The sequence below is a fragment of the Streptococcus caledonicus genome (assembly GCF_042656225.1).
GTDB lineage: Bacteria > Bacillota > Bacilli > Lactobacillales > Streptococcaceae > Streptococcus > Streptococcus caledonicus.
The window spans coordinates 1-43,311 of sequence record NZ_JBHSOJ010000014.1 but is presented as its reverse complement, the minus strand read 5'-3'; the positions used below and the strand labels follow the sequence as shown (position 1 = coordinate 43,311).

The 43,311-nt window shown below is 37.1% G+C and carries 32 protein-coding genes and 1 pseudogene; 3 read left to right on the top strand and 30 right to left on the bottom strand.

Going from position 1 to position 43,311, the window contains the following annotated elements; all coding sequences use genetic code 11:
- Nucleotides 1–116 precede the first annotated feature (116 nt).
- The 11 genes from ACFPQ3_RS01805 to xylA form a co-directional block, all read right to left on the bottom strand.
- The gene (locus ACFPQ3_RS01805) at nt 117–2,159 is read right to left on the bottom strand and encodes a right-handed parallel beta-helix repeat-containing protein (RefSeq protein ID WP_156806623.1); all 2,043 of its coding nucleotides are present in this window, start codon (nt 2,157–2,159) and stop codon (nt 117–119) included.
- Between the two features lie 118 nt (nt 2,160–2,277).
- Nucleotides 2,278–2,925, bottom strand: coding sequence for a GDSL-type esterase/lipase family protein (locus ACFPQ3_RS01800; protein WP_156806622.1), 648 nt, complete (start codon nt 2,923–2,925; stop codon nt 2,278–2,280).
- 96 nt (nt 2,926–3,021) lie between these two features.
- Complete coding sequence (locus tag ACFPQ3_RS01795; RefSeq protein ID WP_156806621.1) at nt 3,022–3,957, bottom strand: alpha/beta hydrolase; 936 nt, start codon at nt 3,955–3,957, stop codon at nt 3,022–3,024.
- 127 nt (nt 3,958–4,084) lie between these two features.
- The gene (locus ACFPQ3_RS01790) at nt 4,085–6,133 is read right to left on the bottom strand and encodes a right-handed parallel beta-helix repeat-containing protein (protein WP_156806620.1); all 2,049 of its coding nucleotides are present in this window, start codon (nt 6,131–6,133) and stop codon (nt 4,085–4,087) included.
- Entirely contained in the window at nt 6,130–7,110 is a 981-nt protein-coding gene (locus tag ACFPQ3_RS01785; protein ID WP_156806619.1) for a Gfo/Idh/MocA family protein, read from the bottom strand. The genes ACFPQ3_RS01790 and ACFPQ3_RS01785 overlap by 4 nt, the downstream gene beginning before the upstream one ends.
- A 129-nt stretch (nt 7,111–7,239) precedes the next feature.
- The gene (locus ACFPQ3_RS01780) at nt 7,240–8,268 is read right to left on the bottom strand and encodes a sugar ABC transporter substrate-binding protein (protein WP_156806618.1); all 1,029 of its coding nucleotides are present in this window, start codon (nt 8,266–8,268) and stop codon (nt 7,240–7,242) included.
- Between the two features lie 27 nt (nt 8,269–8,295).
- Nucleotides 8,296–9,255 (bottom strand): ABC transporter permease, encoded by a 960-nt coding sequence (locus ACFPQ3_RS01775; protein ID WP_156806617.1) that lies wholly within the window; start codon nt 9,253–9,255, stop codon nt 8,296–8,298.
- Nucleotides 9,256–9,257: 2 nt separating this feature from the next.
- Nucleotides 9,258–10,754 carry a sugar ABC transporter ATP-binding protein gene (locus tag ACFPQ3_RS01770; protein ID WP_156806616.1) on the bottom strand — a complete coding sequence of 499 codons (1,497 nt, stop codon included), beginning with the start codon at nt 10,752–10,754 and terminating at the stop codon, nt 9,258–9,260.
- Between the two features lie 168 nt (nt 10,755–10,922).
- On the bottom strand, nt 10,923–12,104 hold the full coding sequence (locus ACFPQ3_RS01765; RefSeq protein WP_156806615.1) for an iron-containing alcohol dehydrogenase: 1,182 nt from the start codon (nt 12,102–12,104) through the stop codon (nt 10,923–10,925).
- A 159-nt stretch (nt 12,105–12,263) separates the two neighbouring features.
- Nucleotides 12,264–13,739, bottom strand: a complete 1,476-nt coding sequence (xylB, locus tag ACFPQ3_RS01760) for a xylulokinase (RefSeq protein WP_156806614.1) — start codon at nt 13,737–13,739, stop codon at nt 12,264–12,266.
- Nucleotides 13,740–13,816: 77 nt separating this feature from the next.
- The gene (xylA, locus tag ACFPQ3_RS01755; RefSeq protein ID WP_156806613.1) at nt 13,817–15,124 is read right to left on the bottom strand and encodes a xylose isomerase; all 1,308 of its coding nucleotides are present in this window, start codon (nt 15,122–15,124) and stop codon (nt 13,817–13,819) included.
- A gap of 174 nt (nt 15,125–15,298) precedes the next feature.
- Between xylA and ACFPQ3_RS01750 the strand changes: the two genes are divergently transcribed.
- Nucleotides 15,299–16,462, top strand: a complete 1,164-nt coding sequence (locus ACFPQ3_RS01750; RefSeq protein ID WP_156806612.1) for an ROK family protein — start codon at nt 15,299–15,301, stop codon at nt 16,460–16,462.
- Between the two features lie 1,056 nt (nt 16,463–17,518).
- Here the strand turns inward: ACFPQ3_RS01750 and trxA are convergent.
- The 5 genes from trxA to ACFPQ3_RS01725 all read right to left on the bottom strand — a co-directional run bounded on the left by trxA (nt 17,519) and on the right by ACFPQ3_RS01725 (nt 24,030).
- Nucleotides 17,519–17,836 carry a thioredoxin gene (trxA, locus tag ACFPQ3_RS01745; RefSeq protein WP_121835710.1) on the bottom strand — a complete coding sequence of 106 codons (318 nt, stop codon included), beginning with the start codon at nt 17,834–17,836 and terminating at the stop codon, nt 17,519–17,521.
- Between the two features lie 292 nt (nt 17,837–18,128).
- Complete coding sequence (locus tag ACFPQ3_RS01740) at nt 18,129–19,034, bottom strand: ROK family protein (RefSeq protein ID WP_232323241.1); 906 nt, start codon at nt 19,032–19,034, stop codon at nt 18,129–18,131.
- A 92-nt stretch (nt 19,035–19,126) separates the two neighbouring features.
- On the bottom strand, nt 19,127–20,524 hold the full coding sequence (locus ACFPQ3_RS01735; RefSeq protein ID WP_198039915.1) for an MFS transporter: 1,398 nt from the start codon (nt 20,522–20,524) through the stop codon (nt 19,127–19,129).
- Nucleotides 20,525–20,551: 27 nt separating this feature from the next.
- Nucleotides 20,552–22,561 carry a beta-galactosidase gene (locus ACFPQ3_RS01730; RefSeq protein WP_156806611.1) on the bottom strand — a complete coding sequence of 670 codons (2,010 nt, stop codon included), beginning with the start codon at nt 22,559–22,561 and terminating at the stop codon, nt 20,552–20,554.
- Nucleotides 22,562–22,572: 11 nt separating this feature from the next.
- Nucleotides 22,573–24,030: a family 43 glycosylhydrolase gene (locus ACFPQ3_RS01725; protein ID WP_156806610.1), complete on the bottom strand. Its 1,458-nt coding sequence runs from the start codon at nt 24,028–24,030 to the stop codon at nt 22,573–22,575.
- A gap of 198 nt (nt 24,031–24,228) precedes the next feature.
- On the opposite strand from ACFPQ3_RS01725, the gene ACFPQ3_RS01720 reads away from it, so the two are divergent.
- Entirely contained in the window at nt 24,229–25,359 is a 1,131-nt protein-coding gene (locus ACFPQ3_RS01720; protein WP_156806609.1) for a helix-turn-helix transcriptional regulator, read from the top strand.
- A 72-nt stretch (nt 25,360–25,431) separates the two neighbouring features.
- Here the strand turns inward: ACFPQ3_RS01720 and ACFPQ3_RS01715 are convergent, their stop codons facing one another.
- The 11 genes from ACFPQ3_RS01715 to ACFPQ3_RS01665 all read right to left on the bottom strand — a co-directional run bounded on the left by ACFPQ3_RS01715 (nt 25,432) and on the right by ACFPQ3_RS01665 (nt 39,168).
- Nucleotides 25,432–26,250, bottom strand: a complete 819-nt coding sequence (locus tag ACFPQ3_RS01715; RefSeq protein WP_156806608.1) for an aldo/keto reductase — start codon at nt 26,248–26,250, stop codon at nt 25,432–25,434.
- Between the two features lie 12 nt (nt 26,251–26,262).
- The gene (locus ACFPQ3_RS01710) at nt 26,263–27,699 is read right to left on the bottom strand and encodes an alpha-N-arabinofuranosidase (RefSeq protein ID WP_156806607.1); all 1,437 of its coding nucleotides are present in this window, start codon (nt 27,697–27,699) and stop codon (nt 26,263–26,265) included.
- Nucleotides 27,700–27,714: 15 nt separating this feature from the next.
- The gene (arfA, locus tag ACFPQ3_RS01705) at nt 27,715–29,226 is read right to left on the bottom strand and encodes an arabinosylfuranosidase ArfA (protein WP_156806606.1); all 1,512 of its coding nucleotides are present in this window, start codon (nt 29,224–29,226) and stop codon (nt 27,715–27,717) included.
- A gap of 39 nt (nt 29,227–29,265) precedes the next feature.
- Complete coding sequence (locus ACFPQ3_RS01700) at nt 29,266–30,459, bottom strand: arabinan endo-1,5-alpha-L-arabinosidase (RefSeq protein ID WP_156806605.1); 1,194 nt, start codon at nt 30,457–30,459, stop codon at nt 29,266–29,268.
- A 27-nt stretch (nt 30,460–30,486) separates the two neighbouring features.
- Nucleotides 30,487–32,895 carry a glycoside hydrolase family 43 protein gene (locus tag ACFPQ3_RS01695; RefSeq protein WP_156806604.1) on the bottom strand — a complete coding sequence of 803 codons (2,409 nt, stop codon included), beginning with the start codon at nt 32,893–32,895 and terminating at the stop codon, nt 30,487–30,489.
- A gap of 76 nt (nt 32,896–32,971) precedes the next feature.
- Nucleotides 32,972–33,931 carry a glycoside hydrolase family 43 protein gene (locus ACFPQ3_RS01690; RefSeq protein ID WP_156806603.1) on the bottom strand — a complete coding sequence of 320 codons (960 nt, stop codon included), beginning with the start codon at nt 33,929–33,931 and terminating at the stop codon, nt 32,972–32,974.
- A 3-nt stretch (nt 33,932–33,934) separates the two neighbouring features.
- Nucleotides 33,935–35,281: a glycoside hydrolase family 43 protein gene (locus ACFPQ3_RS01685; RefSeq protein ID WP_232323240.1), complete on the bottom strand. Its 1,347-nt coding sequence runs from the start codon at nt 35,279–35,281 to the stop codon at nt 33,935–33,937.
- Nucleotides 35,282–35,358: 77 nt separating this feature from the next.
- Nucleotides 35,359–35,949, bottom strand: coding sequence for a DUF624 domain-containing protein (locus ACFPQ3_RS01680; protein ID WP_161980535.1), 591 nt, complete (start codon nt 35,947–35,949; stop codon nt 35,359–35,361).
- Nucleotides 35,950–35,967: 18 nt separating this feature from the next.
- Entirely contained in the window at nt 35,968–36,801 is an 834-nt protein-coding gene (locus ACFPQ3_RS01675) for a carbohydrate ABC transporter permease (RefSeq protein WP_156806600.1), read from the bottom strand.
- A gap of 9 nt (nt 36,802–36,810) precedes the next feature.
- Entirely contained in the window at nt 36,811–37,716 is a 906-nt protein-coding gene (locus ACFPQ3_RS01670) for a carbohydrate ABC transporter permease (RefSeq protein ID WP_156806599.1), read from the bottom strand.
- 117 nt (nt 37,717–37,833) lie between these two features.
- Nucleotides 37,834–39,168, bottom strand: coding sequence for an ABC transporter substrate-binding protein (locus ACFPQ3_RS01665; RefSeq protein ID WP_156806598.1), 1,335 nt, complete (start codon nt 39,166–39,168; stop codon nt 37,834–37,836).
- Between the two features lie 305 nt (nt 39,169–39,473).
- On the opposite strand from ACFPQ3_RS01665, the gene ACFPQ3_RS01660 reads away from it, so the two are divergent.
- A complete protein-coding gene (locus tag ACFPQ3_RS01660) occupies nt 39,474–40,364 on the top strand; it encodes an ArsR/SmtB family transcription factor (RefSeq protein WP_156806597.1) in 891 nt (296 codons plus the stop codon).
- Nucleotides 40,365–40,404: 40 nt separating this feature from the next.
- Here ACFPQ3_RS01660 and ACFPQ3_RS01655 read toward each other — a convergent pair whose 3' ends face one another.
- From ACFPQ3_RS01655 to ACFPQ3_RS01645, 3 genes and pseudogenes are all read right to left on the bottom strand, one after another.
- Nucleotides 40,405–40,644 carry a DUF6171 family protein gene (locus tag ACFPQ3_RS01655; RefSeq protein ID WP_156806596.1) on the bottom strand — a complete coding sequence of 80 codons (240 nt, stop codon included), beginning with the start codon at nt 40,642–40,644 and terminating at the stop codon, nt 40,405–40,407.
- 9 nt (nt 40,645–40,653) lie between these two features.
- Nucleotides 40,654–42,594: pseudogene (locus ACFPQ3_RS01650) on the bottom strand (glycoside hydrolase family 127 protein).
- 132 nt (nt 42,595–42,726) lie between these two features.
- Nucleotides 42,727–43,311 (bottom strand): phosphoketolase family protein (locus ACFPQ3_RS01645; RefSeq protein WP_465269559.1); only part of this gene is annotated, 585 nt, incomplete at its 5' end.

Below are 43,311 nucleotides of genomic sequence, written 5' to 3'. Positions count from 1 at the left end.
TGCATTAAAATCTGTCATGTTTGTCTTCCTTTTTATTTTTTGTGAGTTTTATCACGTGTCTTTCTAAAGAAATTGGCTGATTTTGCTCAGCCAGTTCTCCCTAGTTTAAGGTAATTTTACTTATTAGCTAATTTTTCCAATGCCACTACTTTATTAATAAATGGTCCAGCTAACGGTACTAGGCTATGGCGATTATCAAAATAATCTGTATCGAAGACAATTGGTGAACCATCTGGATTTTCAAATTTTTGTTCTGGTTCAAAGGCCATGCCTAGTGTTTCGGTACTGATAACCCCTGTTTTAAGTTCAGGTAATACATCATAAAGGTTGGTTTCTAAGTACCAGCCATCTGCTTTTTCAACAACAGAAATAGACACTTTATCTGTGGTATTTTCCGCATAGTTAACTTCTTTAGCTGATGGTTTTGCGCCATTCATGAAGATATTACCACCTGTCCATACTGGAAGCGGATTGTAATAACGATCACTTGGTGCAGAACCCATTCCACAATAACCTTCAAATTCCTTATCCCATTCTTCAAAGGTTGGATATGAACTGAATGGGAAAGTTCCCGCTTCAAGGTTATTATCATCCCAATCATCATTCATTTCTTTAAGATAATTCATGATTTCAACCATTTCAGGACGAAGATCTTGTTGGATGAAAATATTGTTGTAGAAACGATCGTCACCATGCAGGAAGGTCATGAAACCAGCCACTTCAGTTTGATGAGGCACATGATATGGTGTGTAACGAGGACTCATCAAAGTTTTAGCACCATTGTTAGTTCCTTTACCAACCGCAAGGAGACCACCTGCCACAATATTATGTACCATAGCAACACCTTGCCCTGCAATTTTAACCGCACGATCTGTAAGGAAAATATTATTATCTAGCAATGATGGACCGTGAGACACCTCGATAAAGACATCTTCACCCATAGAAATGGCTGCTGATGATTTCAAAGCTTCCGCATCAACAACACGAGGAATACTATTATCGTGGAAAAGATTCTGACTAACACGAGTTCCTTGCACCTGCCAGTCTAACCAAAGGCCACGCGTACAATGATGGATATGGTTTCGACGAATTTGTGCATCAATAGCCGCATGTAATTTAATCCCACCAATTTCAGCTCCATCAAGATTTTTCTTGTTGTTAATATGGTGAATATGATTATCCTCAATGATAGAGAAGACACAGCCTAAATGACCCACAATACCTGTTTGTCCACAGTCGTGGATATTATTACGACGGATAATATGTGAACCAATGCGTTCTTTCGTCCATCCTTCACGTTGAGCCTGTAAAATAGCATCACGTTCTGTCTGAGTACCGTCTTTGTATTTCCACTTGCTCCATTTATTATCATTTTCAGGTTGATAATACTTACCAAGTGAGATTCCACTACATTTTGCTTCGTAGATATCACAATCTTCAATAATCCAGCCTTTAGACCAGTGTGGACCAATCATCCCTTCTTGAAGAGCTGTTGGTGGAGCCCATTGAACAGCAGCCTTACAGATGGTGAATCCTGACACGGTAATATAACCGCGACCTTCTTCTACTGGATAGAAACAATTCTTACGAACACTGATTTCCACATTTTCCTCATTTGGATTCAAGCCTTGAAAGTTAGCATAGATAATAGTCTCATCAGCTGTTTCATCTTGCTCCGTATACCAAGTATACACTGTAAATTCTGGATCCCATGATTCTTCATAAACTTCAGGTTTAAGAACTTTTTCCAAACTCAACACTTCATAAAGTGATTTATCATTAAGGAAAACATCTCCTAGATGAGCGACCATCGTCTGTACAAACCAGTCACCATAGACACGTTCGATATAAGGATTAAAATCACCAAAAAAGCCGTTAGAAATGCGTGCTACCCACACATTACCATCATACTGTTCCCAAGTTTTAACAGATTCCGCTCCTGTGATAATAGCTGCTTCTTTTTCAACAGATGTATAGGTAATCCGTGCATCTGCTGTGCCACCATTAACCGGATTAACATTTTCACGGTAAACCCCAGGATAGACTAAGACTTCGTCACCTGGTTTAGCTAAATTAGCTGCTTCTTGAATAGATTTGAAAGGATACTCCTTTGTCCCTTGCCCACTACGTGGCGCTTGTTGATTAACGTAATATTTCATTTTGTCTCCTCTATATTAGAGTTATTATTAAAATAGCATTATTGATGATATCTTTTAACTACTTCTAGTCTTTCTGAATAGAATTCGGTTTTCAACTACATCTAAAAATATACTACACTTACACCAATGCTTCTTGCAATACTTCACACACTTTCTGATAACCTTCAATAGTTAAATGCAAACCATCTTTTGTATAATTTTTTTCCAGCTGTCCTTTGTCATCTAAAAGCAGAGGATAAATATCATAATAATGTACTTTACTGTCCGTCTCAGCCAATACCTCTAGTTGAGAATTAATAGTAATAATATCTTTATTTTGTCTAATATCAACCATATCAGTATATCCTTCAATAACAGGATAGATACTAATAATATGAATTTCTGTGGCGGGATTCTCTAATTTAAGTCTATCGCAAATATTAGTAAGTGTCTCAACAATACTATCAGTACTACGATTATGAGCCAAATCGTTAGTACCTAATAATATAAACACCTCACCTGCTTTTAAACCGCCCATAATTTCATCAAAATGCTCTAAAACTGTATCAGATCTGATTCCACTAATTCCACGTTTATACAAAATTTTTGAACTCTTAAGCATCTCTTCAATAGGAAATCCTTCTGTGATTGAATCACCTAAGAAGACAACTTGCCCTGTTTCAGCAAATTTATTTAATTTTGAAAAATTTTCAATCTTATTTAAAATATCATTTTGTAAGAATTCATAATTTAATTCTCTTACAATTTCCATGATTTTCTGATCCATTATTTCAGTCTCCTAATAAGCTAGTCTATACAGTAAGAATGTGAAAACACCTTTTCTGTCTCACTCCTACAGTTTAAATAAATCAACACATACAAACTAATTCCAAGGACTCTGCTTTTCCAGTGGTAGCATAAATCGCTTAGATAACCATTTTTCAGCTAAATCGATCCAAATACGTACGGTATCATCTACTTCGACTATACTTGGAGCTGTCGCCTGTGTAGCAAGAGATAAACCATGCGGACCATCTTCAAATACATGTAATTCAAACGGAATACCCTTATTTGCTAAAGCCGTCGCTAAAATTGTAGATTGATTTACATTAACCAATTGATCACTAGTAGTTGTCCAAATAAACATTGGAGGCGTAGAGTCATCAATTAATTTAGCACTGCTAACACTCAGCAATTGCTCCTCAGTCGGATTTTCATTTCCCAAAAATGTACGATTTGAGATTTCAAAAAATCTTGTTCCTGATTTATCCTGACTTTTCACAAATTCTTGATGTACAAAATAATCTGTCAAGGGATAACCAACTATAATAGCAGCAGGACGTGTTCTTTCTATATCAAAACTATTAGTTATGATTGGCTTATTCCAATAAACACCATAATTCGTAACATTATTTCCGCCTGCAGAGAATCCACATAAAATTAATTTATCTGTATCAACTAGCCAATCGTCAGCATGCTCATGAATAATAGAGAAGGCATTAGCGATATCCAACATAGGAGTAGGAAAAATAGTATCATCCTTAAAATTAATAGAATCCGAAAAAATACTATTATAGTCTTCTTTATCATCTAAAAGAACATGATACCTTAATACAAATGCGTGGTAGCCCATAGCTGCAAATCTAAGGGCGACAATCTCTCCTTCACGATCAGAACAATTAATGTAAGCCCCACCAGGACAAATAATGATCGCTGGTCTTTTTTTCCCATTCAAGAGCTCTGGTGAATCTTCTAAAATATAAGATGTTAAATCCACATTATCTCGTTTATTATCTAAATTAAATTTTTTGATTAACATATATTACTACCTCTAGTTTTAAGTATATTGAAAATATTGGTTAGATCGAATCTATAACGTTTGATCTTTTTATCAACCAATAATAAATCATACAGAAGCTTAAATAGTTGAATCTCTATGTTATCTATTAGTTAATCTTAGAAATAAGTTTTTGTAGACCACTGAATTTATCTACAAATGGTCCAGCTAACGGCACTAGACTATGGCGATTATCAAAATAATCTGTATCGAAGACAATTGGTGAACCGTCTGGATTTTCAAATTTTTGTTCTGGTTCAAAGGCCATGCCTAGAGTTTCTGTACTGATGATTCCTGTTTTAAGTTCAGGTAAAACATCATAGAGATTGGTCTCTAAGTACCAGCCATCTGCTTTTTCAACAACGGAAATAGACACTTTATCTGTGGTGTTTTCTGCATAGTTAACTTCTTTAGTTGATGGTTTCGCGCCATTCATAAAGATGTTACCACCTGTCCATACAGGAAGCGGATTGTAATAACGATCACTTGGCGCAGAGCCCATTCCACAATAGCCTTCAAATTCCTTATCCCACTCTTCAAAGGTTGGGTAAGAATCAAATGGGAAGGTTCCAGTCTCAACATTATTATCGTCCCAATCATTTTTTTCAGCCTTAGATTTTTTCATAATTTCAACCATTTCAGGACGAAGGTCTTGTTGAATGAAAATGTTGTTGTAGAAACGATCGTCACCATGCAAGAAAGTCATGAAGCCAGCCACTTCTGTTTGGTGGGGCACATGATATGGTGTGTAGCGAGGACTACTAATACCTTTCGCACCATTATTAGTACCAACCCCAACAGCTACAAAACCACCTGCAACAATATTATGTACTAACGCAACACCTTGGGTAGCCATTTTTACTGACCTTTCAGATAGGAACAGATTATTATCTAAAAGTGTTGGACCATGAGAAACTTCCAGAAAAACATCTTCACCTACAACAACCGACACCGATAACGCTACTCTGTCTCCTTTAAATTCTTTTGGAATAGTATTATCATGAAAAAGGTTCTGACTAACACGAGTTCCTTGAGCTTGCCAGTCTAACCAAAGACCTCGACTACAATGATGGATATGGTTTCGACGAATTTGTGCATCGATCGCCGCATGCAATTTAATCCCACCGATTTCGGCACCAGCAAGATTTTGTTTGTTATTAATATGGTGAATATGATTGTCTTCAATGATTGAGAAGACACAGCCTAGATGACCCACAATACCTGTTTGTCCACAGTCGTGGATGTTATTACGACGGATAATATGTGAACCAATGCGTTCTTTCGTCCATCCTTCACGTTGAGCTTGTAAGATAACTTCACGTTCTGTCTGAGTACCATCTTTATATTTCCACTTACTCCACTTATTATCATTTTCAGGTTGATAATACTTACCAAGTGAGATTCCGCTACATTTTGCCTCGTAGATATCACAATCTTCAATAATCCAGCCCTTAGACCAGTGTGGACCAATCATCCCTTCTTGAAGAGCAGTCGGTGGAGCCCATTGAACAGCGGCCTTACAGATGGTAAAGCCTGACACAGTAATATAACCACGACCTTCTTCCACTGGATAAAAACAATTCTTACGGACACTGATTTCAACATTTTCCTCATTTGGATTCAATCCCTGGAAGTTAGCATAGATAATAGTCTCATCAGCTGTTTCATCTTGCTCCGTATACCAAGTGTAAATTGAAAAATCTGAATCCCATGATTCTAACTTAATCACTGGGGATAAAACATCGTCAAGAGTTTCAACTTCATAAAGTGATTTATCATTTAAGAAAACGTCCCCTAAGTGCGCTAAAATTGTTTGTACAAACCAGTCACCATAGACACGTTCAACATAGGGATTAAAGTCACCAAAAAGACCATTAGAAATGCGTGCTACCCACACATTACCATCATACGGCTCCCAAGTTTTTACGGATTCTGCCCCTGTGATAATGGCTGCTTCTTTTTCTACAGACGTATAGGTGATTCTTGCATCTGCTGTACCACCATTAACCGGATTAACATTTTCACGATAAACCCCAGGATAGACTAAGACTTCGTCACCTGGTTTAGCTAAATTAGCTGCTTCTTGAATTGATTTGAAAGGATACTCTTTCGTTCCTTGCCCACTACGTGGCGCTTGTTGATTAACGTAATATTTCATTTTGTCTCCTTTTCTTTTTCAGAAAGATAGATAACTCCCAATTGTCGTCGACAATCATCTAACATATTCATAACATCTAGTGTACTTCCAAGACTGATTTCACTCTCTAGCTGACCAGATAAGATCTCATCAGTAACGATATCAGCTTGTCTTAAGAATAATAACTGATGTTCTGCTTGATAAATTTCCTTTTCTTTTCCAAAGACACTGGCACTTTTTGCCATGTGAAAATCTTTGATATGAAGTGTTCCATTTTCTCCAAAAAGTAGAAAATGTTCTCCACGTGAACCATTAATACCAACATACAATCTAGCTTTGAAATCGCCATAATCAAGAATGATTTCCTCATTTAAATCAACACCGTCTTTCAGCTCTCCTGTACAGGTGATGTTTTGAGGATACCCAAATAGCTCATAACAATAGCGAAGAGAGTAAACTCCAATATCCATAACCGCTCCACCAATTAATTCAATTGAAGTTAAGCGTGGGTTCCCATAATTCCAAATCATAGGAAGAGAATAAGAAACCTCTACATCTTGAACTTGTCCAAAACGATCTTCTTTTATCCAATCCTTGACTTGTTTAGCCACATCATTATGCCATGTCCACATGGCTTCAGAAACATAGACTCCTTCTTGACGAGCATACTCTATCACTTCTTGAGCTTCTTTCGCATTAACCGTAAATGGCTTTTCACAAAGTACTGTTTTTTTATGGGCAATGCAGAGCTTCATAAATTCAGCGTGACGATCAGCTGTAACTGCAATATAAACTCCATCAACATTAGAATCATTAAGAAGATCCGTAACATGTTCATATACCTTGCCTCCAAAACGTTCTGAAAAACGCTCAGCTCTTGACAAAGTTCTATTCCAAAGTGCTACAATTTGGTGTTTATCCGACTGTTTAAGTTCTTTTGCGACACTTTCAGCAATACCACCACAGCCAATAAAGCCCCATTTGAATAATTTTGTCATACATTACCTTTTCTATGACTATTACTAAAATCTCAACAACAGTTACCAACTGCCTCCCCTTGATTAAAAAATGACTAGACCCTAATATTGTCTAGTCATTTTTATTTAGGGGGTCATGTTACTAACATCTTATTCTGTTGTCGTTGTTTTTTGCTCTGCTTTTTGTTTACCGTATTCTACGATATCTTTAGCCTCAACAAATTTAACATCAATTGGGATATTTTTATCAATTTTTTTACCATCAATTGATTTAACTAGATTTTCGATAACTTGTACACCGATATTGTAAGCATCTTGGTCAACGATACCAGTGATACGGCCATCTTCAATACCTTTTTCCCAAGTTGGTGTGTAGTCAAAACCAAAGTGAAGGATTTTACCAGCTTTGTTTTGTGAAGCAAGAGCTTCCATAACACCAACGTCTGGTCCTTCTGAACCAAGTGAGAAGACAAGAACAAGATCCTTATTAGCAGTGATTTGACCTTCTAATTGTTCTTTTGAAACAGCAGCTTGGTCTTTATCTTGGATAGTTTCCAAGAACTTGAAGTTCTTAGTTTTATCACCCATTACTTCTTCAAAACCAGCTTTTAGACCTTTTTCACGAGCAATCATAGTTGGTTGAGCACGGTCAACACAGACGATAGAAATTGAACCAGCTGTGATTCCATCAGCAATCAAACGTTCAGCAGCACGACGTCCAAGTTCAGCTCCTGCAAGTTCGTTATCTGTACCAACATAAGAAACACGATCCTCAGGATTTTCTAAGTCAGCATCAAATGTGATAACTGGAATGCCTGCATCTCCTGCTTGTTTAATTGGGTTTTTGAACATGGTTGCTTCAATTGGAGCGATAGCAATACCTGCTGCACCGTTACTTACAGCTTCGTTAATGAAACCAATGTGTTTTTCATTTTTTTGTGCTTCTGCTGGTGGTGAAGTTTTAACAATCAATTCATATCCAAGTTTTTCAGCAGTTTCTTCAGCACCTAGACGCATTGGATTCCAGTAAGCACCAATATCCACGATTGGGATAAAGTACAGAGTCTTTTTAGCATCCCCACCATTAGAAGAAGACTTGCTTCCTCCACCGCTAGCGCATGCGACCAAAACAAGCAAAGTTGCAATAAGAGCCGTAGCTAATTTAAGAAATTTTTTCATTTTAACACCTCGTTAAAAAATTTTTTGCTATTTTGACATATCAGATTTTCTTCTGATGTAATCCACAATAATTGAGAAGACAATGACAACCCCTGTTACGGCTTGCTGCATGAAGGCATTAACACCTAGAATAGCCAAGCCATTATTAAACACTTGTAATGTGAAGATACCAACAATAGCTCCGCCGATTGTACCGACACCTCCACTAAATTGAGTACCACCCATAATTGGTGCTGCCATCGCTAAGAGGTCAAGACCTTGACCCTCATTTGGACCACCAACATTAAGGTTACTCATCAAAAGCAATCCTGCTACAGCTGCCAAAGCCCCTTCAATGATAAAGAGTTTGATGACATGTCGATCAGTTTTAATTCCTGAAAGACGGGCAACTTCTGGGTTTGACCCGATTGCATAACAATTACGACCAAAACGCGTATTTTTCATCACATAAGCAAACACTGCTATCAAGACAACAAAAATCAATGTATTACTATAGATAACTTTACCAAAAATATGTGTTCCTGCTAATTTAGCAAACCAATCTGGGGTACCGGTTACATAAATACCATTAGTTACAAACATGATGATACCACGAATAACGTAGTTAGTACCTAAAGTCAAAATAAATGCAGGCAAATTCATCGTTTTAATCAAGAGACCATTCACCGCTCCAAAGAACATACCAATCAGAAGAGCTACTGGAATAACAATAAAGGGTGATAAACCTTTAGTTGATAAATAAACCGCTGCAGTTCCAACAAAAGCTGCATTTGAAGCAATTGACAAGTCAACATAACCTGTAATCAGAATCATTGTGTAGGCAATTGTCAAAATCCCTACAGGTGGGATTTGTCTAAAGAAGTTTCCCACATTTCCTTGGCTCAAAAACATCGGACTAACTACTGAGAAGTAAGCAAATAAGATGACTAGCACCACATAGACCGAATGTTTCAAAAAGAATGATTTTAGATCAAAATTTTTCAACATAGTTAATTTCCTTTCGCTTCAAGCGTTGCATATTCCATAATTTTTTCTTGACTAAAGGCTGATTTATCAGCAATTTCACCACCTAGACGACCTTCATGCATAACATAAATACGATCGCAGGTACCAATAATTTCTGGAATCTCACTAGAAACAATGATAATCCCTTTACCCTCAGCAGCTAATCGATTAATCAAACCATAGATTTCACTTTTAGCACCGATATCAATACCTTTTGTTGGTTCATCAAAAATATAAATATCACTATCTGTATTAAGCCACTTAGCCAAAACTACTTTTTGCTGGTTACCTCCAGACAATGAAGAAACCGGATTTTCAATATTAGAAATCTTAATATTCAAATCTTTAACAAATTTATCTGTTGTTTTACGCCAAACTTTGTGATCTACAATATTTGCCTTATACCCAGCCATATTAACATTTTCATTAATAGACAACCCTAAAGCAACTCCTTGATTTTTCCGATCCTCTGGTAAGAGACAGATTCCATTTGCAATAGCGTCAACCGGCGAAGAAATTGATAGTTCTTTACCTTTTAAACTGATCTTACCTGTATAACCCTTGTCTGCTCCAAATAACAAGCGCATAATCTCAGTACGACCACTGCCGACTAGACCCGCAAAACCGATGACCTCTCCACGGTGTAGATTGAAGCTAACATTCTTAACAAAATTATTTTTGTCAGAAAGATCATTTACTTCAAGAAGTAAATCACCAATAGCATTATCGCGACTTGGGTAAAGATTATCCAGTGAACGGCCAACTAATTTTTGGATAATTTGTGCGTCAGTCAAATCAGAAATCATATCAGTACTGATATACTGACCGTCTCGTAAGATTGTAATACGATCACACAAGGTTTTGATTTCTTCCATGCGGTGGGAAATATAAACACTTGAAATTCCCTTATCTTTCAATGCCCTTATAATGATAAATAGGACCTCAACATCTTTATCTGAAAGAGATGTTGTTGGCTCATCAAAGATAATAACCTTGGCATTCATACTAAGAGCTTTAGCAATTTCAACCAACTGTTTACCAGCTGTTGATAATTTATAAACTAAATCTGTTAGTTTAAATTTGACACCAATTAAGTTAAGGAGACGCTGAGTCTCTTCATATAATTTTTTATAATCAACAATTCCAAATCGTTCATTAATATACGGCAACCGTCCCATGAAAATATTTTCAGCAACTGTTAGATGTTCAGCTAAATTGAATTCTTGGTGGACAAATCCAATTCCCATTTCTGTTGCAATCTTAGGAGTCAAATGGCTAACTCCCTCGCCTTCAAAGGTGATGGTTCCTTCATCTTTAGAGATAACTCCACTTAGGATATTCATGAGTGTTGATTTCCCGGCACCATTTTCACCCATCAACGCGTGAATTTCTCCTTTTTTAACTTCAAAGGACACATCTTTCAAAACAGAAACTGGACCAAAGGACTTGTAAATTCCTGACATTGAAAATAGTGTTTCCATCAAGTTCCTCCTTTATAAGATACAATTTTATATTTGTTTGTTCGTTAAACTTACTAAATAAATTATAGCATCTGGTTGTATTTTTGTAAAGCGCTTTCTTTATATTTTTAAAAAAATTTGGCAAAAAACTTTCCTCTAAAATTCTTAGCTTCGATTGGAGTTTTGAGACTATAACATCATACGATATATCTCTGCAATTTCTTTCTCCCCAAGTGGCACAAATCCACCAATAGTCCCTGCTCTACCATTACCATAAGCAGCACGGTGAGCCATTTTTTCAATATCTTCTTCTCTTCCACCAAGTTCAGCAAGAGTTTCTGGCATGCCTATACTTGTAAGGAAACGTCGGTAACGTGCAATACCTTCGAGAGCTGTTCGTTCTGGATTTTCAAAATCCATTTGGCATCCCCAAACTCTTGTTGCTAGTTGAGCAAAACGCATGACATTATGTTTGTAGGTGTAGCGCATCCAATTTGGAAAGACAACCGCAAGACCTGCTCCATGAATACAATCATATTCAGCAGATAATTCATGCTCAATATCATGACTTGCCCAATCTTGTTGGCGACCTACACCACAAGAATTATTATGGGCCATCATTCCAGTCCACATAATATTAGCACGCGCCTCATAATCATTAGGATTTGCAATAACTTTAGGTGCTTCATTAATCATCGCTAAAAGATGACCTTCAATTATACGGTCTATTGCTTCAACATTTTTTGTATTGGTAAAATAACGTTCCAGAAGGTGAGCCATAATATCTGTGATACCGGCAGCTGTGTGATAAGGAGGTAAGGTTTGAGTAAGTTCTGGATTTAAAATAGAGAAAACAGGCCGCATCCCTTCACCACTGGCACCACGTTTATACATGCCATCTTCTTTTGTAATAACAGAGTCTGGCGACCCTTCCGAACCTGCTGCAGCAATTGTTAATACAGTTCCAATGGGCAAAGCCATATCTTTTTCAACTGTTTTTCCAGAATAAAAATCCCAAAAATCGCCATCATATTTTGCACCAGCAGCAATTGCTTTGGCCGAATCAATTGCACTGCCTCCACCGACAGCTAAAATAAAGTCAACATTTTCAGCACGGCAAAGGTCAATCCCTTGATAAACAAGACCATCACGAGGATTAGGTTGAGCACCACCGAGTTCTACATAAGCAATGTTTTCCTTATCTAAAGACTGTTTGACCCGCTCGAGAAGACCTGAGCGTATAACACTTCCACCACCATAATGAATTAAAACCTTCGTACCACCAAAGCGTTTCACATATTTTCCAGTCTCTTTTTCTTGCTCCTTACCAAATACAAAATAGGTTGGAGCATAAAATGTAAAGTTTTCCATAATTTCTTATACCAATCTAACATCAATAAGCTTAACACATTAAAATAATTTATTACGGTTGTTACTCAGATGTTATTCCTTTCTACATGATAAAACTAAAAAGAGAAAGTAATACATACTATTATAAACAGTTGTCACTACTTCCTCCTTCATAATATCCTATTTTATCTTTTTGACATTTGGGTAAATGCGTTTGTAATCTTCATAAACGTCAGCATAGACAGCGACATTTTCCGGAATTGGTTTGACTGCTTCTGTATACTCCACAAAGGTTTCTGCACAACTTTCAATGTCTTTAAACCATCCACATCCAAGAGCTGCAAGCATGGCTGCACCGAGGCCTGGACCTTGTTCAGCTGTCAAAGCAACTATTTCCGCATTGAAAATATCTGCCTGCATTTGAAGCCAATCTTTATTTTTAGCGCCTCCACCAACGGAAACGATTCGTGTAAATGTTTTTCCTGCTACTTCAGACATGAGACGTTGAGAATCTTTTAAAGAGAAGGTAATCCCTTCAAGAACACTGCGAGAAAAATGCGCTAAAGTATGGCTGGTATCAATTCCAATAAAACTACCACGAATACTGCTGTCAACATGAGGAGTACGTTCCCCAACGATATATGGTGTAAACAACAAGCCATCACTACCTGCTGGGATTTGGCTAATTGGTGCTAGTAAGTCTGAGAAGCTCTGCTCTTTTGCAAAGGTATCGCGGAACCAGTTAAGGCTATGACCAGCCGCCAAAGTTACCCCCATAGAGTAGTAACTCTCACTGAGAGCATGATTAAAAAAATGCAATTTTCCTTCATAATCAGGCGTCTCTTTTCCTTCATAAGAAAGGAAAACACCAGAAGTTCCAATACTTGCCATACCGACTTCACTTGAGAGAATTCCAGCACCGACTGCTGCACAAGCATTATCTGCCCCACCAGCAAAAACTGTAACCTCTTTTTGCAAGCCAAAACGTTCTTTCAACTCAGCACGCACAGTACCTACCTGTTCTGAAGCTCCCACTGCTTTTGGCAAATAGCTGAGCGGGATATCAAAGATATTAGCCACTTCTTCTGACCATTCTGCCTTCTCAACATCTAAAAGAAGAGTACCTGCAGCATCAGATAAATCGGTATGATAATTTCCAGTTAAATAAAATCCCAAGTAATCTTTTGGCAACATGAGCTGACGCACCTTAGACCAAACTTCTGGCTCATTTTCTTGAACCCAAAGAATTTTAGGAAGGGTAAAACCTTCTAATGCAAGGTTACGAGTAATTCCAAGAAGTTTATCACCTAGTTTTTCTTCAATCGTACGACATTGAGCCGTTGTACGTGTATCATTCCAAAGAATCGCTGGACGTAAAACCTCACTATTTTCATCTAAAAGCACTAAACTGTGCATTTGACCAGAAAAGCTAATTCCTTCGAGCCCAGTCGTAAAATCAGAGACCGTTTCAACCAATTCTTCAAATACCTTATCACAAGCGACTACCCAATCACTGGGATATTGTTCGCTATAACCAGGTTGTAAATGGATTAAGCCATAATCAGCAGACGCTGAAGCCACAACTTTTCCTGATTGATCAACCAAGAGTCCCTTTAAGGAGCTTGTGCCAAGATCAATTCCTAATACGTAAGACATGTGTTCCTCCTTTTTTCATAAAAAGAGCATATCGCTGACCTTACAACGACATGCTCCTTCAGCATTAATAATTAAGATTAAACAAGATAATCGTTCAATTGAGATTTCACTAATTCAATGTGGCTAGATTCAAGAACAGGATTGTCATGTTCAAGAGCGTATGCAGTTAAGCTTTCAAGATCTTCTTGATCAGCAAGAATACGAGCACCAACACCTTCTTTATAAGAAGCGTAGCGTTTTTCTTTAAGGTCTTCAAAGAAACGATCTTCACGAAGTTTAGCTGCTGCTTTCAAACCACGTGCAAAAGTATCCATACCTGCAATGTGGGCAAAGAGAAGGTCATCCATTTCATGCGAAGAACGACGAACCTTAGCATCAAAATTGATACCACCAGGTGCTAGACCACCATTATCAAGGATTTGAAGCATTGCAAATGTTGTATCATAGATATTTGTCGGGAATTCATCTGTATCCCATCCAAGAAGAACATCACCTTGGTTAGCGTCAATTGAACCAAGTGCATCGTAATCACGCGCTACGTTAAGCTCATGTTCAAAGGTATGACCTGCAAGTGTTGCGTGGTTTGCTTCTAAGTTAAGTTTGAAGTCACCTTCAAGACCATGTTTTTGAATGAAAGCCATAGTTGTTGCAGCATCAAAGTCGTATTGATGTTTTGATGGTTCTTTTGGTTTTGGCTCAATAAGGAATTGTGGTTTGTGACCAATTTTCTCACCGTAAGCTACTGCCATTTTAAATAGACGCGCGATATTATCTTGTTCAAATTTCATATCTGTGTTAAGAAGAGTTTCATAACCTTCACGTCCGCCCCAGAAAACATAGTTTTCACCACCAAGTTTTTTAGAAAGGTCAAGACCTTTTTTAACTTGAGCAGCTGCGTAAGCAAAGACTTCTGCGTTATTTGAAGAAGCGGCACCGTTATTGAAACGAGGATGTGAGAACATATTTGCAGTGTTCCAAAGCAATTTTTTGCCTGTTTCTTCCATTTTTACTTTGATGTGATCAGTGATTTCATCAAGGTTAGCAAAGAATTCTTCCAAAGAGTCACCAGCTGGTGCGATGTCAATATCGTGGAAACAGAAATAATCAACATCTAATTTTTCAAGGATTTCAAAGAAAGCATCAACACGATTATGAGCAGTTTCCATTGGAGTAGCACCAAACCATGTACGCTGGTTCACTGGATAGCCGAATGGATCAGATCCATCTTGAGTCATGGTATGCCAATAAGCAAGGGCAAAGCGCAAATGCTCACGCATGGTTTTCCCTTCCACTACTTCTTCTGGATTGTAATGACGAAAAGCGTAGGGATTTGTAGTTTTAGGTCCTTCAAATTGAACTTTTTCTACATTTGGAAAATAAGTCATAAAGTTTCTCCTTTTTATCAAAATGATTTAAATTTAGTTTGTTTGTTCGATGAACTAACTTACAATAGCAGTATAACGCCTCATGCCATTTTTGTCAAGCGCTTTCATTGAAAAATCTTGTTTTTTTTTTAGCTTTGGTATAAACTAATAGTAACATTAAGGAGATCTTTGCTTATGATCGCAGATAAATACCTCATTCGAGAGCAAAATGAAGCTCTCGTTTTAAAAACAATTATCAATTACCAACCTATTTCACGTGCGAATATTGCTAACCACTCTGGCTTAAATAAAGCCAGCGTGTCTTCTATTACATCGGCACTTATCGAGCGACAGCTTATTTTCGAAAGTAGTATTGGAGATGCTGGAACAAGTGGTGGACGTAAACCAATCAATCTTTCATTCAACCCCCAAGCTGGGCTTGCTCTGTCTGTAGATATTGGAAGTAATTATGTTCATGGCATGCTCTCCTATCTCAATGGGCATTCCATACATCAGGTCAAAGAAAAGGCTCCTATAAGCACAGAAAATGTCATCTCTGCCACTTTAAATGTCATCAATAAACTAACAACACTGTCCTTACCAAAAACGACGCATGGGATTGTTGGGATTTGCCTCGGTATCCATGGTATCGTTCTTGATGATCAAATACAGTTTACGCCATCCTATGATTTAGATAAAATCAATTTAAAAGAAGAACTCGAAAAATTTATTTCATACCCTATCTATTTGGAAAACGAAGCTAACTTAGCTGCTCTGGGTGAATATACTTTTTCAAAAAATAGCCAAGACAACATGATTAGCATCAGTATCCACTCAGGTATAGGGGCAGGTATTATCCAAAAAGGTGAATTACAGACAGGCTCCCACGGTCAAGCTGGTGAAATTGGTCACTCTATTCTTTACCCTAACGGGCACCGTTGCCCATGTGGCAATCGAGGATGTTTAGAAAAATATGCCTCTAATAAAGCAATCTATGAACTTTTCACAGCAGAAACAGATATTCAAAACGTTGATTCTGACTTAATCACTGATGAACTCAACAATGACAATCCTGTCGTGAGAAGTATTGTTCATAAAAAAATTTGGGAGTTATCTATTGGTGTGAATGATCTAACCATGCTTTACGACCCTAATTTAATCATTATCAATAGTTCTATCTTCCAAAAAAATCCCGAACTAATCGCTGTTTTAAAAGCAGAAGTCCCTAGTAGATTTGCACAACATCTTACCATTTCTAACAGTGAATTAGGTGAAATGGCCACACTTTATGGTGGTGCCGCCAAAGTTATTTCAACTTTCTTGGGAATTGAAAATGCCAGACTAGGCATTTTAGATTAGATAAATCGAGTATAGGCTATTCTCTAGGCTCTCTCACACCATCGTTCGTGCCATTCGGCACACAGTGGTTCAATTAAACTTCAGCGAGAACTCTACTCGTTCCCACATCTATCTGTATAAGATTCTGTTCTTCCTATACCGTCCTATATTTATGAACAACCTCTTTCGATATACGTTCCGCGAATATGATCGTTTCAGACTAGGTGTCAGGCAAACAAAATCAGTTATACTCTTTGAAAATCAAAATAATACGTCGTTTCTTTCACCTTGCTGTACTCCAGTACTATCTACGGCTTACCGCCTAGTCTGATTTTGATTTTCTTTGAGTATTAGATAGATAATCATTTAATCGTTCGATCCTTCTCTCTGTTCTTATTACATGAGCTTCATCACTACTATGACCTAGAATAACATCTTATGGTTCGTTGTTACTACGTCTAACTGACGCTCACGAGACCTCACGGGATAAGTCGTACATCTTTCCTCGTTTACACAAGATATGAGGACGTTAAAAGGTCTAAGTGAAAATAGGAATTCCGACGAAGAGTCCTGAGACTCTAGAAAGAATTATCTTTTTCACACAGAACTTAGTCCGACTTCAATTACTCTCGTGATTTACGCACATAGGTTACGACCACCTTTTGGGACTTTAGAGTTTTGGGCCTCCTCATCCCCTATTTACGCCTTGATATCACGTTTCTGTTCGTAGAGCCACGATTTCGCTATCCCTTCCTCTGACGGTTACAATTTCTAACGTCAGACTTGAGGCTGGGCAAAAGTCTAAAAAATAGCAAATGGCTTAGAGTAACGTCGTCAAAAAACGTTGATTCTAAGCCATTTTATTTTGTTCAATTTTCAATAGCAAGGCGGAAATTTGAGTTTTTCCCCAACCTCAATCCGCTACCTCACGATAGTCAGGATGCAGAGTCGCTATTGGGTTCTACCTTCAGCGGATGCCCACGGAGGACTTGCACCTCAGATGTACGATATGCCGTCGTACGCAAAAAATCTTAGAACTCACACGCTCTAAGATTTTTTTATAAACTTATTAAGACTTTAAGCGCTCAATTCTTCTACGATTGCTAGAAGTTGTTGTTTTGTATGCACACCTGCCACTTGTTTGACCACTTGTCCATCTTTTTTGAAGAGGAGTGTTGGGATTGACATGATGCCAAATTTTTGAGCTGTTGCTGGATTTTCATCCACATCAATTTTGACGATTTTAAGTTCATCTTCGCTCAATTCGTTTGATAACTGCTCCAAGATTGGTGCTTGCATCAAACATGGACCACACCATGTTGCCCAAAAGTCAACCAAAACAAGACCTTCACTTGTTTCTGCCTCAAACGTTGCATCTGTAATATTTTTTGCCATTTTATTTGTTCCTTTCTCTTTAGGAAAATAGCAGAGCTACTGACCTAACTTTGTGACTTTATCATAACCTAAAATCATTAGAATGACAAATTTCTGATACGGAAAATCATTTTCTAGGAATCAAAGGTAAAATCTTTCTATATTTATATATCGGATCATTTATAGTAATACACAATAATATTAAAAGAGCTCCCCCTGTCAAAGCAAAAGTCATTATCATTAAAAACAAAATAATCACTTTTGACATTTATAATATCAGCAATTTTTTTAAAGCCATAGTCATGTAAGTGCTCTAGTGGTTCCCTTCAACAGTTAATAAAAATTGATATAAAGCTCCTAATAGATTAGCTTCATTATGAAAAGCACATGGCATAATCTCCACTGGGGTAATCATTTGTGAAAAATCTCCTAGTTTTTGTAAAATGATCTGATATTGATTTCTAATTTCTTCAATAACAATCTCTTGAACACTAATCCCTCCACCTACGACAACGCGCGCCATGTCTAATACAGCTTGAACATTGTAAATCAAATAAGCAATACCCTGACAGTAATCTCTAAAAATAGGATAGACACGTCCATCTTTCTGACTGATCGCTTTAAACACAGTCATCCCATCTTTAGTATCTTCCAAACCAAGAATCTCTGCACAGGTCTCAATCATTCTAACAGCGGAGCCTTTTACCCCATAAATATTTTGAAAATCGAAGGGTCTTACTGGTACAGCTGTAAAGCTTAACTCTCCCGCTTGAAAGTGAGTTCCTTGGAGCAATTCTCCCTTAGAAATAATACCTCCACCAACTCCTGTTCCAAGAATTAAGGCTAAGCCGTTTTCAATCCCTTGTAAATTTCCACGCCACAATTCTGAAAGAGCGGCTGCTTTGCCATCATTAATCACCGTGGTAGGTAAATCGTAATGTTCTAATAAGTATTCTGGTAAATTTAAACCATGCAAAAAAGGTAACGAACCACCGAAATAAATAATCCCTTCTTTGCTATCAACTTTACCTGGACAACTGATAGCCACACCTCTGATCCTTGATTTATAATGCGTAACCAAAGAATCAATCGCCTCTAAAAAATGAGGTAAGTTATCAGGAGTCGACCTATTTGATTTTTCAATAATGTTCCCAGACCTATCAATAAGGGCATACTTAATCTGAGTTCCCCCAATATCAATGCTTAAATAATCTTTCATGATTATTATCTCCTTCATCATGTTAAAAAGCTACTCCCTTTCATTAGTGAGACGTAACGAGAGAAAGTATTCTTTTTATATTATCTATTATACTATTTAATGCCCTTACGCACTTCTAAATCTGCGATAATGCCATCATATTCCTTATCTAATTTGTAGAATACTAGAAGAACGACAGCCGAAATGACACTGATAGCAAGCGGAAGATAGATATATAAGGTGCTTACTGCCGCTACTGCACTTGCAGATTGCGTTGCTGCCGTCGCGTCATATCCACCGGCAGCCATTACCCAACCAAGAACAGCTCCCGCTACACCTGAACCCACTTTTGAACCAAATGAAGAGGCAGCATTTGCAAGCCCTGCACTGCGAATTCCTGTTTTCCATTCACCATACTCAATGGTATCTGAAAGCATTCCCCACATACATGAAGCTGCAAAACCGTTACCGATACCCTTTATAACATTTGAAACCATAATCAATGTGTAATTTGCTCCAACTAGGGCTGTCATCAAATATCCAATTGCGGATATCGACATTCCCCAAACCATGGCTTTACCTTTCCCCATGCGTTTAACAAATAGAGGAGCTGCCACAAACATTGTTGCAATTTGTGCTATTGTTGTCGCATTTCCAAGTGGTCCTACTAGGTTTTGATCATTGAGAACTGCTTTAGCATAATAAATAGCCGTTCCACCACCTACAGTTAGAGAAAAATACATGATAAAAACAACAAGCGCTACAATTAACCAATATTTATTTTTTAATAAGGCTCCAAATTCTTGAGCTATATTAGCTTTCGGTGTGTCACTATTTTGTTCCTCAATAACACGTTCATGAGTGAAAAAGAATGAAAATAGGAAAATAACAATTGATAAAACCCCGAAAACAACAAATGTTAGTGTCCAAGCTTTCGCATCTCCGCCAAAGACATTAACAACTTTTAAGGTAAAGGTATTAATAAATAATGTTCCAGCAGTTGCTAATAACATCCGAAAGGTTCCTAATAACGTTCTCTCATACTGATTTTGCGTCATCATTGCATTCATTGTTGCGTAAGGAACGTTAATAGCTGTGAAAATAACTGTTGATACTAAATTATAGCTTAAAAAGATATAAATCAGCTTAAAGGTATTACTAGCATTTGTCGGTACTGAAAACAAGATAACGGCACTGAGAGCATAAGGAATAGCTAGTCGAGCTAACCATACACGAGCTTTACCAAATTTTGACTTCGTACGATCGACGATAATCCCCATGATAATATCACTAATACCATCAAATATCCGTGAAACTAACATTATGGTACCCACAGCTGCAGCATCCGCATGAACAACATCTGTGTAATAAAAAACTAAAAATATCGAAATCGCAGAATAAACAATATTTCCTGCAAAGTCACCTGTCCCATAAGCAAAACGTTCTAGAAAACTAAGTTTACTTTGCGGATCTGGATTATAAGTCATTCCAAACTCTTTCTTTGTTGCCATCATTAAAACTCCTTTTAATAATATTGATTAATTTTCTTCCAAAATAATAACATCCCAAGAGGCAATACTAAGTAGTTGTCCCTCTAAAATCTGTCGGCCATTTCTTAAGTCTAAACCTGATTGTTCTGCAACAACCTGCTGGGTATGATCGGAATAATTCAACAAATAGGTCACTAATTTACCAAAATCATTTTTTCCCTTTTTGACAATAATAGGGAATTGATATTTTGATAAGTCATAATTAAATTGATCTTCAAAAATTTTTTCAATAATCTTCATAAGAGATTTTTCATCAACATGACATCCTACATACACTGCTTTCCCTTTACCAAAATGATTAACCGTGATAGCTACATTATCATACCATTGACTATCTTCATACTCTGCTAATATCTGAGCAGTTGTTGGTTGTAGAAATTCTAAAAATCCTTCAACTACACCACCATTTTCAAAATAGCTCGTAGATAGGGTTTGGCCTGTAGGAGATGCAAATTGGTTATAAGATAACCCTAAAACCTCTTGTAATTTATGAGGTGTTCCTTCATGTGAAATGGTTACATACTCATCAGCAACAGCTGATTTGAAACTCATCAACAGTTTCCCACCTGACTCTACGTAATATGATAAGCGTTCATAAACATCATCTGGTGCTACATATAGTGATGGAACAACAAGCACTTCATAATTTTGCCAGTCATCTGAATCTACTGAAACTATATCACATTCAATATTTAGACTATAAAGAGCCCTATAATAAGCTCTAACAATATCATTGTAAGATAGTGTAGATGAAAAATCGGATTTAATATCAATCGGGAACCATTTTAAAGCGGTTAAAGCTTCGTTACTAATTAATAAGGCTACTTGATTGGTCTTTTTCAAATTAACTAACTTCGATGATAAACGTTTCAATTCATTACCGACAACAACTGCTTCTTGATAGGTTTTGTTTTCAGCAAAATCATGAGCTAAAAGGCCTCTCCAATAGGACTCAGCAGAATTATGAATAGAGTGCCAATGCCAATACATAACCGCATTTGCACCACTCGCTAAATGACTATAAGCATTAAGAATAAGTTGATTACGATAAGGCATCATGTTAGAAAAGCCTTGAGCTTGCGTCTCTAGAACGAGATAATTAGTTTTCTTTAACTGACGCGTACTATCTCCACAAAAGGCAATTTCTAATCCTGTTAATTTATCCTGTGCTGGATGATAGATATCGCATCCTGCTATCGTAATAGCTTTAGAAGCTTTAAAATGATTCACTTCAGGTTGAACACCATACGAGTATCCTCGCCACTCAAAATCAAAATTCTGGGTAATAAATTGATCATCTCTAGCATATTCTGACACAATATCTGCCTGCCACTGAAGAAAGTCATCAACTAATAAACGCTGGTACTTTTCAAACTCTGCACCTAAACTTCCATTGATAGTTCCGTTAACATTAGGAAAATTCTCCCAAGAATCTACTCGATTACTCCAATAATCAAACCCAAACGCCTTATTCATGGCTTCAATATCATTATGAAATTGTTTTTTCAGATACTGAACAAAACCCACTTGAACATTTTTACTAGATGTTCCATATGCTTTTGTCTCATTATCAATTTGAAACCCAATCACATTATCATAATTAGCAGATACCTTCATCAGCTCTCTAATAATTCGCTCTGCATAATGAAGATAAGTCTTGTTGGTAATATCCATTGATTGTCGCATACCGTAAATGGCACGACCACTTCCTTTTCGCTCAACCATAACTGTCGGATCCAGTGATATCAGCCAAGATGGAACAGCATAAGTTGGTGTTCCTATAATCACTTTAATACCGGCTTCTTTCATAGCTTCAATAACCCGAATAACACTTGAAAAATCAAATTTTCCTGGTTCTTTTTCATAGGTGGACCAAGTTGACTCAGCAATGCGAACAACATTGATACCGGCCTTTAACATCATTGCTATATCTTTTTTTAAGCGATCATAGGGCATATACTCATCGTAATAAGCAGCACCGTATAATATCTCTTTCATCCATCTCCTCCTTAAGCAAATGTAATTGATTTAAAATCAATACTTCCCTGTCCTTTATAAGTGACATAAAGAGCTTTCTGCCCCTGTAAATCAACTAAGAAATTAGTCTTTAAAATTACCCATTCTGAGCTATTAGAAACCTCTATTCTTGCCACTTCCTTCCCAAATCTTTCCGTACTAAAGCTAAAATAGCCATTCGCATCCCCACGAACCTCTACTGAGAGACATTTTGGAGAACTAAATTCAAAATATTTATAGCCTACGATAGCACTATCACAAAGGTTATGGATATATTGGGACTCACGTTTTTCATTATCTTCCTCAAATTGAGTTAAACAAGGATGTATCGCTTTTAAAGCTTCTGAATTAACTTCGACACTTTTCATAGCACCTTTAGGTCCAATGAGATTACAAGCTATCGCTGCTGAATAAGTCCCTAAACCTCGAAGCGGTCCACCATTTAATCCACAACTGGTTAACTCTGCTTGTTCAAATAACCCTTTTTCATTCATTTGAATAACTTCAGCAATGCCTTGCCTTGAAAACTCACTATAATTTGTTTGACGATGCCCAAAGATATAATAGATTCCATTGATATCTACAATAGATCCATGATTATTCCCCCAGTAAGCCTGCGCCACTTGATTGCCGTTTACACCCAAATCAGCATTAGAATGTAAACTGCCACCATAAACATAACCTTCGGTCGGCTTATCACTCATCGCAAAGGCTAACTCATGACTCAAAACAGAAGAATAAATGAAATAATATTTTCCATTAAATTTGCGAATAGAACTAGCTTCATAAAACTCATGTCCCTCAAAACCAGTTCCTTCACTATCCCATTGATTTGGGATAACTTGTTTAGGTTCTGTCTTTATCGTAAGCATATCTTGGTCCAATTCCACAACGTAATTACCGGTATCACCCAGAGTAATTCCCATCATTTTTTTAACATTTTCAACTACTTCTCTACCAGGTCCAAAACCTGTATAGAGGTAAACTCGATTATCATCGTCTACTAATACAGCGGGATCAAATTGGAAAGGATCACAAATAGGATCAGAACCATACAATTCACCGTCTACGTGCTTAACATTGCCATAAAATTCAAATGGACCTACAGGTCTATCAGCAACTGCTACAGAAATTCGACTATAAAAATCCATACCATAGTACAAATAATATCGACCATCTGGACCTTGTACTACATCTGGTGCAAACATACTAAATTTCCCTTCGGCATTAAAAGGATCTTGAGTTTTCCGGTAGATAACTCCCTCATATCTCCAGTCGCTTAAATCATTTAAGGGAGCCGAATAAGTAACATAATCATTTAAACAATAATAATCTGCTCCAAATCTATCGTGACTTCCATAAATATAAAGGCGATTCCCAAACACTCTTGGTTCTCCATCCGGAAGATATTCATAATTTGGTAAATAGGGATTAAATACTTGTTTTTTCATTACACGACTCTCCTTTGTATGCGTTTTTACAAACATCATTATAAAGTCTAAATATCCTTTTTTATATCATTTTTCACTACTTTTTGGTAAAATACAATCATATTCTAAAAGGGGTTACATCGCATAACTGAAAATTATCTTTTAAAATATATTTCTAGAAAACTACAGACATGTGTTACACACTACCATCAGCATAATTTGATAAAAAGTTATTGTGACAATTTTGATATCATCGCTCATTATCAAAATTGTCAAGAAATCCTAGAGTATCCACTACTGACACTAGGAAATCACTCTTGCCCCAAAATCATTACCTACAATAATAATATTGTCTTTTCACTCATCAAATATAAACAAGATATCTATATTATCGGCCCATTGAAAGCACTCAACTCTACAGCTCTTAAGCATCAATTTCAATCACAACCATTAGACCTTTCACAATTAGTCAATACACTACCCACAAATACTTTGATGGTTATTGTAGAATATTCTTTATTACTTCATAATTGCCTGCATAACTACGAACTCAATCAAGAAGAAATTTGGATTTCTAATTTTAGGATGACCTTTGAGCAGATCAAGGGTAAATCAACAGCACTTTTATTCAACAATAGAGAACATGCTCAACACCATAATTCTTACCAACAAGAATTAAGAGAACAAAATAGTATTGCTCAAGGTGATCTTGTTAAATTAAAACAAAGCTGGGAAGAGGTCTACACTGGTGAGATAGGAATCTTAGCAGATAATGAATTGAGAAACTTTAAAAATTTAGCAATTGTTGTCATAACCTTAGCTAGTCGTTCTGCAATGAAAGGTGGGGTTCCGCCAGAAATTGCTTACTCCATGAGTGATCAATTTATTTCAGCTGTCGAAACATTAACATCACTTGAAGAGATTATAGCTCATATCCGCCAATCAGAAATTGAATTTACCCTGTTAGTCAAACAATACACAAAACAAAATTCTTTACTTATAAGTCCATCTGATTCAGCATTTTTTCATCCTTTTGTGACTAAGGCTCAAACATATATTACAGAACATTTACACCAACCTATTACATCAGAAGAAGTTGCTCAAGCTATTCCCTGTTCATCAAGTTATTTAACACAATTATTTCAAAAAGAACTTAACACAAGTATACAAAACTATATTTATCAAGAAAAAATGACTTACGCTGAACAACTCTTGATCTATACTGATCTCAGCCTTTCAGAGATTACAACAAGTTTAGGATATAGTTCTCAAAGTTATTTTGGAAAAGTATTTAAAAAATTCAGTAACTACAGCCCCCTATATTATCGGATGCATTTTGGTAAATTTTAATAATTGATACTAGCTGTATTGATGATTCAAATAAAAAAGGAGAAAAGGTCACCCCATCTCCTAAATATATTATTACAAGCTATCCAAATACGCCATATCTACAGCATCAATAACAAAGTCAACAGCTGCGTTTTGCACAATATAGTTTTCATGCACCGATTTTGGCAATGGTAAAATATCTTTCTCTAGCAAATATCGAATACAGATTTGTGGAATGGATTTTCCGTACTTATCTGCAATTTCCTGTACACGCTCATTGCCAAGTAAACGGCCTGTAGCAATCGGTGAGTAACCTTCTACTAAGATGTCATGTTTTTGACAGTAGTCTAAAACCTCTGCATTAGTATTGCCAATATGGTAGATAATTTGATTAACCATAGGTTGAATACGTGCCTTTTGAGCAAGGTATTTCAAATCATCAACATCAAAATTTGAAACGCCAATAGCTCTTAATTTCCCAGATTCATAGGCATCTTCGAGTGCACGCCACATCTCTGCATTTTCGTCATAATAACGCTCACCAATCGGTCTTTGATGCATTTCAGACCATGGTCTGGGAGCATGAATCAACATCAAATCAATGTAGTCAACACCAAGTTGTTCTAAGCTTTCGTCAATCGCCTTAATGGACTCATCATAGGATTTCCACTCTGCCGGAATTTTCGAAGTGATAAAAATCTTATCACGCGCGACACCACTGTCTTTGAGACCTTGACCAATCTCTACTTGATTACCGTACACATAGGCTGTATCAATGTGGAAATAACCATTTTCAAGAGCAAACTTAGTCGCCTTATAGGCATCATTGGGTTCCGACTGCCAAGTCCCAAGACCAACCTTTTGAATCTTGACACCATTTGCCAATGTAAAGGTTTCTTCTAAAATAGTCATTATTTTCTCCTTCTAAGCAATTTGAATTGTTGCAACGGACATTGGAGGCAGGGGCACCGTCAATCGTCCATCGCGAAGTGAAGCTCCCTCAAACTCTTTAATAACAATTGTTTCCGGATGATCAAAGTCATTATAGTCATCCATCTTTTCTGCAGTAATGTATCGTGCTTCCTTGATGATATCTCCTAGAATACCATCTACTTCTACGGTTTGTTCTTCAGTCAAAGCATAGTTACACAAAGACACGGACACGATACCATCTTTTTGCGATACGGTGTAAGAAAGGGGTTCTGCACTGTCGCCATAGGAAGCTACAAGCTCTGCATCCTGGTGAACTTTATACAAGTCAAAGACATGATAGCTAGGTGTTTTCACCATTTGACTGCCTTCTGTTAAAATCATGGATTGCAAAACATTGACTGTTTGAGCAATATTAGCCATGTGAACACGTTCGGCGTGTTTATGGAAAATATTTAAGGTTACTGCAGCTACCATAGCATCACGAATCGTATTTTGCTGATAAAGGAAACCTGGATTTGTACCTGGTTCAACTGCCAACCATGAACCCCATTCATCAACGATTAAACCAACTCGTTTTTCTGGGTCATACTTATCCATGATTGTGCTGTGCTTGGTGATGAGTTCATCCATTTTTTGAGCGCTTTTAATCAATGACCACCAGTGAGCTTCTTCAAAATTAGTAGCAGGACCTTTATCCTCCCAAGCACCTGTTAAGGCATAATGGTGCAGACTGATACCATCCATAAAAGGCGCAGCAATTGCCATGACACGATCCATCCAGTGATAATCATCAATATTAGGACCACAAGCAATCTTGTAAATTTTCTCTTGTCCATATTGACGCACATATGTTTGATAACGACGATACTCATCCGCATAGTAATCTGGGCGCATGTTACCACCGCAACCCCAGCTTTCGTTACCGACACCGAAGAAGGCTACTTTCCAAGGCTCTTCCTGACCGTTTTCACGACGAAGATTTGCCATTGGCGATTCACCACCCATCGTCATGTATTCGACCCATTCTTGCATTTCTTGAACAGTACCACTACCTACATTACCGTTAATATATGCTTCACAGCCAAGCTGTTTAATCAGTTCAAAAAATTCATGTGTCCCAAAATGATTATTTTCGGTTACCCCACCCCAGTGAGTGTTGACAATTTTTTTACGATTCTCTTTAAGGCCAATACCATCTTTCCAATGATACTCATCAGCAAAACAGCCTCCTGGCCAGCGAAGCACTGGAATTTGGATATTTTTCAAGGCTTCCACGACATCTGTTCGCATACCATTGATATTTGGAATCGTAGAATCCTCTCCAACATAAAGACCTTCATAAATACAACGCCCTAAGTGCTCAGCAAAATGGCCGTAAATGTATTTTGAAATTTTTGGTCCTTTTTCTTGAGTCAATGTAATTTTCATGTCACTCTCCTTATCTCATGATTTAACCGCTACTCGAATAACATTCCAAGACAAGCCTGCAAGTGTGACTCGAAGACTACCATCTGCCACTTGATAGCTATCAGAAGCGATTGGTTTAATAGCATCAGAACTCAAACTATTCACAGCCTTAATGTCATGACCCGCCATATGGCTAAATTCAAGAACTTCACCAAAAGTTAGTCCCAAACTATCTACATCGAAAGCCATTTCTTCACGGGAACGGTTAACCGCAAAAATCGTTACTTCACTCTCATCTTCACTAAGTACTGCAATTGTCTCAAGATACGGCACTTGATCATAGCTTTCTGTTTGGTAACTGTCACACGACACAAGCGGTGTTAGGACTGTTCCTTTACCATATTTAGCAGCTTGCATAAAAGGATAGAAAGTTGTTTGACGCCAAGCAGGGCTTTGATTATCATCTTGCTCTGTAAAAATCGGCGCAATCACATTAACTAATTGAGCTAAACAAGAAATCTTAATACGATCCGCATGCTTCAATAATGTCATCAGCAACGTCCCTAAAACAAGAACATCCTCAAAATTATACTGATCTTCTAACTGTGGTGGTGCAATTAACCATGGTTTGATTTGTTTATCCTGCTCATTAGAATGGTACCAAATATTCCATTCATCAAAGGAAAGATTCATTTGCTTCTTACTGCGCTTTTTAGCTTTAACAGTGTCACAAATGGCTACTACACCTTTGATAAACTCATCCATGTCCAAAGAACAAGCTAAATAGTCTTCTAAATTATTTGCAGGATTTCCGTAATATTGGTGAAGCGATAAGTAGTCAACATAATCATAGGTATGATCCAGAACGGTTAATTCCCAATCTCCAAAAGTTGGCATATGACTGTTAGAACTTCCACAAACAACTAATTCAATTGAGTCATCTACCAACTTCATTGCTTTTGCCGTTTCAGCGGCCTCACGTCCGTATTCGTCAGCTGTCTTATGCCCAATTTGCCACGGACCATCCATTTCATTACCAATGCACCAGGTTTTAAAACCAAATGGTTCTTTTTGACCATTTTCAATCCGCTTGTCACTCCAGTAAGTTCCACTATCAAAATTACAGTATTCGACTAACTGGCGTGCTTCATCAATGCCACGTGTCCCCATATTAACCGCCATGTTAACTTCGACACCCACATCCTTTGCCCAGTTAGCAAATTCATGAATTCCTACTTGATTCGTTTCAATGGCGCGCCAGGCTAAATCTGTTCGTACTGGGCGCTTTTCTTTTGGACCGATACCATCTTCCCAATTATAACCTGAAAGAAAATTACCTCCTGGATAACGGACTAAGGTAACTCCTAACTCTTTAACTAACGCTTTCACATCATTACGGAACCCATCAGCATCACTAGTCACATGATCAGGCTGATAAATTCCACCATAGACAGCTCTACCCATATGTTCCACAAATGAACCAAAGAGCCTTTTATCAACTGTTGAAATTGCCATATCTCTGACAATTCTTAACGAAGCTTTTTGCATAATACTCCTTTTCTGAACACTTTCCTACAAGCTTAATACTCACTCTTTTATCGCAATCAATGCATAGCCCTCTGGAGTTAAACCAGAGAAAATTTGCCTGCTACCCCCATCTTTAACGACTAACCTTGTTTTCACTAAGACGTCTTTCCAGTTAAATTCATTCCCGATAGTTCGTTCGTAGTCACTAACAACAATCTTTTCTGTAGTACTCTCTTTTAGACCACTATCGGAGTCAAATCGGACAATATTCCAAATTCCTTCCAGTTCTAACGCTTCCTCATCACAAGCCCCTTCATAAAAAACTGGAGATACAACAGGCCAACCACTTGATAGCCAATCCAATTGTCTAATATTTAAGAAAAATTTGTCAGAGAAAGTCTGACGTCTAGCATGGTGAACCATAAATAAGCTATCATCTGAGCGCTTAAAAATAGAATTATGGCCGGGTGCAAATACAGGTTTCTCACCAGTAAATTGATAACTGCCTAGCAACTTCACACCGATATCGTTGGGTTCATGCTCTAAGTCATCCATTACCAAACCTTTACTATCCACATAAGGACCATCAATTTGACGAGAGCGCGCTACACGGATATTATAACTATCGTTCAATGAATCATATGAACAAAACAAATAATAATAATCCGTTTCTGAATTGTAGTAAATAAAACCACCTTCAATCGCTGTATCAACACTCTTTGGACGTACCGCAATACGCTTCCCAAAACCAGCTTCTTTAGGTTTCCCACTTTCTTTATCTAGAGGCAAAATATAAATACCACCAAAGAAAGAACCATAAACAAACCACTGCTCACCTTCTTTATCTATCACCACATTAGCATCAATGGCATTATGATCACATATCTCTGGGTTTGTTTTGACAATAACCCCTTTATCTTCAAAAGGGCCCATAGGTGTTTTTGCAGTAGCTAAACCAATATAAGAAATTGTACTACCAAAGGTTGAAGCAGAATAATAAATACGATATTCATCACCATATTTAATAATTTCCGGAGCCCAAAGTCCTACCGCTTGACTCCAACGCTTAGCATCATTAGGCACCTCTGGCATTGCCTGGCCTTTAAATTCCCATGTCATAAGATCTTCTGATTTTCTAATAGGAATTCCTGACGTTTCTGGCTGGCGCGTATCTGTTGAATACAAATAAAACTTCCCATCCGACTCAATAATCGTCGGATCATGAACACCGAATGTTAACGCACTCTCTTTCATAAAGAAATCTCCTTTCATGCAGAACGACTAGCTCCATCGCTTCGTTTTCTTTAATAGCAACATCACTCCTGATAATAAAAAGCTACCTATCATTGTTAGCATGCTATCCATACTACTTGTTTTAGGAAGTGCAGTATGCAATGGTTTTTCACTATCATGTGATACATCAGCAGACCGACCACTTAATACAACGGATAACTCTTCATTACCTAGTATTTGCACTGTTGATTTAGTAACATTGTTTTTCACATTTCCAGTAACATCAGAAGTTAAAGTCTGACCATAGTTTTTCCCTGGCTGATTAATATCTAAAGTGTTTAACGTTTCTTTGGGCGATTGGTAACGGTAAATGATTTTATTTGTTCCATCAACAAATTTCAAAATAGTCTCAAAGTGGTAACCTTCTACAAAAGGAACCTCTGGCAAAGCAACAGTTTCCCCTACAAAACCATCTATTGTTTGAGTAGGTAAAATCTCAGCATTTTTTTCGTTTAAAAAGTGAATTTTAATAGTAGATTTCGTCTCTACTTCATAAGGTTTGACTCCCCAGATAACTTCATTATTGTTCCCCACCAAAGCGAAAACGAGACTTACTTTTTTCCCAGGACTCTCATCCTTTTGAAGTTCAAAAATCCCTTGATAAGTTGTGCCACTGTCTGTTATTAGCGTCACATAGAAATGACCACTTTTTTCAGTAACCGTCCAATTTCCTGTTAAAGCACCTGAAACTGAACCACCATCATTCAATTGTAAACGTGATTTCGCTAAGGGCTGACCTGACGTCTCCGTTCCATGATTAACAAATTCGTAATCACCACTAAATTGTTTGACACTTCGCTCTGTTAAGGCCACGTTGATTGGTCGATATTCAAAAGGTAAAGCGACTGGCCACCCATCTTCTGTCATTTTCATTGGGTGAACACGAACTTCATGGTACTCCGTTCCTTGATTGAAGCGAGTATGATTAACTAAGAACCAATTCCCATCTTTGTCAATAAGTGCAGAATTATGTCCAGGTGACATGTATGAGGTTTTTAATGAATCTAAACTATAATTTCCCATCACCTTAACACCGTAAGCAGCATTAATGGGATTCGGTGTCCATCCTGTATATTTAGGATGTTCTCCTTTGGCATCCACATAAAGGCCATCAACAGTTTTAGAACGGAAAAGACGCATGTTATAACCGCCTTCTCTGCCTAAGCCTCCATAAGTTACAAAAAGATAATAAAAGTCTGTTGATGGGTCATAAGTAATATAAGGGGCTTCACCTGATTGATGCCAACTACCAATCAAGTGTGTCCCAAAATATTTATCAATATGTCTACCATCTGGTGTCATGCTATCCTTACCAGGATAGATTGCCTTACCAGTTGTTGGATCGATTTCCAAAAGGTAAATACCACCTGACCAAGAACCATAACTCATGTAAAGTTTTCCAGTTTTATCGTAAAAAACATTGGCATCAATAGCGTTTGGGGCGTAGTCATTATTATAAGTGTGCCCATTATCTCTATTCCATTTATCGCTAAATCCAGATTCAATAACGCCAGCTTCCATCAAATCATCTACATTAGTGTTCTTATAATTAACATTACGACTACTTCCATCTGTAGCATCTTCTTTAGTAAAACCTGAATAAATCAAGCTATCTACATAATCATAAGGCCCTTCAACAGTCTTGGAAACCGCATAACTAATAACCGAACGGCGCCAAGTCGATGAATTTGAGAAATAGTACATGTAAGCACCAGTCGTGCCATCATCCCATTGATAAGCCGGATTCCAGATAACATCCGGTGCCCAAACCGAATAACGTCCGTTAGCCGTATCAGCATCATCATAACCTGCCCATTCAAAAGGTTTAGCAAGATTTTCATTGAGATTTCCTAGGACACTTGATGGATTTTCATATTCATGATTAAACAATGGTGCCCAATTCTGTAAATCATCTGATTTTGCTTGAGCTAAGTGTGAACCAAATGCATAATAAGTTCCTGAAGCCTCATCATAAAAAATAGATGGGTCATGAACAGAAACACGTGAAAAATCTTCATCAATAGATGTTTCAATAGCTTCCTCACTTGTATCTGGTAATGTTACTGTCATATTGTCATCAACCATCTGAATAGTTTCTAGGTCGTTCACTTCCTCAGCAAGAGCTTGGTTTGCCTCTACCTCTGGAGTAACTGTCTGTTCTGCTTCATTTTCTTGATCTGTAACTTTATCTACCACACTATTTGAATCAGCCTCTGTTGTCAGAACAGTAGATGGAGGACTTTCTAATGAGTTTTCTAATTCATTTGCTGCAGCAGGTGCTGCACCAAAAAGTAACAATAACGATACGCCGAGCAAGACACTACTTGCCCCTAAATGACTTTTCCTAATTGAAAAACGCTGATGGCATTCTGCATTTAAATAACGATTGTCTTTCATTCAAACTCCTCTAGATATCTCACTGATATCGTTAAAAGTATAAAAATATTGTTCCTAAACTCTTATATTTAATGATTTAGCCTGCCCCCGGTTCTCCAAATACTGGGAATCCATTTTCATCCCATGAAAACACCTGAGCATTGGCATGGCGATTAGGATTATCTAGCGGATCGCCTTCTTTATTTTTTTCAGGACGTGCATGGAAAATCAAAACATCTTTCGTATCATCCTCATTTCGTGTAAACGAATTATGACCTGGACCAAAAAGACGATTTTTTTCTGAAGAAACAAAGACCGGTTTTTCAGACTTATGCCAAGAATAACCATCCAACAAGTCCGAATTAGCATCAGCCCACAATAAGCCCATAGCATAGTTTTCATCAGTCGCACTGGCAGAATAAGTCACAAATACTTTGCCATTACGAATGATAACTGCTGGCGCTTCATTAACTAAGAACCCAATTTTTTCCCAATCGTATTCTGGAATGGTCAATAATTTTTGAGGACCTGTCAACGTCCAAGGATTAGCCATTTTAGAAATGTAAAGGTTTGAATTACCTGGAATCCTTGGGTCAAGTTGTGCCCATATATAATAGAGCTCGTCTTCTAATTCAAAGACTGTTGCATCAATGCTAAAACTTTCATACTGAGTTCTAATTTGACCTTTTTCAATCCACTCACCTTTCATCGGATTAGCGCTTTCATTCTCCAGTACAAACATGCGGTGATGATGATATTGATTGCGTTCCACTGCATCATCACTTGCAGCAAAATAAATATACCACTTACCTCTTAGATAGTGAATTTCTGGCGCCCAAACCAGTTCGCTCAGAGGCCCTGTTTCATGCGCATACCACACGGTTACTACTTCAGCTTTTTCACCTAAATCATTTAATGACTTAGCACGGCGTAACTCAATCGTCTGGTATCCAGGTACAGACCCTGTAAAATAATAATAACCATCCGTGTGCTTGTAGACCCACGGGTCGGCCCGCTCCAATACAATAGGGTTTTGATAAATTAGTTGTTTTGACATTATTTATTTCCTCACTTCAATTAGATATATTGGCAAGCCATTATCAGATAGGCCTGTAAATGTCATAGCCTGCTGTTCTTGGTATTCATCCCAAGCTGATATAAACCTACCCTTGTAAGTTGTATTATTGATAGTAATTATAGAATCTTTACTAGTATTTTTATCCGATAATTGCCAGTTCCCCTCTAGCTCTCCCTGAATTTTACCATCTGATGTTAAATGAATCATCTGGGGCTCTGAGACAGCATCTGAAATTTCTTTTTCAAAGAGAATAGCCTTAAACTCTAAACCAATCTGATTCTTCTTGTAGTCTGCGATCGTTTCTTCACCATAGCGGAGCGGTACCATTACTGGCCAACCTGACTCTGTAAAGAGTAATTGATGAACTCTGACCTCATGTATTTCTCCAGAATTTGGAAAACGTGTATGGAAAATCGCAAAATATTTACCACTCTTTTCATCACAATAAGTTGAATTATGACCAGGTGAAACATAACCAGCATTTGTTAATCCATCATCTGGTTCGTAAAGAAAATTACCAATTACTTTATTACCATAATCTTGAATACTCAAATCATCAAATGTGGTTCCTGCTTTTCCCTTAACACTATCCATCTTATTGCCTGATATGTCTTCATAAGGTCCATCAGGATTTTTAGATCGTGCCACACGCAAATTATAACCACCATCAGCTGTTAAACCTCCAAAAGATGTAAATAAGTAGTAGTAATCTGTTTCTGAATGGTATTGAATATAAGGTGCTTCAATACGTGCATGATTCCCACCCAGTAAATGTTTCCCGTAAGTATTACGTTCTTTGGGAAGGCCCGTCGTTTCATCCATTTCAAGAATATATATCCCACCTGAATAAGAACCATAAACCATCCATAATTTACCATCTTTATCATAAAAAACATTAGGGTCTATAACATTGGGGTGTCTAGTCGCATCGTAAGTTTTACCAAACTGCGGAGAGGTTCCAGAATGTAGGAAGGTTTCAACCTTTTTATAAGGCCCTTCTATTGAATCTGAGACCGCAACTCCTAGTGCTGAAAGAGGGGAGTTCCCTTCACAAAGGCAATAATATAAATAATACTTACCATCTTTTAACTGGACTAAATCACTTGCCCACATAGTGTTTGTTTTGGCATATTTAAAATCTTCTACTAGCTCTTCTCTAACATTCTCAAACATGATATCTGTATTGATTGAGGAGGCTAACTGTTCCCATTGGATAAGATCAGAAGACTTAGCAAACATTGCGTGAGAACCAACAATATAATAAGAATCATTAGTTTTGATGATTGATGGATCATGTACCGAGACATTTTCAAAATTTGGTTTTTTCAAAACTTGGTCCACAGCTATATTTTGACAGGCGGTCAGAGTAACTAAAGCTATTAGAGATAATAGACAATACTTTTTCTTCATCGAATCAGCCCTTTACTTTTATAATCATGTCCAACTAATTGTGACGCGGCATAAATAACAAGCGAGAAGAAAACCATCAGTATCCAACCTTTTATCAATGCAATAATTGTTAAAGTCATAATTACGACTAGTATCAATATAGTGGAACGATTAAAAATCAACGGACTTAATAATAGTAATTTATACTGTTTAGACGTTATAAGTTCCAACTGCGTTGCTAAATAACTGACATGGAATATTATTATAACAACGTAGACAAGTAAAATCGTTAAAGGAATTTGGAAAGTCGCTTGAAGAAAAACATTTTGAGTGATCATTTGAAGCTCTAACACTGCAATAGTGGCAATCATAATCGGTAAAAAAAGAAAAACCTTGTTATGCTTATATGCTTCTTTAAAAAATCGGTAGTAACTACCTATAATTTCACAGCAACTATAATCATTATCAAAAATTCTTGGAAGTTGAAGTACTTTCAATATAGCAATCGTACTTGGAACAAGACTAAATACCACTCCTCCTAGTAATGTCCCCAACAACCACAAAACATTTAAAAAGACAAATAATACAGCTACATGTAGCCACTTCATCGCTCTTTCCCACATTTTTTAACCTTTCATACCTGAAATCGCAACGGATTCGATAATTTGTTTTTGGAAAATAATAAACACTGTTAATACTGGAAGTAATGAAATCACTGATGCGGCCATAATCAATGGATAGTCTGTCTGAATAGCATATGCCGCATTCAAATTAGCAATAACAACTTGCAGTGTTTGTTTTTCTGGTGAATTTAAATAAATCAATGGTGCCAAATAATCATTCCACGCTCCCATAAACCATAAAATAAACTGTGCTGCGACTGCTGGTCGAATAAGTGGAAAAATCAAATTAGAGAATATCTTCCAATAGCCTGCGCCATCAATTTTAGCTGCTTCAATAATAGAATCTGGAATATTTGATAGATACTGTCTCAAGAAAAATATCATTGTAATGTTTCCAAATAAACCTGGAATAATCAATGGCAATAATGTATCTACCCAACCAATTTTTGAGAATAGCATGAACTGTGGAATCATAACAGCTGGATAAGGAATCATGATTGCTGTTAACAATACTAAAAACAATAGATTTTTGAATGGCATTTTCAATTTAGCAAAAGAAAAAGCAGCCATACTTGAGGTGACAGTACCAATTATTGTTACCGTCAAAGATACAATAATTGTATTTTTTATCCCTGATCCTAGAGTATCTAATTCCAATAATCGTTGATAAGCATCCCATTTTATTGGATTCGGTATCCATTGTGGTGGTAATTGAAAGACGCCTGTTTTATCTTTTAATGATGTTGACACCATCCAAAGAAGAGGCCCAATCATGACAACTGATCCTAATAGTAAGATCGCAAAAATCAAAACATGTGATATTTTTATTTTTTTCATGGTAACCTCCTAGTCAATTGTATATTCTGAACGACTATTCATCCAAAATTGGATAGCAGTAACAATAAATACAATTACCGCTAGAACTAGAGCCATACTACTAGCGTATCCCATTTGCCAATTTTTAAAAGCTTTTTGCCAGATGTACCATACAACAGTTGCTGAACTATATTTTGGACCCCCAGTAGGTGTCATAATATTAATCTCTGTAAAGATTTGAGCTCCACCTATAATATTAGTCACAATTAAGAAAAACGTTACTGGACGAACCATTGGCCACGTAATATTGGTAAACTTTTGAAACGGGGAGGCACCGTCTAATTCTGCTGCCTCATAAAACGTTTTAGGCACACTTTGGATAGCGGCTAAATACAATAACATTGAGTATCCCAAACCTTTCCAAATTGTCATTAAAATAATGGCTGGTTTTACTGTCACAGGATTTTGTAACCAGTTTGGACCGTCAATTCCAAAAATATCAAGTACTTGATTAATAAGACCAAAATCACCATTATAAGCCCATTGCCACAATATAGAAATTGCTGCTAGAGATGAAATCACTGGTATATAGTACACTGTCCTAAAAATAGTTGTCCCCTTAATTCCTCTACTCAATGCTGATGCTAAAGCAAAAGAGACCAATAAACCAATAGGAATACCTATCATGAGAAAAATAGTATTTCCCATCGTTTGATAAAAGTATGGGTCTCGTACTAACCTTTGAAAATTCTCTAATCCGATAAAGTTCATTCTCCCTAAACCATTCCAATCTGTCAACGAAGCATAGACAGAATATAAAAATGGTAGTAAAGAAAATACCAAAAATCCAATTACTGGTAATATAACAAACATGAAAGCTACACGATGCTCATGAGCATATAGATTGCTTTTTTTCTTTGTATGTATTCTCGCCATTCTAACATCTCCTTGTAAAAATTGTAGGCGACTTTTCAGCCGCCTACTTTATCATTAACTGATACTTTAGGAATTAAACACTACTTTAAATTTTTACTTCTATGTTTATTCACCGTATTATTTAGCTGTAGCCTTTTGCTGATTTGTAGCATCTAATTTTTCTTGCATTTTTGGTTGTGTTTCTTTAAGATATTCTTTCGCAGTCATATCCCCATCAAGTACTGATTGAATGTTAATAAAGAATTCATCATACCATTCAGGATTATAAGTATTTGCACCAGGGAGTGCACGTCCATAATCTTCGACAACATCGATAAATTCTTGTTTATTACTTGGTACAGAAGAAGTATCTGATGCCCATTCAGCTGCCATATCTTTAAGGTTTGGAATCTGAATTTGCGCATCAACTAATTGTTTTTGACCATCCTCAGACGCCGCAAGATATTGTACTAATTTAGCTGCCTTCTCCGGATTCTTAGTTGTACTTGATACACCAATACCCAGTGACCCAATATAAGTAGCAGATTTACCAGTTTTTCCTGCTGGCCATGGCATCAAATCATACTCAAAATCAAGTTTTGCGTACGTACTCATATCCCACGGCCCCACAGGGAAGAAAGCAATTTCACCATTCATCCAACGCTGGTAGGTATCTAATGTTTGAGCATCTGCAATTGATGGTGTGACTTTGTGAACATTTTGAAGATCTGCAAAATATTGTAAAGCCTCTGCAAATTCTGGAGTATCAATAGTTACCTTATCTTTAGCTTCATTAGCCCAATCACCGCCATTACTCCATACAAATGCTTGTAAGCTCCAGTTAACATTAAAACCAGTTGCCCATTGATCTAAAATACCATCTCCATTTGTGTCCTTAGTCAATTTTTTAGATACTTCGACAAACTCATCCCAAGTGTATGGTTTATCTTTATCTGGAAGTGGAATTCCCGCTTCTTCAAACATTTTTTTGTTGTAGCCTAGAGCAAACGGACCAACATCTTTTGGAAGCCCGTAAATTGGACCAGATCCTACTTTTTCACCGTCATAACGATAGCTATTGACCCCATATTCCCAAATATTATCTAAATCAAAATCAGAATTTTCTACATACTTAGTAATGTCTTGCAATACACCATTATCAACATAAGCCATCACACTACCTTGTTCTACATAAAAAACATCTGGAACTTTACCACCAGAAATGGCAGCTTGTAATTTTGTTGCATACTGATCCGCATCAGTCGCAACAATTTTTACTTTCACGTCTTCATTTTTCTCGAATTCACTAATGGCAGCCTGATAAGCTTTTTTCTCATCTTCTCCTCCACGGAACATGAATGTTAAAGTTTCCGAATCCGAGCCACCGCTACTTTCTGAATTATTGCCACATCCTGTTAAGGCCATTGCACTAAAAGTTGTTACTACTGTAGCAAGTTTAAACCATTTCTTCATTTTGCTTTCTCCTTATGCGTCAATTATAAATATTTTTCAATTTACCAAAAAGTTAATCTTGTAAAATGTTAGCTATGTATCATTTATATTTTTATTAACAACTTTCTCCTTTTGTTTTTATTTTTTGAAGCGCTTTCATATTTCTGTGGTTTAATTATATACCTACAAAAACCTAATGTCAAGCATTTTATATAATTATTTTAAAAAACATCTTTTTGATTAAGATTTATAAAATCATTAATCTTTAACAGAAAGTGTTTACATATATTAATAAATATGTTATCATTAAAAAAAGGAGCAAACCTATGCAATTAGAAATTAACACAAGTGCACTACCAGTATACGAAGCATTAGCTAGTAACGTCAGATTACAAATCATTCAACTATTATCCAATGAAAAGATGAATGTCAAAGAAATTGCTACTGCTTTAAATTTGAGCAGTGCCATCATCACCCAACACATTAAAAAACTCGAAACAGCCCATATCATCAAAACGGAGCGTGTCGGTCATCAAAAAATTGCACGTCTGGCTGTTGATCGAATTGAAATTAATTTTCCACATAAAATTTTTAATGCGTATTCTACAATTGAAACTTTTATTCCCGTAGGGCACTACACTGATTATAAGGTAGAACCAACTTGTGGCCTAGCAAGTGGGGAAGATTTCATCGGCCCTGTGGATGAACCTCGCTTTTTTATGGTTCCTGAACGTATGAGTGCACAGATTGTTTGGTTTACCAAAGGATTCTTAGAATACCAGTCTCCAAATCTATTAAAATCGACGGATACTCTAAAAATGATTGAAATATCTTTTGAAATTTCATCTGAATTCCCGTTTGCTAACAATAATTGGCCATCTGATATTACATTTTCCTTTAATGATCATGAATTAGGGGCTTGGACTAGCCCTGGTGATTTTGCAGATACTCGTGGTAAATACACTCCTCAATGGTATCCTGACAACCTCAATCAGTACGGTCTATTAAAAACAATCCGGATTACTGAACATGGAACCAATATTGATGGTGATTTTTTGTCAACATTTAACATTTCTGATTTAGACACTTCAACAACAACTTGGAAATTCCGTATTGAAGTTAAAGACAATGCTGAAAATATCGGTGGGTGTACCTTATTCGGTCGAGAATTTGGCAACCATAATCAAGACATTAAAATTAAATTATTTTATAGCTGATTTAAAAAACTCCTTGAACACTATAGGCTCAAGGAGTTTTTTACCATTTTCCAACAGGACAAGATTTGACAAGTAATGCACTTCTAAACTTATAGTAGCAACCACACTTACCACAAGTTGCCCCTACCTTAAACGGGCATTGCCGACAGATTTTTTGACGCTTTTCCCATTCTGCATCACTGACTAAATTAAATTCTAAGGCTAGTTGTTCTTGAATAAGTAGCTCTATATCATCTTCTGACAACACTTCTTTCACAGAACATCCCGGACATGCCTCCATTTCAACCTCCTACATTACTTCCGAAAACCATACTTGCATATCTGTTTCACCTTGGTTACCCCAAAGATAATATGGTATTAAGGTCATATCAGAAGAGACAAATTAATTTTCCGAGTCAAACAAATACAATGCCTCGTTTGGCCAGCCTTTTATCTTTTGGCAAGGAAGATGTAATTGTATATACTTTCCTAAGTTATCATTTTGAATCTCACACGTCGCTTGAGGTAACTTTTGACGATCAACTCGGTACTTTTTCATATCTGGATTTTGCAAAGCCTGTGAACAGAAAATGAAGGGGCCTCTTTGAATGGCTACTTTCCCAATATTAGATCGTACTTCCGGATGGCAGCTTACACTGTAGATAGGCTGTTCAAACCTTATCCTTAGACAACTATTACCACGAACTAATACGTCAATTTGCTGCGTATTTTTCTTAATAACCTCACCCTTATCACAAGTTACTTCTAACCCTTTAGCCCAATATGGCACATGAATAATGATTATTTTTTCCGGTCCCTGATAGTTAATATCAACACTATTTTCAAACGGAAATCCCGTTTTTTGTTCAATAATATAGCCTTCTCCTAATAATCGACTTGCTATGAAAAGGTTGACAAATAGTTTACCGTCATCTTCTAGATAAACATAGCGTCCTATTGATGCAACTGTCCTTGCAAAGTTAGGCGGGCAACAAGCACAGCCCAACCAGTCTGGTCTTTGCGTTTTGACATGGCCTTTCCCTGGATTATGATGGCAAGAATCAACATCAACTTCCAAAGGATTCACATAGAAAAATTGCTTTCCATTTAAGGAGGCTCCCGATAGAATCCCATTGTAAATTAAACGATCAATTACATCCAGATATTCTGCCTTTGGAGATAGTTGAAATAATTCATAAGCAAAATTTAATAGTGCAATTGCCGCACAAGTTTCACAATACATCGTATCATTTGGCAAATCATAGGGACCCGTGAAAGACTCTCCAAAAACTGTTGATCCCACACCACCAGTAATGTACATTTTACACTTAACAATATCGTCCCAAATAGCCAAGCAGGCTTGATAGAGTTCATCATCAAATTCTCGATTTACAATTTTTGCCATCCCAGTAGCCATATAAAGCATTCTGACAGCATGCCCAACTGCTTTCGTCTGATATTTTGGTTGCGTAAAAGCTTGTAGATAAGTTAAGTCAACACGGGGATTGTCTGCAGAGAGTCCTAATTTAAGATTGGATTCTATTTCTTTCTGATAAAACTTAGGATCCTTACCGCGTACATTAACAAAAAATTGAGCTAATTTAAGGTAAGTATCATCACCTGTGTAATCATATAACTTAACCAAGGCCAACTCAATTTCTTGATGCCCGTCTGCACCTTGAATCTTTCTATTTTCGTAACCAAAATGGTCTTCAATATGTTTCACGAAACGTTTGGCAATGTCTAGCAGTTGAGATTTACCAGTTCCCTTATCATAAGCTATCCCAGCTTCTATTAAATGCCCTGCGCAATACAATTCATGACTAAAATAAAGTTGCCGGTATTTTAGCTGAGGAAATTTCACTTGAAAATAAGTATTTAAATAACCATCTTTTTCTTGAGCTTTCTCAATAATAGCAATGACATCATCTGCATGAGCTTCTAACTGAGGATCTTCAGTAGTCTGAAGCAATAGCCCTACCGACTCCAACCATTTATAGACATCGCTATCTTGGAAAAACCATCCAAAATGCTCTCCCTGTGATATTCCTGCTGCTATCTTGAAGTTTTCAATAGCGTGACTCTTTCCAGATGGTAATTCTTCATCTTTTCGCTCAGCTTGGACATCTACATCTATCTCATCCTTCAATACACTTAATTGATACGGAATCGTTTCCTCTTTAATGAGGTTCAAGTAGCTTTTCCAAAATTCAGATTCAACGGTTACTTGTTTTAATAGAACCTCTCTCATCGTCTTTTCTCCTTAACGATCATCTACGAATACCAATATTAATATAAAGAAAGAGGAGACTTGGTAATATTAACAAGTAACGTTCTCCTCTCACTTTATTAGATTATAAATTTGCTTAGTAGCATCAATCTGCTATTTACCAATATTCTCCCACTTCCAATCCCGGACTTCTGGGATGTCATCTCCGTTTTCTCGGATGTAAGCGGTATGGTAAGCAACCTTCTCGTCCATTTCTTGGGCAAAGGCTGACGCCCTGTCTCCTAGTGCAGCTTGGGCCGCATCTTTGGCAATATGGAAGCGATCCATCTCTGACATCACTCGCATATCAAATGGCGTTGTGATATCGCCATTTTCACGGTAACCATGGATATAAACCTTATGGTTGGTACGGTCAAAGAAGAGGTCACGAATCATCCCTTCATAGCCATGGAAACCAAAGATAACTGGCTTATCCGTTGTGAAGAGTTTGTTAAACACTTCATCTGACAAACCTCGTGGATCCACTTTTGGTGAACGGAGTTTCAGAATATCAACCACATTGATAAAGCGAATCTTAAGTTCTGGGAAGGCTTTATGTAGGATAGAAATACCAGCCAAAACTTCCAAGTTTGGTTCGGTACCTGCTGCCGCAAAGACAACATCTGGTTCTTCATCTGGTGAGACATTTGAGGCCCAGTCAATCACTTTATAACCTTCACGAACCAATTCTTCTGCTTC

Coding starts and splice junctions, on each gene's coding strand:
- ACFPQ3_RS01790 (WP_156806620.1), bottom strand. CDS start 6,133: ATGAAATATTACGTTAATCAACAAGCGCCACGTAGTGGGCAAGGAACG.
- ACFPQ3_RS01680 (WP_161980535.1), bottom strand. CDS start 35,949: ATGAAGTGGCTACATGTAGCTGTATTATTTGTCTTTTTAAATGTTTTG.
- ACFPQ3_RS01715 (WP_156806608.1), bottom strand. CDS start 26,250: ATGACTATTTTAGAAGAAACCTTTACATTGGCAAATGGTGTCAAGATT.
- ACFPQ3_RS01665 (WP_156806598.1), bottom strand. CDS start 39,168: ATGAAGAAATGGTTTAAACTTGCTACAGTAGTAACAACTTTTAGTGCA.
- ACFPQ3_RS01735 (WP_198039915.1), bottom strand. CDS start 20,524: ATGGCAACAAAGAAAGAGTTTGGAATGACTTATAATCCAGATCCGCAA.
- ACFPQ3_RS01700 (WP_156806605.1), bottom strand. CDS start 30,459: ATGAAAGAGAGTGCGTTAACATTCGGTGTTCATGATCCGACGATTATT.
- ACFPQ3_RS01710 (WP_156806607.1), bottom strand. CDS start 27,699: ATGAAAATTACATTGACTCAAGAAAAAGGACCAAAAATTTCAAAATAC.
- ACFPQ3_RS01725 (WP_156806610.1), bottom strand. CDS start 24,030: ATGAAAAAACAAGTATTTAATCCCTATTTACCAAATTATGAATATCTT.
- ACFPQ3_RS01775 (WP_156806617.1), bottom strand. CDS start 9,255: ATGTTGAAAAATTTTGATCTAAAATCATTCTTTTTGAAACATTCGGTC.
- ACFPQ3_RS01750 (WP_156806612.1), top strand. CDS start 15,299: ATGATCGCAGATAAATACCTCATTCGAGAGCAAAATGAAGCTCTCGTT.
- ACFPQ3_RS01795 (WP_156806621.1), bottom strand. CDS start 3,957: ATGTTAATCAAAAAATTTAATTTAGATAATAAACGAGATAATGTGGAT.
- ACFPQ3_RS01785 (WP_156806619.1), bottom strand. CDS start 7,110: ATGACAAAATTATTCAAATGGGGCTTTATTGGCTGTGGTGGTATTGCT.
- ACFPQ3_RS01730 (WP_156806611.1), bottom strand. CDS start 22,561: ATGAAAGAGATATTATACGGTGCTGCTTATTACGATGAGTATATGCCC.
- xylA (WP_156806613.1), bottom strand. CDS start 15,124: ATGACTTATTTTCCAAATGTAGAAAAAGTTCAATTTGAAGGACCTAAA.
- ACFPQ3_RS01770 (WP_156806616.1), bottom strand. CDS start 10,754: ATGGAAACACTATTTTCAATGTCAGGAATTTACAAGTCCTTTGGTCCA.
- ACFPQ3_RS01740 (WP_232323241.1), bottom strand. CDS start 19,034: ATGAAAGATTATTTAAGCATTGATATTGGGGGAACTCAGATTAAGTAT.
- ACFPQ3_RS01660 (WP_156806597.1), top strand. CDS start 39,474: ATGCAATTAGAAATTAACACAAGTGCACTACCAGTATACGAAGCATTA.
- ACFPQ3_RS01780 (WP_156806618.1), bottom strand. CDS start 8,268: ATGAAAAAATTTCTTAAATTAGCTACGGCTCTTATTGCAACTTTGCTT.
- ACFPQ3_RS01765 (WP_156806615.1), bottom strand. CDS start 12,104: ATGGAAAACTTTACATTTTATGCTCCAACCTATTTTGTATTTGGTAAG.
- ACFPQ3_RS01655 (WP_156806596.1), bottom strand. CDS start 40,644: ATGGAGGCATGTCCGGGATGTTCTGTGAAAGAAGTGTTGTCAGAAGAT.
- ACFPQ3_RS01695 (WP_156806604.1), bottom strand. CDS start 32,895: ATGAAAGACAATCGTTATTTAAATGCAGAATGCCATCAGCGTTTTTCA.
- ACFPQ3_RS01800 (WP_156806622.1), bottom strand. CDS start 2,925: ATGGATCAGAAAATCATGGAAATTGTAAGAGAATTAAATTATGAATTC.
- ACFPQ3_RS01690 (WP_156806603.1), bottom strand. CDS start 33,931: ATGTCAAAACAACTAATTTATCAAAACCCTATTGTATTGGAGCGGGCC.
- ACFPQ3_RS01670 (WP_156806599.1), bottom strand. CDS start 37,716: ATGGCGAGAATACATACAAAGAAAAAAAGCAATCTATATGCTCATGAG.
- xylB (WP_156806614.1), bottom strand. CDS start 13,739: ATGTCTTACGTATTAGGAATTGATCTTGGCACAAGCTCCTTAAAGGGA.
- ACFPQ3_RS01675 (WP_156806600.1), bottom strand. CDS start 36,801: ATGAAAAAAATAAAAATATCACATGTTTTGATTTTTGCGATCTTACTA.
- arfA (WP_156806606.1), bottom strand. CDS start 29,226: ATGCAAAAAGCTTCGTTAAGAATTGTCAGAGATATGGCAATTTCAACA.
- trxA (WP_121835710.1), bottom strand. CDS start 17,836: ATGGCAAAAAATATTACAGATGCAACGTTTGAGGCAGAAACAAGTGAA.
- ACFPQ3_RS01805 (WP_156806623.1), bottom strand. CDS start 2,159: ATGAAATATTACGTTAATCAACAAGCGCCACGTAGTGGGCAAGGGACA.